Source organism: Paenibacillus sp. FSL R7-0179 (assembly GCF_038002265.1).
Taxonomy (GTDB): Bacteria; Bacillota; Bacilli; order Paenibacillales; family Paenibacillaceae; genus Paenibacillus_AQ.
Genome location: NZ_JBBOCC010000002.1, coordinates 3,189,429 through 3,247,099 on the forward strand (window position 1 = coordinate 3,189,429; position 57,671 = coordinate 3,247,099).

The following is a 57,671-nucleotide window of genomic DNA, read 5'->3' on the forward strand; positions in this document are numbered from 1 at the left end:
CATGTCACCACCCCCGCCTTTATACTGAGCTGAGAGCCATTTCTTTAATTAAACGCTCAGCTTCTTTTCGCCCTGCACTGGTCAGGTATATCCCCGAAGCAACAACGTCGATAGGTAGAAGGTCTTCGTCTCCTCCCCACGCCCATGACTTGCTATTGACGCTGACCAGTCCTCTTTCAGACAATTGAATGAGCATTCTGATAAGGTGGTCAACCTCACCTCGTTTCGCATAGTACAAATAAACCTCGTCTTGCTCAAGTTGTGACATCTGAACTAATAAATGATTGCAGGTTTTCATAGTTTTGCCCGCTCCTTTCCATAGCTCTTAATGGCTATATACAAAGGATAGGCAGTAACTTCAAATGACTAACACTTGCTCGAAATTTATGTTAAGTCGGTTTTGCCTGATGGTCAGACTAAAATTGGCCGCCACACTTGTTCTGTGCCGCCTTTCTGCCCTTCTCCCTCTTCGCCCTAACAATTGTACTAGCTTCAGTATAAGCGCTTAAATCGCTCTATAATCGTTGCTCGGAAACATGGAAAAACGCCCTTAATAGGGCGTCCGGTTTTAAAACTCTGATAATAAGATTGCTCCAGAATCGGCATTGATGCTGTCTACTTTATACTTAGTGAATGAATTGATCGGCGTCGGTTCAGATGTTTTAAAGTTGTAAAGCATCGTTCTTCCCTGCCGCTCGTCTAATTCATGCCATTCTCTTATTTGTGTCAGCAATTCCGATTCATTCGTTCCATTGCTTTTCAACCAAAGATGGCCGGCTCTGCTTATAACCAGGTTTTCATTGTCAAAAAATTCAGAACCATGTTCTTTGCCCAATTCCCAGCGGACTTCAATGTCAGTTATATATTCCAATCTATCCTCCTCCTCTCGCCGTCTCAATTCGACATTTAGGAAGGCTTTTCCTTTTGGAAATTTAAAAAAGCACCCGAAGGTGCTCCATATTAAATATCCACACTACTATGTGTGCCACGTCTTAGATTCTGCTTAATGTAACCAGTAGGCTCATCCTTAATCTGATAAATAACCATGGCTGAATGAAGCTTTAACGCCTCTTCCTCTACACTGGTTGCAACCGAAGTATCCTTAATATCGTCGACCATCTTTGCTGTCCCTTCCCTTCGGCCAAAAACACACCTCTTACATTTCGCTTAAGCACTCGTCTTAGCACTATTGACTTTTTTAACAGCGGCCATCTTTTCTCTCATTTGCAGAAGCATTTCGATAAGCTCTTCACGGCCGATGAGACGCACATTATTTGATTTCGCTAGTTTATAAGCCTGCTCAGTATAATCTCTATTCGTTACAACCCAGGCAGCCGAAGCGCCATAATGTGAAACTGCCCCACGGACCTCTTGGACTGCTTTCAGTCCAACATTCTTACTGTACCTTTTAGCCTGGACTACAATTCGCTTCCCGTCTTTGGAAAGGACCAAATCAGCACCATAGTCACCGGCTGCTTGTGTAACCTCAGCTTTGTATCCTTGAGATCGGAAGAGATGTCCGAGGTATTGTTCAAACTTGACACCTTCCATTTTATCAATCTCAGCAATACCAGATCTTTTTAAACGCTCGGCCCGCTTTTGCTGCACCACAATCATTATAGCAACTACAACAGCCAAGCCAACAACCGCTCCTATTACAGCACCTTGTAAGGTTTTGGTTAAATAGTATCCTACAAGTGCTAACCCCATTGCTGCTAGGCCGGCTAACCCTTGAAAGAACTCCTCTTCCTGCTTCGCCTTACTCTTTCTTCTAGCCATTTGAAACCACCTCTATTGAAAAAGTTTAGCTTCTACAAAGTCTATCATAGTTGAACTTCTGTAATCTTCTCCTGTAGTTGTAAACTCTATTCTTAATTTAAGTACACCAGATATATCCAAGTTAACTTCTTTTGGTAAATCTCCGCCTAACATTTCAGATGAGTAGTATATTTCCTTACCATCCGCAATAAATTTAACCGTTCCTGGATTTTCACTATCTTTTGAATGATCATCAATACCAACAAATCCAGTGAGCTTTTTGTATTTACCATTCAAATTATATTCGATAGAACCAGAACCCTTATTAGACATGAAGAACAGATTTTCCAAGCCTATACCATGTAAATACTTATTATCAGCAATCCTAAATTCACCGCTATAAGCTTTTGTTGGATCTCCAACATTAATCCATTTGTTTAAATGGAAGGCCGCAGCAGCTTTGTCTGTACGAGCATAAGAAATATCAGATAAGTACTTAAATGTTCCTTCTTTCTTTCCAACCCAAGCTGTTTTATTCTTCCCATCATAAGTAAAATCTTGCCCGGAATTTTTAGCAAAAGAACTAGCTGAGACGTACAATTGCCCGTTATAGATAATTGATTGTGAGGATTGTTTCTCAACGCCATTAAACATGTACTTTACATTTTCTAGTACAACGTTTAACTTCATGTTTGTTCCAGCAAATACAGTAGAACCTGCTACCAATGAACCAATTGTAAGTCCAACCATTAATCCTTTAAGCTTATCCTTCATTATGTTACTCTCCTATGAATCAGTATGTATTTCCTAAAACATGGATTCGACAAATATCACCTATTTCCTTCCAATACTGCGGTCAGATTTTTTTAGAATCATCAAAAATGAAAAAGCGAGAGGAAGTACGCCCCGGTTAACGCTACATCACTGCGGCCGTGCGTGTCACTCTCGCCTGATTTCCACAGTACAAATATATCATGACCAAAGCCTAACGAACGCCATTGTGCGGTCAATTGCCGGTCAAATAGCGGTCAATAGTTTCATCTAGTAAATTCCTGTACAAGTAAATGTGGTTTCCGTCAAGAAGTAATTCTTCATTCATATTATCGAATAATTCATACTTATCAGCGTATGCTTTAAATTTATATCCTTTTTTCTGAAAACAATTATAAAACAAAAAAACATACTCATAGGCAGACAACTGGGATCGGATTATTCGTGTGTATTCTTTTTTACTATTAAGATCTTCTATCCATTCATTTCTATCAACCATCCTGAAAAGATTGTACAAATTCCTATAATAATGCCCTAATGATTGCTCGTATCTTTTAAAAAAAGTATCACAAGTACCTTTTATAAGCTCCAATTCATTAAGAGTTGAGTTATCTCTCTGCGAAACCTTCCTTATACTAGTTAGTTCTATATGAAAAGGTATAAACATACCGCGACCTGTATATTTTTGATTATCAGGGATAGATTTTGTTATCTCATTATGAAGTGAAATTAGATGAAAGAAAGTGTTCTCAAATCTTTGTACATTAATTGATCGAACTTGTGCTTCTAATTCAAGGTTAGTTTTCGCTACTTCCTCTCTTTGAAGCTTTAATTCTTCTCTTTGAAGACCAAATTCTGCACGTTGTTGATAAATGGTATAAATAATTCCTCCAAATGCCAAGCCAGAGAACAGTGTGTTAATCACTCCAAATTTATCACCGTACTCCCCCCCAAAGGGAAGCAAAAAAATCAAACCACTTAAAAACCAAACTATTCCTATACTTATCAAAAGGCGAAAAAACTTAATTTCTTCCACATTATTCACTTCATCTTTAATGATATAGAAGTTATATATCCTGCCCCGAAAACCCTTCAACATTCCACACTTCCTCTTTTTTCTCTAAACATACTAAATACCGGTTCACCGGTCTATTATTTTTGTCATTTATTTCTTTCTTCAACTAAAATCTCTAATCCTAATGCTCAAGCTAGTATATAAATAGCGCGCGATTTTACCCGTCGATACTTCCGCTCACTCATCCCCAGCTCCCCGCACAGAATCGGATCATACTCGTCCTCTTGTTCTAAGTAGCGCCTTTGTATTATTTCCCTCTCAGCCTTCTTTAGCCTTCCCATAGCAAGTTCAAGTAGTTACGATTGCCGTTCCAGTTGCACCTCCCTGTCCGTATTACATACCGCTATATTCTTTGTTGTCCGGCTGATCACGTTGGTCGATCCGTGTATCGCTACTCTGGGCTAGTCGTGAGCGCCACATGGAGGTAAAGAATTGGCCCCCGCCCTGCAAGGATCTGGGAGCACTTAGTACTCATCCAGAAAATAAGAGTGTTGCGTACACGTGGCGTGGCATTTACAATAAATTGGTGAGGGTGAGAATCTCTCGCGTCTTTCTTTCCGGCCTCTCCCCTACACTAAAAATTGGGAGAGGTTTAATTATGCTCGCCCGTAGATATAGATGAAACCCAATCGCAAACCCTCTTCTTCATCTTCTACATCATTGCCGATTTATTCTCCATCTCCTTCAGCAGAAACTGCTGCAACCCAATCTTCTATTAGATCGTCCTCAGAATCTTCCACTCCGTTTTTAAGTCTCTCTATTTCAATACGAGTTTTCTCAATCTCAGCCTTCATTTTGTCCAGTTTTAAGCGGCGCTCATCTTTTTCTGGAGCAATCTCAATAAATTGCTTTATTGCTGATCTGAGCTCCTTCATTACAGTAGCTTCAGCTTTAATGGCGCTATTGTACTTATCCCAAGCTTGTTGATACTCCCATTCTTGCTCAGTTCCAAACATTCCGGGCTTTTTCTTTTTAAGCACCTTTGTAACATCGTCTCTATCCTTCACATGGGTGATGCGGCGACCCCAAATGAGGCGTTGATACAGAGTAATTACGCTCTCCCAGATCATATCTGCTGGACTCATGGTTTCAACAATCTCGCGGATCTCCAGAAATTCGGGGTCCTGGGGCATAAACTTACTGAAGAAACCGTGCTTGAGCGCTTTCTGATTCCCTTCAGGCCCGCCCTTACCGCCTTTGTTTCCCTTTGCATTCTGGTTGCCCTTCTTAGCTCCTCGTGGTCTACCGGATGCCGGTATTTCATCCCATTTATCTGTGCTTTTCCACCTGCGGACCATTGAAGGATTGACCCCAAGTTCTGCCGCAATTTCAGTAGATTTTTTCTGCCGCCCACTCTTCAGCCATATCTTCAGCGCCTTTTCTCGATTCGGGCTTTTCTCCCTTGTCAACTAACTTCACCTCGGCCTTACTACGTATTTGAGTTGGACCCTCTTTTGAAAGGTCTAAATTGGTCAAACGTTACTAATGAAAATAAGCCTTTATCGTATCGAGAGGCTTCGTATCAACCGTTCTATCCACTAAATAATGTAAGTGGAGTGAAACATAAAGGTAATTCTGTTGCACTCGTTTCAACCATAAAAAAATGAGTTCCTTCATATAATATTTTCTATATGATAGGGTCGAGTGCAGTAAAGGACGCTTTATGTTGCACCCGATTTATCTTAAATTCAAGATTGCCTTGTCCATCATGTCCTGGGTCAGTCCGATGTAGTCCAAAGTCTCCCTCGGATCGCTGTGTCCAAACATATCCATTAGTAACGCTAGGTTCTCTGGATTGTCCATATAAAGCCTATATGCCCATGTTTTCCTAAGCGAGTGAACCCCTATATCCTTCAGTTTGAATTCATGAGCTGCGTCACTCAGAATTCGGTAAGCTGTTGTACGGTCTATCGGACGATTACGCATACGGCTAATCGTTTTAATTTGACGACTGGCGAACAGGTAATCTTTTTGATGCATATCAGCAGTGAAATCATCCAGATCCGATCTTATGCTCGGGTGAATAATAAACATCTTAGCATGCTTATTCTTTTGCTCTACCAAGCTGATATGTGTACCCTTTGTTTGCATGACCTGAAGCTTAAGCAAGTCAGATACCCGTAGCCCACTGTATATTCCCATACAAAAGAATAAATAATTGCGCATGCTCCGATTATAAAAATAGTCTTTCATTCCTTCTATGACTCGCTCATCGCGTATTGGTTGAACTTTCCTCATTAACTTATCCTCCTCTCAAGGAAAATTTTCCTGGGCAAAAGAAAAAGCGCCTCATTGGGCGCTCATGGTGAAGATAGTTTTGTTATGTGTATGGCTTAACGTGGATCTAGTGCAACTATAGTACGCCATTTGCAATAATGCGCTAAATACTGATGAGTGATTCTACGCCTATATACAAAGCCTAAAAAAGTTAACTAAGAGATGATGGAACCTGTCGCAATCATCAATCACTAGCGATACTCTGTTTTCCTCAGAGTCGATTCCAAGTCTAAGAGAATTTATGATTGTCACATCATTATTATCTCTGATAACGCCATTGTTATGAACCAATATATTTCTTATTAAATTCCACTTCTTCAACTCTGACCATTCAGTTGAAGACTTGATACCTTCAATACCCACTACTTTGTTTAAATATGTGACAGCCCTTTCTATGCCCTGCCCAGAAATATCTTTCAAACTTATGTTAAGATTTTTTGAAGTTTTGTGAGCATTACAAATTTTATTGAGATAAGCCTCTACATCGCCATACATTCCAATGAATAAGGCATTTGAAACCGCAGGTAGAATAAGCGGTTCAATAATTAAGTGCATTCCAGGTTCTTGAGCTTCTTCAATATCTTTTTTCGCACTTCCAGAGATATATTGATATGCGAACTCATAGTTGCTGAATGTCCCCATAATATCCAAGTATATTTTATACATTTGGCTCGATAAATCATATCCTCTATCTTTCACATGTTCAAAAAATGGTAACTGTTTCATAAGCTTCCTCCTTTTTTTTGATTATAACAAAGGCAACAATTAATAGCTGTAAAAAACATAAAGACAGTCGATGATGCTTAGGTTTCAATACGCTTCTCAGGCGTGTACCCAGCACTAGACCCTTGCAGAAGGCCATCGACTGTTTTTATGATATCTGGAACTTATTTGCGCGTCCAGACGGATACGCTCTCGATCCATATCTTTCGCTGCTGAGATCACGGTTGCCCAGGAGGTCGGGTATGAGCTGCGGTGTGATATGCCCGTCACAGTTACCGCAACCAGATATGGAGTGTACGGAAGCTCTCGCCTCGGTATCTTTATTATATTTGGGGTGTTGTACTGCTACGCTACGGAAATCACGCCTTATTATCTTATCAAGTTAAAAAATACCGCTCCAGGTAGCTACCCTTCGCGGTTGTTGAGTTGTCTTAATCCGATTTCGCCTTCTTTGTTTCTGCCCCGCCCGTAATCGATTGTCACATAGTCCAATGTCCCGTTAAAGAGAAGAGTGTTTGCAAGTGAAGCGATAACCTTCCGGCGCTTCTCCGCAAATGTGGTTGCCTCTATGCCGTATGCAACTGTCTTGTAACCCCTTCGCATATATTCGACAGCATCTTTATACCGGTACTTGCGTTCTCCAACGAATAGTAGCTGCACTATCATGTGCTCATGAGGATCTACTATGTTATTTGCTGCATGCTGTACGGCTTTTGTGACTCGTTTATAAAGCAAGTAATTAAGATGGCGTGTCTCTTTCGCTATAAGGACGTTGGCTGGCAAATTGGAAATGTGTTCGCTTGTGCCGAGGCGTTTGACGGCTCCTTCAGCTCCGGTCATGTCGAAATCATTCAAGCCGTTTTCTTGTGGCTGCTTAAGAACGAATTCATAACTTTCTACTAGCCCCTTGATGGTGCGGTAACTGTTTAGCAGCCAATGTCCTCCTGGTAAGCTCTTGTGATATCGGCTAAATCATTTTTCGGCGTGAAGTCGTTCTTTGAGACTGGTATTAATTCGATCATGGGCAATACCTCTTTGCGGTTATCTTATATATTTACTTTAAATATAGAGTGCATTTCATACGGAGTTACAACGGATAATTGATCTTCTGTAATGCCGTAGACTTCCATACCCCGACGCTTGCATTCTTCTGGATCTTTGTCTATCAGATTATAATCCTCAATTCCATGAACTTCCTTCATATATTTTCCACTCCTGTAATTGAGTAATATCGAACATAGCAATGAAATAAGCGAAGTAAATCTTTTCTTCAACCAACTAATTACCTCATATTTTCCTTTGTATTTCTTCACACAACATATCTTAATATTATTTATTTAGTATTTTATTTATTTATATCTCAAATTTTGACTTTCCATTTTTTATTAGATACAATAGCTATTGAGATTGGCCAATCTACTAAATTTTAACTGAGGTGCTATGTTGTTTAAATTGAGTAAAACTATTAAAGTTGTAGCAGTAAGCTTATCTTTAGCAATTAGTATAAACCCATTTTTAGCAGTCGCATCTTCTTCCTCCCCCAATGTAAATGATCAATCGACTACAAACATTAATGACATCAGTAGCGATCCTTATGAAGAAGGATTGCTGGAATATCAAAAAAGTCTAAACAATGAAATTGAATCAAATCCTCAAGCTAGAGCGGGCATAACTAGTTTAGTGAAGGTTGTTTTTAAGCTTCTTGCTAAAAATGCTGATGACGTTGTTGTAACAGCAACAAAGAAAAATGTTAAAACCACTCTCAAAAATCATGCAATCAAACAGGCTGTTGCACGAGGTATTTCGGAAATAATGCTGGACCATATATTATCTGAGATTTCAGTCTCAATGTTTAAGGTTTTGAAATTTGAAGATGTCATAGGACAATCAAGAATAATGTATGATCCTGGCAGCAAACTCACCGTTGTCTTATCATTAGTTGACAATATTATAATCACCACTTATGTTGACAATGATAATACTATGCCAAATAGAGTTAATGCAGGCCGTTGGAAACCTTCATCATTCACTTATAGATAATCAAATTGCGAATATGGGACTGGGCATTGTTAAAGTAGATCGTTTTACGAATCAGTGAACCAATCTACTATAACGTTGCTTAGTTCTTGTAATATAAATGGAGGTTATAATGTGGCTACATTAAAAGACTATTATAACAGTAGTAAGTATTTAAATATTGAATTTATTTATTATGATAATAGACCTGATCAAGGCTGTAGATTTATAGTATCGAATACTGAAGATGGAAGCATCATCACTAGTGAAGTAGGATGGACTAACTTTACATTAAACAAATTTATTGAGATGCTCAATAACTTCCCGATGGATTCTTATGATGGATATTTCTCACATTATGATGAATCGTTTGAATGGAAATGGATACAACAACCTGATAAAGATGTATTTTTGCTCACGGTTTTTTCCTCAGCCAAAGAATTTTCTTATTATAGCACCATTACAGACATTAAAAAATTTGGTGAAGCAGTTCTTAAGGATATTAACATTGCTCAAAAATTCGATTCAATCTAAAGGTTCATTGCTGTGCAGGTTTTATCCTGTCGGAACGATGGCCTTCGACCGTGACCTATACTTCTCTCATTGCACATCAGACTTCCAACAGTGGCCCTTTATCCAGTGAAGTAATGCCATTTCCCACAGCTTGGGCAAGCCCACTGACCTGAACCGTCCGCATAATAACCGCATGATTGGCAGATTCAATCCGGTACACTCCTAAGCATCAATTCCAGTCGCAAGACATTTGTTGGCACGTTTGAAAGGTCTGTTTGCTCCGCATTATTTCCACTCATGGATGTTCTCTGCCCACGTTTCCAAAAAGATTGAAGAAAGCAGTTTAGAGAAATATGAAGCCCACATGAAATCAATCCTCGAATAAACACCCACTAATATTTGTGGGCATTTTGTGGGCACTATTAATTTTTTGCCCCTACTGTCCCCGCCTACCACAAACAAAAAAAGCCCCCGGCGCGTATAGCGCCAGGGGCTGCTGTATCCTAGTAAAGCGTCATGTACTGATCTCTTTCCCACTCGTGAACCTGGGTGCGGTAGATATCCCATTCGATTTCCTTCAGCTCGTAGAAGTGGGCCAGGGCGTGTTCGCCGAGGGCTTCTGTAATCACGTGGCTGCGGATCATTTCGTTCAGGGCTTCCTTCAGATCGGCTGGAAGGCTTGGGATGCCTTCTTCGATCCGCTCTTCTTCGGACATCACATAGATGTTACGGTCGATAGGAGCTGGAAGATCGAGCTGACGCTTGATTCCATCCAGACCTGCCTTCAGCATAACAGCGAGTGCAAGGTAAGGGTTAGCTGCAGGGTCCGGGTTACGAACCTCTACGCGTGTGCTGAGTCCTCTCGAAGCCGGAATACGGATCATCGGGCTGCGGTTACTTGCTGACCAAGCTACATAACAAGGTGCTTCATAACCAGGCACCAGACGTTTGTAAGAGTTGACAGTCGGGTTAGTGATCGCTGCAAAAGCACGTGCGTGCTTCAGAATCCCCGCCATGTAATAACGGGCAGTCTTGCTAAGGCCCAGCTTATCGCTCTCATCGTAGAACATATTCTCTTTGCCTTTGAACAAGGATTGGTGAGCGTGCATACCAGATCCGTTCATACCGAACAGCGGCTTAGGCATAAAGGTTGCATGCAGGCCATGATGGCGGGCTACCGTCTTCACGACAAGCTTGAAGGTTTGAATCTGATCCGCTGCCTTGATGGCATCGGCATATTTGAAGTCAATTTCATGCTGGCCGGAAGCCACTTCATGGTGGGAGGCCTCAATTTCAAAGCCCATTTCTTCCAGTGTCAATACGATTTCGCGGCGGCAGTTCTCCCCAAGATCCATCGGCGCGAGATCGAAATAACCACCCTGGTCATTCAGCTCTGTAGTCGGATTGCCCTTCTCATCTGTTCTGAACAGGAAGAATTCCGGCTCTGGTCCAACATTCATAGCGGTGAAGCCCATTTCTTCAGCTTCCTGCAGACAACGCTTGAGGATACCGCGCGGGTCTCCGGCAAACGGCGTGCCATCCGGCATGTACACATCACAAATCAGACGTGCCACACGGCTATCAGTCACCCAAGGGAAGATAACCCAGGTGCTCAGGTCCGGATACAGATACATGTCGGATTCTTCGATCCGCACATAACCTTCGATGGAAGAGCCGTCGAACATCATTTTATTGTCGAGTGCTTTTTCAAGCTGGCTTACAGGAATCTCAACATTCTTGATTGTTCCCAGCAAATCGGTGAACTGCAGGCGAATAAACCGGACGTTCTCGTCCTTGGCAATGCGCAGAATATCCTCTTTAGTAAAACTCACGTTACCCTCTCCCTTTCAACAGCTCTATATTATTTATTAAAAAACCGGGATAGCTCACCTTGGATTAGAGACACTTGTCCCGGTCTTTTACCGGAAACCAGCTCCTGCTTTAGCAGACGGTGAAGCTGCGAATCAGACAACTCTCTACGTCTCACCTCTGTATCAGGGGTAATAACCGTAGCTTCTTCAGATTCCTTCGAGACAGGATTCATCACCTGCTTGATGCCGGCAATATTAACACCCTTCTCAATCAACGCCTTAATCTCAAGCAGACGTTCCACATCATTAAAAGAGAACAAACGCTGGTTGCCGGAGGTACGCGCAGGTACGATCAGGCTGTGCTGCTCATAATAACGAATCTGTCTGGCGGATAGATCAGTTAACTTCATTACGATTCCAATAGGAAATAATGCCATATTTCTGCGGATTTCATCACCCATGACTCATCCAACCTTCCAATGATCTTTTTCTCATCTCATTGTACATTTCCTTATATGGCGTGTCAATGGTATGTGAGTTTTTCTCACAAGATTTCTTTCACCCATTGTGAGATTAAGAGATCCAAGGGTCAAATGCATGGGCTTTGGTTTCCCGAAGTATATCATAAAGAACAATCCACACGCAAAATTACAGGCTGCGGCGAAGGCTGCAGCAAACCAGTATTCGACTGTACAACTCCTGTGTCCAGCTCCATGTCATGTTATGCTTCAATAATCCATTCACCTTCACCCGCCGGCGTCTCGAATCCGTTCAGGAAACGGGTCAGAATCTCCCCGGTAATAGTGAATGCCGCATTAGCGTCAAACCGCGCGCTGCGGATGCGGAGTCTCCGTCGCAGTTCTTCCGGTTCTACCTTCAGGTGAACCAAGACCCACTGTCCGCCGTGCTGCTCGATCAATTGTTTGTATTTGTCACGTCTTCGCTTCTGCCAGAAGCTGAAATCCACCACGACATGACGCTTCCCGGCAAGCAGCTCTATTAGCTCCTTACGCAGCTTCTGTTCCGACTCCTCTTTTAAGGCTTCATAAGCCTCTTCAGGGTAATCAATGCCATAACGGCCATGGGTGCTCCAGATATCCTCATCGATGGACAGCCGGACGAATCCCTCCTGCTCCAGCTTGAGCGCAAAGGTCGTCTTGCCCGATCCCGCTAATCCACACATCATTACAGCAACCGGAGCTGCATTCTCCTGCTTTCTCTGCAGCAAGCGTTCAATAGCTGTTGCTTCCTCCAAGGTCCGCCCTCCTCTCCAAGCCTGATGTATGAACATAACAGCTTCTATGTTGAACAGGTACTAGAGCATCTTGCGCTCCCTCATACTCTGCAAGGCCATTAAGACCCCGTATTTGACATGGGAATAGGTTAAACCGCCTTGCATATACCCAATATACGGTGCGCGGATGGGCGCATCTGCCGACAACTCCAGGCTTCCGCCCTGGATGAATGTACCGGCAGCCATGATGACCGGATGTTCATATCCCGGCATGTCCCAAGGCTCAGGCACGACATGGCTGTCTACCGCTGCTGCGCGCTGGATGCCCTGCACGAAGGCGATCAGATGCTCTGGTCCGTCAAAAGCCACCGCCTGGATCAGATCCGTACGCGGCTCATGCCAGGTAGGCTTAGTGGTGAAGCCGCAGCGCTGGAACACCGCCGCAGCAAAAATACTGCCCTTCACGGCTTGTCCCACCGTATGCGGGGCCATGAACAGACCTTGATACAGGCCGCGCGTCGTGCCCAGCATCGCCCCTACCTCACCGCCGATTCCAGGGGCAGTCAGGCGGTAGGCCGCCAGCTCCACCAGATCTGCGCGGCCGCAGATATAACCGCCGGTCTCGGCGATTCCGCCGCCGGGATTCTTGATCAGCGAACCGGCGACCAGATCAGCGCCAACCTGCGGCGGCTCCAGCGTCTCGGTGAACTCTCCGTAGCAATTATCCACGAATACGATGACATCCGGCTTAATGGCTTTTACCCGCGTTGCCATCTCGCCAATCTCAGCGACCGTGAAGGACGAACGCCAGTCATAGCCGCGCGAACGCTGGATTCCGATGACCTTGGTCTTGTCATTTATCGCCAAGGCGACCTCATCCCAGTCGACCTTCCCCTCTTCTGTCAGCGCTGTCTCCCGGTAGCCGATGCCGAAATCGGCCAGTGAGCCTGTCCCGTCTCCTGGTTTGCCAACTACCTTGTGCAGCGTATCATAAGGGCGTCCTGTAATGTACAACAGCTCATCTCCGGGCCGTAATACACCGAACAGAGCTGTAGATATCGTATGAGTTCCTGAAGCGAAATGCGGCCTTACCAGCGCTGCTTCCGCACCGAATACTTCCGCATAGACCAGATCAAGCACCTCGCGCCCCCGGTCATTGTAAGCATATCCGGTAGAGCCTGCGAAGTGAAAATCACTCACATGCTGGCGCTGGAAGGCTTCGATCACTTTCCACTGATTATGATCCACAATCCGGTCCAGTGTCTTCACCGCACCTTCGATTTCCAGCTCTGCAGCTTCCGCTGCCTGTAATAAATCCTCTGCGAATCCTGTCATGTCCTATTCATCTCTCCTAACATTCCTATATAATGATCTCCCGCTAGTGCATCAGTGAAAACCCGCACAACAAAGCCTGCCTGGATCAATCTCCAAAGCAGACTGTTGCAATGCGGGGATATAGACGCTTCATCTCTGACCAGCCAAATCAGCTTCCACTGGATCGGATAAGCAATTATTGCGGCTCCACGAATTCAGCCAGCTTATAGCTCCATTTATCGTAATCCTCTTTGTTCAGCCGCACGTTATAGAGTACATCGCTCCCGTCATAATCCTGATCAAGCACCTCGCCCACCCGGTAGAGCAGGGAAGACAGATCCCCCCGGTCTCCGGGAATGCGGAAGATTAGAGTATCCCCGGCAAGCTGATCGCTGATGATCTCCGTGATCCGTGACAGGTCGTCCTCATTAAAAGCACTGATCTTCAGGAAGCCCTCACCGGTCGGGAGCATCTCCAGCTGCTGCGGCTGACACAGATCGATTTTGTTGAACAATACAACCTGCGGCTTGCCTGCCGCGCCCAGATCCTGCAGAATTGTCTGAACGACCTCCATCTGCTCCTCGCGCATCGGAGAAGAGGAATCCACCACATGCAGCACCAGATTGGCTTCATTCACTTCCTCCAGCGTAGCGCGGAAGGAGGCTACGAGATCATGCGGCAGATTCTGAATGAAGCCGACGGTGTCTGTAAGCACGACCTCCTTACCGCCCGGAAGCTGAAGCACACGTGAGGTAGGGTCAAGGGTAGCGAACAATTGGTTCTCGATATACACATCGGCGTCAGTCAGCTGCTTCAGCAGCGTTGATTTGCCAGCATTGGTATATCCAACAAGCGCCACCTGAACCGCACCGCTCTTCCGGCGGTGTTCACGGTGCAGCTCACGGGTCTTGACCACCTCGTCCAGTTGGCGCTTCAGCTCAGTGATGCGGTCACGGATATGCCGGCGGTCCATCTCCAGCTTGCTCTCTCCGGGACCTCTCGTACCGATTCCGCCTCCCTGACGCGACAGATTCTTGCCTTGCCCGGACAGACGAGGCAGCAGATAAGACAGCTGAGCAAGCTCTACCTGGATAATCCCTTCACGGGTCTTCGCGCGTCCGGCAAAGATATCGAGAATCAGCTGTGTACGGTCAATGATTTTGAGATCCAGTGCCTCTTCCAGATTACGCACCTGCGCCCCGGACAGCTCCTGATCGAAGATCGCGGTATTTGCGCCAAGCCCGTCAGCGGCCATCCGAAGCTCTTCCACCTTGCCTTTACCGATAAACCACCTGGAATCGGGGGTCTCCTTATTCTGCCGCAAGACATCCAGCACCTCTACTCCGGCGGTCTCTGCTAATTGTACCAGCTCCTGGAGCGATAGCTCCGGGTCTATGCCCGTGCGTTTGATTTTGTCCGTCACCAGGCTGACGAGAATCGCCCGGTCCTGCACTTCTGTCTCTGTGTCATGTGTTGTAGTTGCCATTCATTCCATGCTCCTCATCTATTCTTGCTGGACTATCCTTTGAAATCCTCGGTCCGCAGCGTCATTAGCTCCTGCTTGCCCGGACTTGTGCTCTCATACTGGTTCAAGAGCCGCACAGCCTGTGCGCGCACTGCCTTCTCAATACTGTTGCGCACATATCTTGCATTGCTGAAAGCATGCAGACTCTCTGTCTTCTCCGTAAGCAATTGCTGCTTGAGTCTGAGTATGGCCTGCGGCATCAGAATATAATCACGGTCTTTGGCCATCAGCTCGGCAATCTGCAGCAGCTGGTCGATGGTATAATCGGGAAATTCAACCTGGATCGGAAACCGCGAGGGCAGACCCGGATTGCTCATCAGAAAATAATCAATCTCGCCGGAATACCCGGCCAGAATCAGGACAAACTGGCTGCGGTGGTCCTCCATCGATTTGACTAGTGTGTCGATGGCCTCCTTGCCGAAATCCTTGTCTCCGCCACGGGCCAGACTGTAAGCTTCATCGATGAAGAGAATGCCACCGAGCGCTTTTTTAACCAGATCCCGCGTCTTCTGGGCAGTATGTCCGATATATTCCCCTACCAGATCTGCGCGCTCTACTTCAATCAGATGCCCTTTGCTGAGCACACCCATCCGCTGAAACAGCTTCGCCACAATCCGTGCAACCGTGGTTTTGCCTGTTCCCGGATTGCCCTTGAATACCATATGGTAGGCCTGGCCTCCGGTGGCAAGTCCGGCTTCACTGCGCATCTGGGCCACCTGCAGCAGGGCATAGATCTCGAAGACCAGCTCTTTGATGTTATCCAGACCTACAAGTGCATCCAGCTCCCGGCTCAGCTCCTGGAACAGTCCGCTATGGCTGCCGGGCTTGGGAGCTGCTGTGCCGCCCGCACTATCAGCCGGCAAGCCGGACACCGGGGCCGGAGCCTGATTATTCAGCACAATGTTAATCTGCCTGGACGGTCTGCGTTCTTCCCGTCCGCTGCTTGCCGCCGCTACATGTCCGTTCACCTAGTTCACCTCATTATACAGGTCTGACTTGCTCTAACCAGTCTATTCCAGTATAAAAGGCGTTATTAGCAGTTTTGGAAATTAGCAGATTTACAGCGACAGCTCCTGCAATTTCCATTTGGTGTAGGCCAGAATCTCGCGGGACTTATACTTAAGCATCGACATCACCTTAGACTCTGTGACACCAAGCTCCGGGTTCTTATACCCCAGCTTACGCGCAGTCTCCAAAGCGCGGCGGCCATGGAAATCATGGGTAATGACGACGGCTGAAGACAATCCCTCTTGCTGCATGATTGTCTTACTGAACAGCAGGTTCTCGTAAGTGCTGGTAGACTGGTCCTCCAGATAGATCAGCTTGTCCGGTACTCCATGGGCAACCAGATACCTCTTCATCCCTTCGGCTTCCGTGTATTTGTAGTCCGGCTGATCCAGTCCTCCAGAGACAACAAAATGGCTGAACGCACCAGATTTATACAGCTCAAGCGCATAATCCAGCCGTTCCTTCAGCCCGGGACTCGGTTCATCCCCCCACATTGACATCCCCAGAATAACTCCGGCGTCCGCTTTCATCATAGGCGTGGTGGTTACCGCACTGTTAATTCTGTTAAACACTACCCCGCACCAGATGAATCCGGCTGCAATCAGTACCAGCAGCGATACCGTCAGCACCTTCTTCGTACGATGGTGGCGCCTCCGCGATACTTTGCGGATCGGGGATGAGCCCCGTTGATAAACATACCAATCCATGATCTACTTCCTCCTAAATTCTCCGTGATGAAACAATTCGGCACGATGCTTCAGTGAAAGGGAGAAATACGGAAAGGCATGAGCGTCTATCGCACGCAGTATTGCATTGGCTGTTGACCAGGCTAACTGATAATCACTGTCCGTGATATCTTCCCGCTCCAGCGCTTCCTCCAGTTCATCCTCATCCAGCAAAAACACTTCACCATTCCACAGCACTACAACATCCAGATACAGATCGTCGAACCAGGGAACCCCTTGATCGGTTACGCCCTGGACCTTGCAGGTGTCAATGTACCACTGCACAATATTTTGCCGTTCATCAAACATGGCCGTCACAATATAGTGGCTGTCCTTGGGAAAATACTGCAGCCATGAATATCCCTTGTCCGCAATGCGGTATGTATGCCTGCCGTAACTCTTCCACAGCGGCTCCTTCAGCCCGTATATAGTGTAGAGTGTGATATAACCGCTGAACTCCCGGGTCTCCACATAGCGGCAGGCAAAATGGCGGCGGGTAATCCTGCGCCAGTTGGCCCGGTCTCCGAATTTACGTTTCATATGAATAACCCTCTTCTGATAATGGTGCATTCAGCTTAACACATTTTGCAGAGACACTCAAAACAAGAAAACCCCGACATCCGGCAATTCTGCATCGTGCAGAGCTCCCGGAGCTGTCAGGGTAATCGTTCATGCTATGAATTTGACTTCATGCCAGTCTAATGCACATTGCCGGGTCCTTCAACAAAACCGCTGCCCGGATCACTTGCCGGATCGGTTCCGGCATTCGGGTCAGGGATGATTCCGGGATCGACAGTACCGCTCGTCGCCTCCGGTGCCGGTGTTGGTAATGGCTCTGGCGTAGCAGGCGGCGGTGTCATCTCAGGCGGGGATGTGGCTGCTCCGCTGCCGCCCTCCCCTCCTTGACCATTGCCGTTATTACCTGGACCATGGTTACCCGGTCCATTATTACCGGAACCATTATTACCCTGTCCATTATCCGGCGGATTGCCGCCGTTCTCTCCATTTCCGGAATTGCTGCCGTTATCGGGGTTATCCGTAGGCATATTCGGATCAGGCGTTGCCTCTGGCTCAGGGGTCTGAAGCTCATCCTGGACGGACACGGTTACAGTCTCCGACGGCTCGCTCTCCTGATCAAGCTCCTGATAATATGCAGTCACATAATATTCATAAGACAGTCCCGGCATCGCACTAATGTCCCCGATATTCGAGGCCATGGTGTTCATAATCGATGTGAAGTCCGTCTCAGAGGTCTCACGGCGGTAAATACGGTATTCTACCCCGCTGGCCGCAGCAGGATTCCAGCTCATATTCACCGTCATCGTAGAAGGATCATAAGCAGCCTGGAAGCCCGTTACCGCCGATACCGCTTCAGGTGTCGGTGTAGCCTCCACCTCTGGAGCCGCGCCCTTCGGTACCGGGAACTGCTTGGCAGGTACACCTTCCAGCGCCTTCTCCATGACCTTGCCCCAGAAGGCGGCGGCCAGCGGACTGCTGTTCTTCAGCAGATGGGTCTTACTCGGCTTGTCATAGCCCATCCATACAGCAGCCGTCCATTCCGGTGTATAACCCACGAACCAGACATCGCGGTTCGAGCTGATGCCCTTATACCCGCTCTGCGTCGTACCGGTCTTACCGGCTACCGGACGGTTGATTTTCGCTTTTTTACCTGTACCGTCCTGTACAACACGCTGCATCATCTCTGTCATCTGATAAGCGGTCTGTTCACTCATCACGCGCTCAGGCTTGGTGTTCGCCTTGTAGACCGTCTTATCGTCTTTGTCGTCAATCGACTTGATGGAGTATGCCTCCCGCAGCTCTCCGCCATTGGCGAAGGCACTATAGGCCTGGGCCATCTCCATCGTGTTCGTTCCCTCACTCATCCCGCCGAGGGCGAGCGACAGGTTCTTGTCTTCATCCTTCAGGTTGATCCCCAGCTTCTTGGCGAACTGGAAGCCGGTATTCACACCGATCTCATTCAGCAGCCAGACCGCCGGAATATTCTCCGACTTCGTCAGCGCATCGCTCATACTGATCGACTTCGAGTACCCGTGCAGGTTGTTCGGGCAATATTTGCCGAAGCACTGCTTCTCATTGCTCAGCATGGAATCATTCGTGAATTTGCCGGATTCCAGTGCCGGGGCATAGGATACAAGGGGCTTGAAGGCAGAACCCGGTGAACGGCGGCTGCCGTCGATCCGGCTGTAGCCTTTTTTCTCATAATTGCGTCCGCCCATCAAGGCCACGACACTGCCGGTCTCCTGGTTAATAATGGTCATCGAGCCTTGTACCAGCTCATCGTCCACACTTTTCTCAAAGTTGTCACTGTCGGCAAAAGCATCCTCAATCGTCTCCTGGGCATGCTTATCCATGGTTGTATAAATCTTGTAACCGCCGATGTTGAGATCATCCTCGGTCAGCCCGAATTTGTCCTCAGCCTCACCAATCGCATAATCAATAAATGCCTGGTAACGCTGCTTCTTCTCAGGCGGCTTGTAGTTGTAATCCACGGCCTTTGCCTCGTCCATCTGCTCCTTGGTTATCAGCTTCTGCTCATACATGAGTTGAAGCACTACGCCGCGGCGTTCCTTCGACAGCTCGGGGTTACGCAGCGGATTATAGCGGGACGGCCCTTTGGGCATTGCAGCCAAGGTCGCTATCTCCCACAGCTCAAGTTTATTCAGATCGCTTTTCCCGAAATAACGGATCGATGCTGCCTTGATCCCGTAAGTGGTACCGCCGAACGGAATCCGGTTCAGGTACATCTTAATGATTTCTTCTTTGGTTTCTGTTTTCTCCAGTGCCACGGCAATCGAAACCTCAGTCGCTTTGCGGAAGAAGGTCTTATCCCGGGTCAGGAAGATATTCTTCGCCAGCTGCTGGGTAATCGTACTGCCGCCTTCAACCATGCTGCGTGCTGCAATATCCTTGACAGCCGCGCGTCCGATGGACCAGAGATCCACCCCGTTGTGCTCGAAGAACCTTTTGTCCTCGGTGGCTACGAATGCGTCAACCAGCAGCTTGGGAATATCCTGGTATTCCACCGGGTCGCTCTTCTCCAGCGATAACTCGCCGATCAGGTTCTTGTTCCGGTCAAAAATCTGCGTCGGCGGGTTCACCGTCAGCTTGTCCCGGTTCTCCTCCAGCAGCTTCTGCCCGTTCAGCATGATGAACAAGTAGCCGCCCAGCGCACAAAAAATAGCCAGCGCAACTGAAAAAAACAAACTCCACAGCACACGTTTTTTGGTTAAGAATCTTTTCTTTTTTTTCTTCGGCTTCCCTTGGGAGCTGGACGGCTGACTTCCTCTGTTTCTATTGCCGCCGCTCCGGGTTAGTTGGTCTCTGGACATGCTGCCTCCTGACTCCCTTAACGGAAAAAACATAAATGATGTTCACGAATGAAAAGAACAACCTTCTCAGGTTGCTCTCTCGCACTCTCTATTCAAACGATTTATAAACAAAAAGGTTTCGCTTCAAAACAGTAAAATCTTAATTCTCGTTATTGTTGTCCTGCATCAGTGATACGCTTCGCTGCGGCGTAAACGTGGAAATCGCATGCTTGTACACCATCTGCTGGCGCCCGTCACTGTCGATGACAATCGTGAAGTTGTCGAACGCTTTGATAATTCCCCGGATTTGAAAGCCGTTGGTCAAATATACTGTAGCAGGGATATTCTCTTTGCGCAGCTGGTTCAAGAACGTATCTTGAATGTTAATGGACTTGTTCATATGACGTACCCCCAATGGTTCAATTAGATTGTTCAGAAGTATATTCAAGACCTGTAAGAAACTTTCCTGCTATTATACCATTTAATTTCGCAAAATTCTCAGAAAAGTTTTGGCTCTCCAGGACGTCCATCCACTGAATCTCCTTCATGTGGCGAAACCATGACAACTGCCGCTTGGCAAACCGGCGGGTATCACGCTTCAGCAGCACCACGGCTTCCTCAAGCGTCATCTCCCCCTCCAGGTAGGCGGCAATCTCCTTGTAGCCCAGACCCTGCATAGACACAAGACTCCTGCCGTAGCCTTGATCCAGCAGCCGCTGCACCTCAGGCACGAGGCCATCCGCCAGCATCTGATCGATTCGCTCTTCAATACGTTTATATAGTATTTTCCGGTCCATTGTCAAACCGATCAGGCATAAATCATAGGGAGACTCCTTGTTCTGGCCGGCCAGCGAGTCGGATAAAGGGACATTCGTCTGGTGAAAAATCTCCAGCGCGCGGATGATCCGCCTGCGGTCATTGGGGTGCAGCCGCTCCGCGCTGGCCGGGTCTACCGCTGCCAGGCGGGCATGCAGGGCATCAGCCCCATGCTCTTCGGCGTAAGCCTCCTGCTGCTCACGGAACGCCTCGTCAGCCACCGCTTCAGAGAAGCGGAAGCCGTAGCACAACGATTCAATATATAGTCCAGTCCCGCCGACAATAAAAGGCAGCTTGCCCCGCGCGCTGATCTCCTCGATCAGCCTGGCCCCCTGCTCCTGGAACTCAGCCGTGGAATACGCGTCCTGCGGATCATGAATATCAATCAGGTGATGAGGGATGCCTTTCATCTCTTCAGGGGTAATCTTGGCCGTCCCGATATCCATCCCGTGGTAGACCTGCATCGAATCTCCGGAGATGATCTCGGCTCCGTGCGCCTCAGCCAGCTCCAGGCTCAGCCTGGTTTTTCCGACCGCAGTCGGTCCCAGCAGTACAAGCACCTTGCGTTTCGTCTCAGTTGTCAATGGTAATCACCCCGTACGATGTTTTGGCATTGGCCCGCAGCAGCTCCTTGAAGCCGAGGCGGGTGAATTCTCCGCTCAGCGCCTTCTCCTTGAGCAGCACGGTCTTGCGGGCCACCCTGGTGGCCTCAGCCACACTGTCAGCCGACAATGCAGCAGGATTGGCGAATTGCCGCAGCGGCGAGATGGCTGCCGAGTCCGTCAGCGGCACCCGGAACATCGGATCGAAGTAGACAATGTCGATGCTCTTGTCCGGCTGGGTCCGCAGGTATTCCAGATGGTCCCCGTGCCGCACATCAATACGCCGCAGTGCCTCATTCACCTTCACCTGGCCGGATACATACCCGCTCATCCCTTCCACCAGAAGAGCATACAGCGGCAGTGAGCTCTCCAGCGCCGTCACCTTGGAGGTCTCCCCTCCAGTGACTGCGAACAGCAGCGAATCTGCTCCGAGTCCGGCCGTGCAGTCCAGCACGCTGTCGCCGGGGAGCATGCCTGCGGCATCGATCATGGGGTCCGGTTCACCTCTTAAAATTCTTTTGGCACGGACAAAGCCCATGCTGGGATGGAATTCCATCGGCGGCATTCCAGGCGTAATCAGCCGGACCGCCTCCTGCAGCACCACCAGAATCTGTTCGTCCCCGTAATGCTCCACCAGCTTGCCCATTGAGAACTTCGCTCTCGGAGCATAAGCGCAGCCTGTGCGGTCTGCAAGCTCCCGAGCCCGGGCCGCCACTTGCGGTATCGGGTCAAAGCCCGTGGTTATAATCATGTTGCCTCCGTTCTGCACTCTATAAATGTACAATATAGCCACTACATAACGCGCTTAAACAGCTTCTCCAGATCATAGGCCGAGAACGACACAACGATCGGGCGTCCATGCGGGCAGGTATAAGGCTGACGGCAGGCTGCGAGCCTGGTGAGTAGCGATTCCACTTCCAGCTCTGTAAGCTTCTGGTTGGCTTTGATCGAAGCCTTGCAGGAGCAGAGAATGGAGGATTTCTCGCGCAGCTTGGCGAGGTCAATCGACCGTTCGCTCAGCACCCACTCTGCCATCTCTTCAATGACCGCCTTCTCGTCCCCTTCCGGGAACCAGTACGGCAGGGAACGGACCAGGAAGGTCTGGCCGCCAAAATGCTCCAGCACGACCCCGGCCTGCTCAAACCAGTGGAGCCGTTCGCTAAGCTGCCTGCTCTCCGAAGGCGTGAACTCCAGCGTAATCGGCAGCAAAAGCTCCTGCGAGGCATCTTCCGGCTTGCCGAATTTCTCATAATAAAATTCATAATTCACCCGCTCATGCGCAGCGTGCTGGTCAATTAAGTACAGCCCGCTGTCATTCTGGGCGATGATATAGGTACCGTGATGCTGGCCGATATAATTCAGCTCAGGAAACTGCGGAAGACCAGTGTCAGTCTGCTCAACAGGTGCGTACAGCTCCCCGGCCGCCTGCTGCTGCCCCCGGCCAGCGGTGGCTGTCTGAGGACGATAGCTGTCGCGGAGGCCGTTAAACGGCTGGCGGTAGGAACCCTGGGTGGCGTTACCGCCGCTGTATGCAGCGGCCGTCTCTCTGGCCTGCTGATCCTGTGCATTGCTTCCGCTATAAGGCCGGGTATTCCCGGATGCTTGGGAAGCAGCGTAAGTGCCGCCAGCGGCAGGGTTGGCAGCTTCCGTTAATGGACCAGCACTGCCAGAGAACGGGACGCCGCTCCGTCCGCTGGTAGGCGGCTGACTGCCCGCAGCAGCGCCACCACCGCCAAGCATTCCCTGGCCGTAGCTGCTCGGAGCTGCTGACTTTTCTGTACCTCCCGCTTCCGTAGCTTGCTGGAAATTGCCCGGAGCTGCGCCTTTGGAGAAGGCGAATTGCTCCTGAATGAATGAGCTGCTATTCTTGCCGCCGATGATCTCCTTAGTAGGGCGTGGAATCAGGCTCTGGCCCATCAGCAGCGAGCGGAGCTGCTGTTCTATGAACCCGTACAGCTCCGGTTCTTTGCTGAAGCGCACTTCAAGCTTGGCCGGATGCACGTTAACATCCACCAGTGACGGGTGCATCTCCAGCTTCAGGACCAGCAGCGGATAACGGTTAATCGGCAGCAGCGTGTGGTAAGCACGCATGATGGCCGCATTCAGTCCGTTGCTGCGGATGTAACGGCCACCGACCAGCGTCGTAACCGCATTGCGGTTCGAGCGTGTCCATTCAGGACGGCTGATATAGCCGGAGATCCGGAAGTCCGGATCTTCCGCCGTCACCGGGAGCATGGCCTTGGCTGCTGAGGTGCCGTATACAGCAGCAATCACCTGCAGCAGGTCTCCATTGCCCAGCGTATGCAGCAATTGGTTGCTGTTATGCTGGAGGGTGAAGGAGATATCCGGGTGAGCCAGTGCCATCCGGTACATGGCATCCGAGATATGGCCCAGCTCGGTCTGGATGCTTTTCATATACTTCAGGCGGGCAGGCGTATTATAGAACAGCTCCCGCACCGTGAGGTCACTGCCTTGGCCGGAAGCCGCATCTTCATTGCGGATCAGCCTGCCGCCCTCAATGTCCAGCACCCGTCCCTTCCCGTCGTCTCCGCTGGCCGTCAGCAGGGTCAGCTTCGATACCGCTGCGATACTCGCAAGCGCTTCTCCACGGAAGCCGAGACTGGTGATCTGGAAGAGATCACGGCCGCTGGCAATTTTGCTGGTCGCATGGCGGTAGAAGGCAGTCTCGCAGTCCTCCGGCTCGATCCCCGAGCCGTTATCCTTCACCCGGATGCTCTGCAGTCCCCCCTCTTCCACAGAGACTTCAATACGGGTGCTGCCCGCATCGATCGCGTTCTCGACCAGCTCCTTTACCACAGAAGCAGGACGTTCGACTACCTCCCCGGCAGCAATCTGGTTGGCAATATGCTCATCCAGCACATGAATTTTAGCCATATTCGTTCACCCCGCATTTATTTAATTTATAAATATTATTGAACATTTACGGACTGTAACATTCGGGCCGCGTGTCTGCTTGCGAGCACAATGTATGCTGTTTTTCACATACATTCGGGCCGTGTGCCCGCTTGCGAGCACAATGTATGCTGTTTTTCACATACATTCGGACCGGGTGTCTGCTTGCGAGTACATTGTATGCTGTTTTTCACATACATTCGGGCCGCGTGTCTGCTTGCGAGCACAATGTATGCTGTTTTTCACATACATTCGGGCCGTGTGCCCGCTTGCGAGCACAATGTATGCTTTTTTTCACATACATTCGGACCGGGTGTCTGCTTGCAAGTACAATGTATGCTGTTTTTCACATACATTCGGACCGGGTGCCTGCTTGCGAGCACACTGTATGCTGTTTTTCACATACATTCGGGCCGCGTGTCTGCTTGCGAGCACAATGTATGCTGTTTTTCACATACATTCGGGCCATATTCCGCTGTACAGCCAATTGTATTCGGTTTTAAGCGTACCTTCACGGCAGCAGTTCCGCTGAACTACAGCTCTCTTGCCTTCAGCTTCAGTTCGTTCAAGAGGCCCATCGCTTGCAGCGGGGTCATATTCATCAGATCTGCGCCTTGCACGGCATTGATTAGCTCTTTGATCAGCGGATTGTCTTTGACGGCTGGTGCCGCTGCCCCACCCTTGCGGTTCTTGCGCGGCTCCTCCTCACCAAAAATAGACAGCTGCACTACTTCATTGTCCTCTTCCTCTGCAGGAGAAGCAAGGGATGCAGCAGCTTCCCGCTGTCCGGCAGCCATAGAAGCTGTTGCTTCGGGATACGCGTCTGGATGTGCCGGAGCTTGTGTGGTGCGTTCAAGCGAATAGGAATGGCTTCCTGTGGCAGCTCCTTCTCCGGTATCCGGCATCTGCGCAGCGGTAGCCTGATGCTCTTGTATAACCGTTCCGCTCCCGCTCCGCTCACTGTAACCCGTGCCGTAATTCAGCGCTGCGGCGCCCGGCGGAGAAGCCTGTTCAATGCTCTGAAGCAGCCCGTAAGCCCGGTCGATAATTCCTTCCGGCAATCCAGCCAGCCTTGCACAATAGATCCCGTAGCTGCTGTCCGCAGCTCCCGGCACCAGCTTGCGGAGGAAGTTCACCTTGTCGCCGCTTTCCTGGACCGCCATGGAATAATTCCGCAGACCGCTAAGGCTCTGCTCCAGATGGGCCAGCTCATGGAAATGCGTGGAGACCAGTGCCTTGCAGGCAATGGTATCATGCACATATTCGATCACCGCCTGGGCAATCGCCATCCCCTCGCTGGTCGAGGTCCCCCGCCCCAGCTCATCGATAATGATCAGGCTGCGGGCGGTTGCTTTCTCGGTCATGACTTGAATGTCGGCCATCTCGACCATGAACGTGCTCTGGCCGCCGATCAGGTCATCCGCTGCACCGATCCGCGTGAAGATACGGTCGATCAGTGCTACCTCAGCACTGGCCGCAGGCACGAAGCAGCCGATCTGGGCCATGATGCAGATGAGCGCCACCTGGCGCATATACGTGCTTTTTCCGGCCATGTTCGGTCCTGTGATCAGCAGGATATTGCCCTCGTCCTTACTGAGTGTGCTGCCGTTGGCAATGAAAGCCGAATCCTTCAGCACCGCTTCTACGACTGGATGGCGTCCGCCTTCAACCCGCAGATCGTAGCTGTCGGACAGCTTAGGCTTCACGAACCGGTGCTCCGCGCTGACCGCTGCGAGGCACTGATACACATCAATCTCCGCCACCTTCTCAGCCAGCGCCTGCAGGCGCGGAACCTGGCTGCTGATCCGCTCGCGCAGCTCGGTGAACAAACTGTACTCCAGATCTGTCATCTTATCCTGGGCTTCCAGGATGAGCGCTTCTTTCTCCTTCAGCTCAGGAGTGACATAACGCTCAGCATTGGCCAGTGTCTGCTTGCGCTCGTAACGGCCTTCCGGCAGCGAGGACAGATTGGAGCGGGTAATTTCTATATAATAGCCGAAGACTTTGTTGTAGCCGATCTTGAGGGATTTGATCCCCGTCACCTGGCGTTCCTTCGCTTCAAGCTCGGCAATCCAGCGCTTGCCGCTGCTGCTGGCTTCCCGCAGCTCATCCAGCCGCTCATGGTAGCCCGCGCGGATAATTCCGCCGTCACGCACGGACACCGGTGCATCCTCCACAATCGCCCGTTCAATATCCTCTCGAAGCTCCGCGCATTCATCCATGGATGCGCCAATCTCCCTTAAGGTAGAAGAGCCGGAAGTCAGACACATCTCCTTCAACGCAGGAATCTGGGCCAGAGACAGTCTGAGTGCATTCATATCCCGCCCGTTCGCGCTGCCGAAGGCAATCCGTCCGACCAGCCGCTCCAGATCGTAAATCTCCTTCAGCGCTCCGCGCAGATCCTCGCGGACGATGAACTGGTTATACAGATAATCGACGGCTTCCAGACGGCGCTCAATCGGCGCGCGCTGCAGGAGCGGCTTATCAATCCGGCGGCGCAGCAGACGTCCGCCCATCGAGGTCTCGGTGCGGTCCAGGAGCCATAGCAGCGAGCCTTTTTTGGAGCGTTCCCGCACGGTCTCGGTCAGCTCCAGATTCCGCCGGGTGAACGGATCAAGAATCATATAATTCCCCGGCTCGTAAGGTGAGATCTGGGTAAGCTGTCCCAATGAACGGCGCTGGGTCTCGCTGAAATAGGAGATCAGCAGCGCCAGGGCACGGCCGCGCTCCTTCTCCAGCCGGACCCAGGCCGCTTCGCCGAACTGGCGGCGGGCCAGCGCTTCCTCCTGCTTGTCCCACGGGGTATAGACCACAGGCTTGGCCAGCAAGGAAGCCTCACTGCGCAGCTCCTCCAAGAGGGCTGAATCCCCGATAATCTCCGCAGGCTCATAGATGCCAATCTCGTCGCGCAGCCACTCGGTGCTTGCGAGTACCGAGGTGACATACAGCTCACCTGTCGTCAAATCGCAGGCGGCCAGCGCCATCATCCCGTCTTCCTCTGTTACACAGACGAGGTAGTTGTTGCTTTTGTCCGAAATAATCTTGCCGTCCATCACCGTACCCGGTGTTACGACCCGGACGATATCGCGGCGGACCATCCCTTTGGTCACCGCAGGATCATCCAGCTGCTCGCAGATCGCGACCTTGTAGCCCTTCTCGATCAGTCGCTGTATGTACCCCTCGGCGGCATGATACGGCACACCGCACATCGGAATTTTTTCCCCAATGCCGCCATCGCGGCCTGTTAAAGTAATCTCAAGCTCTTTGGATGCAAGCAGTGCATCCTCGAAGAACATTTCATAGAAATCGCCCAGACGAAAGAAAAGGAAAGCGTCTTTAGCCCCTTCCTTGACTTTGAGATACTGCTGAATCATCGGCGTATAGTTTGCCATCGTCTACCTCCATACCTACTTCATACTGTCCTCTATTATAGCAGAAACTCCGCTCCCCGGGTTACCCCCGGCACACACGAAGCATGTGCTAAAGCTGGGGCTGGTGTTTAGGGCGCTGGCAAACGGCGAATCTGCTGCAGTAAATGCAATTGCTATGATAATTACTTCGTTATTTAGAGTAGTCATTGAGCATAGTAGTTTGTTAAAAAATAGCCGCCATACTAACAGCGTCCTACACCTAGCGGTGAAGAAAAGCTGTAAACGGCGGCTATCGGGACTTGACGGACGGCAGGCTCTATTGAAAAGCATCCGCCCGCCCGGACGGCAGCGCCCCGGAGTCCGGCGGGGCGCTCCGTACCCAGGAGCCGCGGATATCCCGCGACTCATCCCAGCTCTGCTGCTCCGCTATGGCGCGCAGCAGCGGATCAATCCACCGGGCGGCGGCTGCGTAGCCGCCCAGTGCGCGCAGCTGCGCCTCCAGGGGAGACCAGGCTGTGCGCAGAAGGTCTTTGCCGCCGCTGTAGAAGGCGGCATGCAGGTCTTCCCGGTCGAGCGGGCGCAGCGGCAGGTCTTCATAATGGCTCACGATCAGGTGAGCCAGGCAGACCGCGCCTTTGGCGATGACCGGGGAGACCAGGAAGCTCGGCAGGGTCCGGTACTCGAAGCCGCCATGCGGCTGAGGACGGAAATCGCCGAGCACGCCATAGCGGGGACGCCGGGCCGCAGCCCGGATGTCCTCCAGCAGGAACAAGGGCAGCGCTAGATAGTTATCTAGCGCACGCAAGAGCGGCGCACACAGCGTGACGCCGCTGAAGTGCAGGTGGCCGCCGAGGGCCCAGCCCCGCAGCGGCATACCTCCCGCCCGCCAGCGCAGCGAGCGGTCGGCAATGAGCCGGTCCGCCTCGCGTGCGGCGGACATCAGCTGCGCCAGCAGCGCGCGCGGTTCCCCGCGCGGCGCAGGGCGCAGCTCCGCCACCGGGAACACGCCGTGCGTTCCCGGGGGTCCGGCGTCGCAGCCCGCGACGCCGTCCGTGGGCAGGTACCGCGACGCCGGCACGACGCGGCCCGTGGATTCCCGGAGCAGCAGGAACTCCGGGTCCATGCCCATGAGCAGCCCGGGCCGGCCCGGCTGCTCACTGTCAAGCATCCGCGCAAGCGCTGCGGATGCTGACTGGTATGGCTCAGGCAGTGTTCCTGCGGGATCAGGCACCACCGGAGTGATGCCTGTCACCATGTACCGCCGCCCGCCCATAGCCCGCAGCTCCACCTCACCGCTGTCCAGCCCCAGACTATACAGTGCCCGCACCGCTGCCGTCCGCAGAACCCCCGCAGCCCCCCGCAGCTCCATGCCCCCACCACCTAAGCCGCCAATCTCATCCACGCCACTCCCAAACTCCCCTTGCCCTCCAGCTCCCACTCTCCCGCTCCCATACTCATCCTGCCCCCCAGCTCCCACTCTCCCGCTCCCATACTCCTCTTGCCCTCCAACTCCTACTCTACCGCTCCCATACTCACCATGCCCTCCAACTCTTCCCCTGCCACCCCCATACTCCTCTTGCCCTCCAACTCCTTCTCTACCGCTCCCATACTCACCATGCCTTCCAACTCTTCCCCTGCCACCCCAATACTCCCCTTGCCCTCCAACTTCCCCACCATCACTTCCATACTCCCCTTGCCCTAGCGCCCCTCTCCCGCCACTCCCATACTCACCCTGTCTTACAGCTCCTAACCCGCCACACCGATCCCCGCCCAGCCCTCCAACCCCCAGCGCCCCGCCCATCGCCGCTCCCGCTCCAAGCGGCTGGCAGTCCAGCACAGCCAGATTGAAAATGAGCACGCGGTAGTGCTGCCTGTAGCTTACGGGGTCTTGTCCATGCGGGTGGGTCTGGGGAACTCTTGTATCTTGTCGCCTCGCCCCTCTAGCGATAGAGTCAGAGTCGGCCTCTATCCCGCAGCGCCGGAGCCTGCGCTTAATCTGCTCCGGCGCAAGCTGCCGGAATATGTTCAGCCCTTCATTCATGTCTAATGCCTCCGCCCATACGAAAATCCCTCAGGGCCATATCCCCTCGCGCACCGTCCAGTAACCGGACAATACCCTTTGAGCGATAAGCCGCTGAGGAAAACAGACCCCCAAATATTCAAGTGGAAATAGCACAATTATCCTAACGAAACTCTACCGCATGTACACGAGAACCCGAATACAGATCACAAATATAAGTCCCGCATAAAAATTGAACCCGAGTCTTGATCGCCGCTGCGGTGTTTAGTTGGACAGCCGAACGCCGCCCTATTTAAACTTCCTGATGACTGCCGCTTCTCCGGCGCAAGCCTCCCCTTCCGCATCCCTGTACCTTGAAGGATAATTTATCATGTGGAACATATAAATTCTGGCGTAATATTTTCAAAAAAATATATTGGCATTTTAAAAAAAAGAGGGCATTCGCCCTCTACGCCGCTGCCCTCTCATCATATAATGGATCATAACCCACACAGTACTTCAGGCAGCGGCGTATTCGTTCCTACAACTCATCATCCAGAGCGTCAGGGTCCAAATCATCGTAATCATAATTCTCGCCTTCAAAATCATAATCCTTGTCTTCCAGATCGTCACTCTGATCACTGACATACACGCGGACCTTGGTCTCAGCCACCAGTTCCGCCTCGAACTCGCGTTCCACCCGGAGTGTCACACTGCCTCCGCCCGGCGATACCCCGGCTTCCACACAATTGGGTTCCTGCGTTGCCTCCGCAGAGACCTGTGCCGTGGAAGCACGGTGTCTCGGGTCGAGGTACGACAATGGAATAAGCTCCACATAGGAGACCGTTTCCTTGGCAACCTCGGTCTGCTTGTTTTTGTCGTACGAATACCAGATGTTCACATCATAGGTACCGATTACTTCGATTCCGTTCCCGGCGGCAACCGCTTCGTACTGGTGGTTAATGATCCAAGCCCCCAGAATACTAGTCGGATGATGTGGCGGAGTCACGGTATGGGTTGCTGTAGAGAACTTACGACCTTTGCCGCAAATTGCCTTCGTAATGATCTCCCTTGTTTGACGTTTATGGCTTAATGACATCTTTGAACCTCCTCCATACAATCATTCACTATCAAGTGTATGCACGTTCTGGGCATTTGTTGATTGTTAGAGTAGAAATAAATTTGGGTAAGCCCTCAGATGCCGTAACTGAAGCCCTTTGCTTCATTTTATTGCCGGATTTAGTCCATTATGAGTCGTAATGTATGATGCAAAGCCTATAAATTTTTATATTTAACAAAAATAGCGGCTCCCCCGAACCGGGAAAACCGCTACTTTTTGTTGTGCCAACATTCTTATGCCGGATAGGGGTAAAGGCCCCTGCTAGGAAAGTACACGTACGATGCCAAGCTGCCGGTGGCGGCTGAGATCGATGAAGTCCTCACCGATGTTCACCAGCGGACGCAGCGGGTCATGGGCCAGAATCATAATGATTTTGCCGATCTGCCCGTCCGTCAGGAGCACCTCATTGCCGATCATCGACTGCATCAGCTTATTAATGAACACACTGCAGATATACGGGTCCAGCTTGCCGTAGACATTCTCGTCCATCTGCTTGAGCACCTCATACAGCGGCGCGGCTGTACGGTAGAACCGGTCCGAAGTCATCGCGTGGAAAATATCCGCCACCGCTACGATCTTGCTGAAATCCGTAATCCGGTGGCCCAGCACGCCGAAGGGATAGCCGCTGCCGTCCATCCGTTCATGATGCTGCAGTGCCACTAGCGCCTGCATATGATTGGTGCCCACCGTATCGCGGATCATCTCATAGCCATAGGTGGTGTGCTTCTTCATCAGGGCATATTCATCCTCACTCAGCGGACCCGGCTTGGTCAGGATCTCGGCCGGAATCATAATTTTGCCGATATCATGCAGCGTCGCAGCAATCGTCAGCATACTCAGCTCGTCCGGCTTCAGCTTCAGCCATTTGCCGAGCAGCGTAGAGATGATGCCCACCGCTACATTATGCCTGTATGTATAATCATCCTTAGTCTGCAGCGCAGACAATATTCCAAAGAAATCATTCTTCTCACTCACCTGCTGGATGAACGGGATCACTTCATTCCTGAGCTCAATCATCGGCAGACGCTTCGTCTTCGTATAGCGCAGCTGCTCAAAAATACTCTCCATCGCCGCCGTACAGTCATCCACAGCCAGCTGATAGAATGCAGCGCTGTCGACCTGGACCACATCCTGCGGCTCCAGAACGATCTTGTGCTGCGTAATCAGGCGGATATGCTCTCCGGTGAGCAGGGTCAATGCCGGCAAGACAAATACACCGCTATGATTAAAAAGGTTCGCTACCAGCTGTTTGCCGATATATTGATCATTGCTGTTATTCATATTCCTCACCTGCCAGACCAAGATTCTTGGGTTATGGACATCACTTAAGAGACAAGCTCACTTGAGGTGCTTATGTTTCTTATCGTTATTTTACACCGGAATGTGAATACCTGACACCTAAATTACATGGATTTGCTTACGCTTTGTCCTTCACAGGCTGCTTGTCCTTCGCTGGACGCAGCTCCACCGGGCTTTTATAGCGCTTGGCAATCTTAAGATACAGCGCCAGCTCGCGGCATAATTGCAGAATCGCGGAGCGGATCTCGAATTCCTCACGCGAATCCGGCAGCTCCATCTCCTGGAATTCCTGCTGCAGCTCCTCCAGCAGCCGTTCGGTCCGGCCGGTATATTCCTCAGCCAGCACATCGCCGCTAAGCTGGTCGAACAGCTCTGCCACCATATCCCCATGCGGCAGCTGCCGGTAGACCTGCGAGAGCAGCTGCATCATATTCTGGATGGACTCCAGCTGCTCCTTGCGCATATAGAAGTACACATTCCAGGCCTCATCCGGGTGGATCACATGATTCTCCATTTCCCTGGCTGCCGCGCTCAGTCCCTTCTGCACTGCCTCCCCTGCCCCGATCAGCTCTTTCCCGTCCCAGATATAACCGGGATCACGGAGCGTTCTGGCCATTTGCCGGAAGATAACCGAGAAATAGCCGTCCACCTCTTTGCGGATGCCTGCAATGATCCCGCCGGTCTGCGGCATATAGATGAAGTTCACAAGTCCGGCCGAGCCGAGGCCGATAATCAGCAGCTCCACCTGCTGCAGCAGGATATGAACCGTGATATCAGCTTGTCCAAATACACGGAACACGATAACCGAGCTGGTGACGATCCCTTCCTTGAAGCCGGATTTGACAATCAGCGGGAAGCCGAACAATACATACAGTCCGAGTACCCAGTAATGAAAGCCCAGGGCCCAGAACAGAATACAGCCCAAAAAGAGTCCCACCAATGAGGCGAAGAAGCGCGCCGTAATCGTGCGTAGACTCCTTTTGCGGGTCGTTTCCACCCCGAGAATAGCCAGCAGTCCCGCGCTTTGCGCATTAGGGATACCAGCGGCGGCTGCCAGCAGAATAGACAGCAGAGTTGCAGCCGCCGTTTTAATAATACGAAATCCCATGTGAATATCTCTCCTACACCGTTAAGCTTCATAATTCAGTTAAAGATATAGTCATGGTACAAGATTTTGCCAAGAGACACAATATGACATGGTTCTTACCGCCCTGACAGCAGCAGCTTCTCCACATATACCACCAGCTGGTACATAGCAGTAGCTACAGCCGCAATAATGAGCAGGCTCGACATGACCAGGGTGAAGTTGAACACCTGAAAGCCGTAAATAATCAGGTACCCCAGTCCCGATTTCGCCACCAGAAATTCACCGACAATGACGCCGACCCAGGACATGCCGACATTCACCTTGAGCGTGGAGACCACAGCCGGGAACGACGCCGGAAGAATGACTTTGCAGAACTCCTGGCTCTTGGAAGCGCCGAAGGAGCGGACCACCTTGACCAGATTCGGGTCCACGCTGCAAAAGCTGTTGTACACTACCAACGTCGTGATAATCACCGTAATCGATAAGGTGGTAATGACGATGGCAGTGAAGCCTGCCCCGAACATGACAATGAAGATCGGGCCGAGCGCCACCTTCGGCATACTGTTGAACACAACCATATAAGGGTCCAGAACGGCGGACAGAAAAGGTGACCACCAGATGACGACAGCCAGCAGCGTCCCGATTAAGGTGCCCAGAATGAAGCCCACCGCGGTCTCGCCCACGGTCATTCCCAGATGCGGCCACAGACTGCCGCTGACCATGTCCTCCCAGATCTGCCCGAACACCTTCGTCGGATAGCTGAACAGCAGCTCATCGATCCAGCCCATTCTGGCCCCGGCTTCCCAGAGCACAAAGAACACCAGCAGCAGGCTGCTCCGGACCATAATCACCTGACTCTTGCGGCGCAGCTTCTTCTTCCTGTAATCCGCATGCTTCTGTTCCAGCCACTGCGCACGGGAGGCCGTCTCATTGGGCTGCGCTTCTGTATTCACATCTCTTCCCTCCCTGCCAGCTCCATTTCCTTCCATACCTCGTGAAAAAGCTCCGCGAAACCCGGCAAGTCCCGCGCATACAGCGGCGGGGTGCGGCGGATCGCTTCCGGAATCTCAAAAATCCGGCGGATTCTGCCCGGATTCGGCTGAAGCAGAATGACCCGGCTACTGACTGCAATCGCTTCTGACAGGTCATGCGTAACCAGAATAGCTGTGGTTCCCCGGCGCATCAGCGTCTCCGAGACCAGATCCTCCAGCTGCAGCTTAATCTGGTAGTCCAGCGCCGAGAATGGCTCATCAAGCAGCAGCAAGCCGGGGTCGGTAGCCAGTGTCCGCACGAGGGCAACACGCTGGCGCATCCCTCCTGAGAGCTGTGCCGGATAGGCTTGCTCCTTGCCTTCCAGCCCCATATCGGCCAGCAGCTGCAGCGATTTGGCGCGCGAGCTTCCGGTGAGCCTTCCGGTCAGCTCCAGCCCGAGCAGCGCGTTATCCTCAATCGTCCTCCAGGGGAACAGATAGTCCTGCTGGAGCATATAGCCGACCTCCGGCGAAGGTCCCGCAGCCTTGCGTCCGCTGAGCAGCACCTCGCCGCGCGAAGGCTGCAGCAGCCCGGCGATAATTGACAGAATGGTCGTTTTGCCGCAGCCGCTTGGTCCGACCAGGCTGACGAACTCGCCTTGGCCGACGCTGAGATTCAGATCCTCTATTGCAAGCGAAGCCTCGCGGTCTCCCAGATAGGCGTGCGTGACTTCCTTCAACTCGACTACTGGAAGCATAGTGGTCGGCCTCCTCACTCCTTAATGTTGCTCTCTGCCTGCTCTGCAAAGCTGTTATTAACAATTGTAGCGGCAGGGATTCGTTCCTTCAGCTCACCGGCATGGTCAATGACATCCAGCAGATTATTCCATTCCTTGTCATCAATCACCGGATTCACGGCATAGGTATCCTGTTCCTTATAGCGGCTGATGGCAGACACCACAATGCCCCGGTCAATTTTTTCAAAATAAGGCATAACTGCGTCTGCAATCTCCTCAGGACTATGAGCCTTCACCCATAACTGGGCACGCTGGACCGCATTGGTGAATTTCTGCACCGTGTCCTGGTTCTTAGTAATGTAGCTCTGCTTGGACATGAATACCGTATACGGCAGATAACCGCTCTCCACCCCGAAGGAAGCGACCACCTGGCCCCGGCCTTCACTCTCGAAGATCGATGCCTGAGGCTCGAACAGCTGCACATAATCTCCGGTCCCTGAAGCAAACGCGCCGGCAATATTGGCAAAATCAATGTTCTGGATCAGCGTCAGATCCTTCCCCGCATCAATCCCCTTATTCAGCAGCGTGAATGCGCCCGCCATCTGCGGCATCCCGCCTTGCCTTTGCCCCAGGAAGGTCGAGCCCTTCACTTTGTCCCATGTAAAGTGGCTGTCCGGTGTCCGTGCGAACAAGAAGGTTCCATCCCGCTGCGTAAGCTGGGCGAAATTGATTACGGGATCATCCGCCCCCTGCTGGTAGACGTAAATGGAGGTCTCCGAACCGACCAGCGCCACATCGATTGCCCCTGAGAGCAGGGCCGTCATGGTTTTATCTCCGCCCGGTATCGTCTGCAGCTCTACATCCAGCCCTTCCTCCTTGAAAAAGCCCTGCGACAAGGCTACATATTCAGGCGCATAGAACACGGAACGGGTAACTTCGCCGATCTTCACCTTGACATCAGCGGATTTACTACCACAGCCTGCAAGAACAGAGCCGAGCACAAGCATCAATGAGAACGGCAATAACAGTCTTTTGAACCCTTTCATCCTTTCCTCTCCTTTCCTCCCGGGTCTTTCGCCCTTGCTCTATGCATATGCGGGAGTCTATAGAAAGGTTAAAGCACAATGGGTGAAGCGCTTACATTATATTCGGTTCGTCCACCCGCCCACCCCGTAAGCGATCACAGCGCCGTATTCACGCTGTACCGGACCAGCGAACCAGACTTATTAGAGTTGGACGGTGCTTCCGCCAAGGCTATTTTGCCAATACAATTTTAATAGAGCAGCCATTCCCCAAAAGCATGACACAGCTCCGCCCGGGTCAGCGGGAACGCAATGATATATCCGTCTTCCTGCTCACTGCTGGTGCGCAGAAGCCATCCACCTGAGGAAGCTTCTATGTAAGAGATCTTCTGCAGGCTCCAGCCTTCCCCATTCCTCGCACATAACCGCAATTCACCGGACGCTGTCTGGTTCTTAAGTACTTTAGCCAATTCAGCAGAGCTGTCAGGATCACCCGTCTCCGCTTCCAGTGATGCCGCCAGCACACACAAGGTCCATGTTCCGGCCTTCTCATGAATCGCCTCATAACTCCGTCTGGACAGGAATAACGCGGGAGCGGACTGGTTCCGGGGCTGTTCACACTCGAAGCAATTGAACAGGTAATAGCAGGCGCGCTTCACCTCTGCCGGCTCCTCCAGCTTGTAGGCGAAATCGTCCTCTTCCGTTAATCCTGTCAGGAGGATCTTATCCTTATGTACTTGCAGGCATACATCCTGCGCATATTCATGCTCATTGAATTTCATTCTGCAAATCCGCTTGGAGCCGGAGGCTGTGTGCAGGAGCTCTGCCACCACTCTACGCTGGGTCTCACCCGGGAACAGATACTGTGCCAGACAGATACAATCTTGCTTATTCACATTCTTTATCCCTTCCTCTATAACATACATGTAAGTATTACTGTAAATGAGTGGCTTTCAAAAAAACAGCAAAACTATAAAACTTGCAATCTTTATGTTATCATAAGCTAATTTTAAGGTAAAATTAAGAAAGGCAGGGTAAGATCAATACCATGAAATACTTTTAGCGAGGTGGTTTTCAAAATGAGAATGCTCATCACATTTCAAAACAAGCTTGTCCCTGTATATTTCACAACAGAAAACAAACAGCCGACCCAAAAAGTACTTCGACTGCTAAACAGTACTCTTGAACTCAAAATTCAAAAAGGCAAAAACGCCCTGCAAACCTGTTTGAATTCCCTGATCAGTATCGAAATTAAAGGCTCAGAAGCTATATTGCACAGTTACAGTGAAAATGATTCATTGGCCTTATCCCTCTACTAAACAGAGGGATATTTTTTTGCGGAAGAATAAGATTACCTTCGCGGGAACTGTTTTTGACATGCGTTTGGTCCATATGCCTGCTTGCGAGTACGATGTATGCTGTTTTTGACATACGTTTGGTCCATATGCCTGTTTGCGAACACAATGTATACTGTTTTTGACATACGTTTGGTCCATATGACTGCTTGCGAACACAATGTATACTGTTTTTCACATACATTCGGCCTTGAGTCACATTCAGTATCAAAGTCACACTACGATTCTTTCCAAGAATTCTTATTCACAAATGTACGCTCACCTTTTCAGCAGGAGGGGCTGTCTCAGGCCATGAAATGGAGGCTTAGGACAGCTCTTTATTGCGGAGTGGGATCAACGTGAGCACTTGGATGGACGCTCCGCAAACGGAACGTTGTTACAATCGCTGTTGTGTCCAGATTTTTTTCATTCCCGTTAGCGGTGAAAATCCGGACACAAAGGCGACCGCTGCCGCTGTTCCACATTCGTTCCGTCCGCTCCGCTGTATGAGCGGGAAACGACTCGCCTTCTATAAAAAAGAAACAAAAAAAATCGCTCATTTTGGTAAAATGGAGGTAGCACTTTGGGTTCCGGAGATTTCTGCAAATGACTGTCACCGCTCATAGAATTCACTTTTGAGACAGCCCCTATAATGTAAAAAAGCACATGCCCGCAAGTGAGGGATGCGCTTAGACTATGGTATACAGTGGGTTAGCATTCAACATTATACCGGATACCGGCAGTCAGCCAATCCGGAGGTTTCGGTTCTCTTCTTTCTCCGCCTTTTTAATTCGCAATTTGAACAACTTCACCAGGTTACGCCGGGTATGCTCTTCGTGACAGCTGTCCAGTTTCTTCAGGATGAAACGGTCGATGGACATGTCAATCGCTCCTTTAAATGGGGGCTTAGTCCCGTGATCTGGAGAGGGAATCATTTCCTCTACTCCTTATATCACCTATATAACCGGGCCGCTGATGCCTTAAACTTGTCCATGTCCACACCTGCACCGCTTGCAAAATTAGGCATACTACATATAGACTGTTCCCGGACGGTTCAGAACGCAACTATAGAAGATATGGTATATTTGCGAAGGATAGCAGCTTCTGTAGGCAGAATAAAAATTTTATACGACGGATATTTACAAACTAAAAATTAAATGCTATATTATCGATAGTTAATATTAAATATATATCTAAGGAGAAATCATAATGTCGAATGTACTGTTTATCAAAGCTAATAACCGCCCTGCCGAGCAATCCGTAAGTGTTCAGCTCTACAACGAGTTCCTGGCCAGCTACAAGGAAACTCATCCGCAGGACCAGATCACTGAACTCGACCTGTTCGCTGAACAGCTTCCTTACTACGATAACACACTAATCACTGGTATATACAAAGCCGCTCAGGGCTTCGAAGCTACTCCTGAAGAAGCAGCAGGCGCAGCACTTGTGAAGAAATATCTGGACCAGTTCCTGGCCGCTGACAAAGTAGTATTCGCCTTCCCGCTCTGGAATATGACCGTTCCGGCTGTACTGCACACTTATATCGATTACTTGAACCAGGCTGGAACTACCTTCAAGTATACTGCTGAAGGTCCTGTAGGACTCTTGACTGGCAAGAAAGCAGCTGTTCTGAACGCCAGAGGCGGCGTGTACTCCGAAGGCCCGGCCGCAAGTGCTGAAATGGCTGTTAACTTCATCATGGGTAACCTGAACTTCTGGGGCTTCAAGGAAACTACACAGGTAATCATCGAAGGACACAACCAGAACCCGGACAAATCCGCTGACATCATCGCTTCCGGCCTGCAACTGGCTAAGACAGCAGCAGCATCGTTCTAATCTGATCATAAAAGCTTTTTGAAAGTCTTCGTAGGGAGACTGACCAAAAACGGAAAGCAGCGATTCCCCATTAACGGGAGAATCGCTGCTTTTTTAGTGTGCCAGATGCCATTTTTATAACAGTTCCTGAAGCAGGTGGATTTTCTCCACTTGTTATTTAATAAGCGGCCTCAAGCTAGATGGCGTAAAGTAAGTTGTGTACCAAGATTTGGAGTCTAGTCAGACACCAAAAAAGTAGGGTATCCTCGGGATTGCGAAACCACCAAGGAGGAACCCTACCAATGAATATTTTACCCGAAAGTTCTCTGAATAATCTATTTGAAAAACTTGTTAAAGATTTTGTGAAAGACAACATGGAACGCCTGTTGCGCGCCGAAATCCAGGGGTTTATGGACAGTGAAGAAGCGGGTGCCAGTAATAGTCGTAACGGCTATTATACGCGAGACTTACACACGAAATACGGCCATATCGAGGATCTTCAGGTGCCCCGGGACCGCCAAAGCCTTTTCCAGACGCAGATGTTTGAGCCGTACCAGCGGCGGGACGGATGGTTAGAAGAGGCTGTCATCCAAATGTATAAATCGGGCATGGGCACGCGGGATGTGGCCCGGTTCATTGAAAGTATGTTTGGCAGCCACTACTCCCCCACCACGGTCAGCAATATTACGGCTACGGTGCTGGACGATATCCACCAGTGGCAGAAACGGCCCCTGAGCAAACGGTACTCCGTGATCTACTTGGATGGGCTGTACGTGAAGCTGAAACGGGGCACGGTCCGTGGCGAAGTGGTCTACTTTGCGATGGGGATTGACGAGGAGGGACAGCGTCAAATTCTCGGGTTTTACGTGGGCGGCCAAGAGAGTTCGAATGGCTGGCGGGAGGTACTCAAAGACCTGTACGACCGCGGAGCGCAGGAAGTCCTGCTGGGTGTGTTTGACGGACTACCGGGGCTGGATGCGGCGTTTAAAGAGACCTATCCTCAGGCAGATGTACAGCATTGCGTAGTGCACAAAGTGCGGGCCACGTTCCCTAAAATCCGGATGGAGCACAAAACTGATGTCCTTGAAGCGTTGAAAACCGTATATACCGCACCGGATGAAGTGGTAGCCCGGGCTAACTTTGATACGGTCAAAGCGAAGTGGAACAAGCTATATCCGAAGGAAATGAGGTCCTGGGAGGAACAGTTATCCACACTCCTGACGTTCTACAAGTATCCGGAATCGATCCGTAAAGCGATCTACACGTCGAACCCCATCGAACGGATGAACAAGGAAATCCGCAAGCGTCTGAAACCGATGAACAGTCTGACGAACATGGATGCGGCAGAGAAAATCGTGTACCTGGAGATGCTGGAATACAATGAACGTCATGCAGGGCGGGTCGCCCAAGGCTTTGGCATGGATGCCGTTAAAAAGAAGCTAAAAGAGCTATTCGAAACACGCTACCCCTCTTTACCCGCACCGGAAGAGGCGTAGCAGAGAAATCCAGTTTCTGGGGGTCGGGGTTCCCCCTCCCCCCAGAAACACTGCACCCCAACCCGTAACCCGGGGGAGGTACTTCTACTCTCTTACACAAACTTCTTGACGCTACCTCAAGCTAGGGAGCAGTTGGAAAAACAGCACTTAATATCCTTGATTTTGTCCAAATGAGCTATTTACGGTGTAGTAAGTGACGTTTATCCAACTAATTTCCTCTCTAGCTCCCGAACCGCCAAATTAAGTTACGTTTTTCCAACTACTCTCCGGGATGGCATAGCACCTGCTTACACAATGCTCAGCATCCAGCAAGCTTATTCCGTTATGCAAACTTTCATCTATTCCCAAGCTCGCTTCCATGCTCCTACAACGCCCTGCAATGTCATCGCTGCTTAATATTCATCCAGCACCCGCTGCCAGCTGTTGCCCTTGGCACGGGGCGGGGTGCTTTTGGGGGAGGCGGCGGCTGTCTTGCGCTTCTGTCTCGCTTCCTTGCTGTTCTGGAATTGCAGCTCCTTCTGCGTCTTGTGGTAATTCTGCAGCCGCTTCCCGTCCAGTACACCGCTCGCGGCAGCCTCAAGCACGGCGCAGCCTTCCTCCCGTGTATGCGTGCAGTCACTGAAGCGGCATTCCGCCGCAAGGGTACTGATCTCACCGAAAGCCAGGTCCAGTCCTCCGTCATCCTCCCATAATTGCAGCTCGCGCATTCCCGGCGTATCGACGATGATTCCGCCGTCCGGGAGGACGAACAGCTCGCGGTGTGTAGTCGTATGACGTCCCCGGCTGTCCCCTTCCCGCACATCCTGGGTAAGCTGCAGATTGCGGCCGCTGAGCCAGTTGACCATCGTCGATTTGCCGCAGCCGGACGAACCGGTCAGCGCTACCGTCTGGCCGCTGCCGATGTAAGGCTGGAGCTCCTCCCTTCCGTCGCCCAGCAAGGCGCTGACCACATGGACCGGGACACCGGGAGCCGCCTGCTGCATTTCGGCCATTTTCAGCTCCGCATCTGTACATAGATCTGCCTTGGTCAATAGAATGACCGGATTCGCTCCGCTGTTCCAGGCCATAATCAGATAACGCTCCATCCGCCGCACATTGAAATCATCATTCAGTGCACTGACCAGGAATAGAGTATCCACATTGGAAGCCACGATCTGCTCCTCCTGAGTCGGGCCCGCCACCTTACGCGAGATGACACTGTGACGGGGAAGCCCCCCATGAATTACTGCATGCGCTCCTCCATCCTGCATCGCCAGGACCACCCAGTCGCCTACCGCCGGATACTCGCCGGACCCGCCGAGCGAATGCCGGAATTTGCCTGACAGCTCACCCCATATTTCACCTGCTGCGCTAATCACCCTGTATTTACTGCCGAAATCTCCGGCAATCCGGCCCGCTGCATAGTCCCTGTCGTCCAGCAGCCGCAGCTTCTCTGTCCATTTTCTGTTCCATTCTTCATTCCAGCCGTACTGTTCAAGCTTCATATCGATATTCATGCATTTTCCTCCTGAATGGGTATTATTTTCTCATATCTCCGCTTACCACACATCCATGTATCTCCGGGCAGCATTGGCTCCACATCCGTACACAAAAAAACCGCCGGAACCCAAAGGTTCCGGCGGCAGAGGCAGACCCGGCAGCGGGCTGGCCTATGCTGCTCTGCAGCAAAGAACCGCCCGCCGGGCAGAGTCATTCCAGAATAGCGGTGGCTACTCACTCCCTCTTAGGAAGAAGGAGCAGACACCGCTATTTCGGGCGTGAGCAGCAGACCTGCGCACGCAAAAAAGCCGCCGGAACCGATACGGTTCCCGGCGGCTCTAAAAGGCATCATAGAGCTTGCTCGTGAAGCTGGGATTGATAATTACTCCACAGCCGCTTTTCCCGGAAGACACGTATCCACAACAGTAGCAACCAATCCTGAACCGCTAGTATAAACTGCCATTTGACATCGTCTCCTTCCGAAATAATATGCTGTTATAATATACGGCCCGGATGCCGTTTGTCAACAGCAGGCCTTAACTTTCTTAAATAATCCCCCGCAGCTCCTCCAGCTCCTGAATAACCGCGACCGGCTTCACATTCAGCGATTCATCCCAGGCATGATTGCGTTTTAGCCAGATCGTATCCATCCCGCTTCTAGCCGCCCCCCAGATATCATTCACGGGGTGATCCCCGATGAAGATAGTCTGTTCCGCCGTGGAACCCAGGCGTTCCAAAGCTAACCGGTAGATCGCAGGATCAGGCTTGCTGATCCCGGCTTCGCCCGAAATAACGATCGTGCGGAAGTAGCCGCGTAGTCCGAGCAGATCGATTTTGCCATATTGAATATCTGTGCCGCCGTTCGTGACCAGTCCCAGCGGATATCCGCGGTCCCGGCAATACTCCAGCGTCTCCAGTGCATGCTTCATTATCGCCCCGTGGCGGATATAGGTCTCGTCATAATAGGCCCGGATTTCCGCAGCGGTCAATGCCTTCTCCCAAGGCAGAACCTCACTCAGCTCCGCGAAGAAGCCATCCTTATCCCGGTATCCGTCAGCATCCCTGATAATCATATCCTCCACCACCTGCACGGCCTGCTCCCCGCTAAGATGTCCCAGGAAATCCTGCACAAACTTCATGCTGAAGCTGCGGAAGGTCTGATCACGGTCCATCAGGGTGTTGTCCAGATCAAACAGCAAAGCTTGTACCTCTCTCATGTCTACGCTCCCCTTCTCTCGTCCATTTCTGCGGTCTACGCACCAGATGCTTATTGTACTACGCTCCGGGGCGCAAAATAAAGACCATTCCGTCCGGAAGGACAACCTCTCCTTCGTCAGAATGGCCTGTATAGGGGGCATCAGTTACCTCAAAATTCAGGATTCAAAATGCTCTGCCCGGTGCGTCAGCATCATTTCCTCGTCCGTAATATAGAGCGGGAACGGCGGTGTCTCCTTCAGATAACGCTCGGTGGACAACAGCCGGTAATGAACCTCAGGGAGCCAAGCGTCTTCGAGCAGCGGCAGCTTGCCGGTGTCACTGATATAATTGTCTACCGCCGATTGAACCATGTCGAGGTAATATGGCACCAGCTTGTCAGATTCTTCAAAAATCTCAAAGGTCTCGCTGGACATATAGAATTTCTGCTGCGGGACTCCGCCTAAATAGCGTTTGAGCCGGTTCAGGTCAATACTCTTATCTTCCTGGATCAGAGCGGTACGGTTAATGGGAGCGGGCATATCTTCTTCAAATTGCCTTACAGCCTGCTTGATCTGCGGCAAGGTAACGGTAGGATGATCGGGTTGCAATTTTTTTTTGGCACGTTTGAATATCATACTGAAGGTCTCCTTTCGAAGCTTATGTCAGATAACGCTTACAATACCATTTTATTCGTTATTTGAACAATTAATCAGCAGTTTCGCACTTGTCATAAAAAATCCCCATTTATTAGATCATTATTTGACATTTTCCCAGTGAGTCCATAACTCCGGGGGGTTAAGCTCGTACTTATCATTCTCCCGGTACATGAATTGGTGCATGATGAACTCACGGCGGATCGTGGCATAATCATCATGGAACGGCTTAATGAACTCGTTGATCTCTTTCTCCGAATAGACTGTGCCCGGTTCGAGCTTCTCCACCATATATTGCAGCGCAATTAGTTTCTTCTTGTATTGTGCGGGAATCTGGCGCAGGCGTCCGTCTTTGGCAAAAAAATTACGGAGCACCGACTCCTTCAGACTGTGTTCAGGCGACTCTTCCTCCATCTCCTCCACCCCCTTTGCAAAAATAAATTTCAGCGAGGCCTCGGAGCCTGCCTGGATAAACTCGGGATTCAGCTTAAAATATACGGTATTCTTGTCTCTGCGCTCCAGTATCAGCGCGGCTTCACGCAGCTTGGCTGCATGATGGGTCACTGTAGGCTGTGACAGATTCAGCTTCTCGGCTAAGGCGTGACCGTGAACCTCGCCCCGGGACAGGAGCAGAAGAATGCGCAGCCGGGTGGGATCGGATAAGGCTTTGTGATAGGCGACAATTTTGTCGAGTTGCAAGCGGGATCACGCTCCTACGGATATTCGTCAGGCAGTCTGGGGGACCTGCCAATACATACTTTAGATATATATCTAATTATATACCCATCTTGTCATCTGATCAATCCCCAATTTGCGGAATTCACCGGCCATGGCAAAAAACAAAAATATAAGGTACCATTTACTGAATAGAATACTACCTTAGGAGGACATAGATATTATGCTAGACGTTATTATTATCGGCGCCGGTCCCTGCGGACTGTCTGCAGCCATCGAATGCCAGCGCCAAGGACTCTCCAGCCTGATTGTAGAAAAGAACTTCATTGTCCATTCGATCTACCTGTATCCGACCAATATGCAGTTCTTCAGCACCACTCCGCTGCTCGAGATTGGAGATGTGCCCTTCACCTCTCCGAACGACAAGCCCTACCGCCATGAGGCTCTGGTCTACTACCGCCGCGCAGCCGCGCAGCATCAGCTTGAGATTGCCGCTTATGAAGAAGCGCTGTCCGTTCTGCCGCAGGAGGATGGCAGCTTCATTGTACATACGGTCAACAAGCGCGGCGAGGAGCAGCAGCGCAGAGCAGCAAATGTAGTCATCTCTACCGGTTACTTCGATCAGCCTAACCTGATCGGGATTCCCGGGGAGGAGCTGCCGAAGGTCACGCATTATTTTGGCGAGGCACATCCTTATTCCGGCATGAAGGTGGCTGTAATCGGGGGGAGTAATTCAGCGGTGGATGCTGCACTGGAGCTGCTGCGGGTAGGCGCCAAGGTGGATATGGTCTACCGGGGAAGCAGTATCTCGGACAATATCAAGCCTTGGGTGCGTCCGATCTTCGAGAGTATGGTGCAAAAGGGGAGCATCACGCTGCATCTGGAATCGCGCGTGACGGAGATCACCCCGGCCTCGGTTCTGATAACCTCGTCCGTGAACGGGAATACTACTGAGCTGGACAATGACTTCGTGCTGGCGATGACCGGGTTCCGCCCCAGCAGAGCCCTGCTCACCTCGGCCGGGGTGCAGATGGATGACTCTATGGATAAGCCAGCCTTTAATCCCGCAACAATGGAGAGTAATATTCCGGGTATCTATGTCGCCGGAGTTATCGCTTCCGGACGGAATGCCAATGAGGTATTCATCGAGAGCGGACGCGGGCACGGCAAGCTGATTGCCGATCATATTGTGAGCACAAGGCTTACTTAGAGAAGGAGTGTATCCAAGCTATGGATATCACCTCGTTATTGCTGCTGGGTCTGGCAGCGCTCGGTGTCATCAGCAGCAACTCACCGATTACCATTGCCATGGTCGTGCTGCTGCTGATCCGTGTGCTGGGACTTCAGCAGGCTTTTCCCTGGCTGGAGAAATACGGGCTGACCGTCGGCATTATCATCCTGACCATCGGGGTCATGACGCCGCTGGCCAGCGGGAAGATCTCCCTCCAGACCGTCGGCCAGTCGTTCCTGCACTGGAAATCCCTGGCCGCCATCGGAGTTGGCGTCCTGGTCGCTTACCTGGGCGGACGCGGAGCCGTGCTCATGGGCAGCCAGCCGACCATCGTCGCCGGGCTCCTCATCGGAACCGTCCTAGGCGTGGCTCTGTTCAAAGGCGTTCCCGTGGGACCGCTGATTGCCGCAGGCATCCTATCGCTGCTGATTGGCCGGATGTAAGTCCAAAGCCACCTCAAGACCAAGGTAAAACTAAACAGGCTGCAAGTCCACTTACGCATGTGGAACTGCAGCCTGTTTGATTTAGATACGAATAGTATTAGTGACATTAAGCATCCAGCCGTTGAACGTTGAACAGCCGGGCGTAGCTCCCCGCAAGTCCCATCAGCTCTTCATGGGTGCCGCGTTCGGTGATCTCCCCGTTCTCCAGCACGATAATCTGGTCGGCATGGGTAATCGTAGACAGCCTGTGGGCCACAATCAGCGTCGTCCGCTCAGATGCGAGGGATTGCAATGCCTGCTGAATCAGATGCTCGGATTCCAGATCCAGCGCGGAGGTCGCTTCGTCCAGAATCAGCACCTTGGGGTCCTTCAGGAACACACGTGCAATCGCCACGCGCTGCTTCTGCCCGCCGGACAGCTTCACCCCACGCTCCCCCACCTCGGTGTCATAACCTTCCGGCAGCTGCATGATGAAGTCATGGGCATTCGCGGACACCGCCGCCTTCATGACCTCCTCTTCCCCCGCTTCCGGGTTGCCGAACCGGATATTGTCGCGTACCGAGCCGCTGAACAGGAAATTATCCTGCAGCACCATGCCCACCGTCCGCCGCAGACTCTCCTGCGTCAGTCCTCGGATATCGTAGCCGTCCATGCGCAGACTGCCTTCGCTAATATCATAAAAGCGCGGGATTAGGCTGATCAGCGAGGATTTGCCGCCACCGCTCATCCCGACAAAAGCCACCGTCTGGCCCGGAGCGATACTCAGACTAATGTTCCTCAGCACCCACTCGTGCTCGTCGCTATACTTGAACCATACATTGCTGAATTCGATCTTCCCAGCTGGCTTCAGCAGCGGCTTCGCGTCCGGAGCATCGACAATATCATACGGCTCATTCAGCAGCTCCAGGACACGCTCCAGCGAGGCCGAGGCTTGGGTCAGCACGGTTGAGGAATTGATCAGCCGGCGCAGCGGCGCATACATTCGGTCCAGGTAGCCGAAGAAGGCCACGAAGGTTCCGAGGGTCAGATTGCCCTGGATGACCTGGTATCCCCCGTATCCGATGACAAGCAGCGGAGCAATATCGGTCAGGGTGTTGATAATTGCGAAGGTGAAGGCATTCCACCGCGTTTGCGCCAGCGCTTTTTGCAGAAACTTGCCATTGATCTTCTCGAACTGCTGCAGGTCTACCCGTTCCATCGTGAAGCTGCGGATGACCGCAATCCCCTGAATTCGTTCATGCAGATAGCCCTGTATGACGGCAAGCGCCTGTGACCGGTCTTTGGTCAGCACCTTTAGGCGTTTGTACAGCGTATTGACGGCAATGCCATACAGCGGCAGAATGGCAATTGCCACCAGCGTCAGCACCGGATTCAGATAGAGCATGAAGCCCAGGGCGAAAAGCAGGGTGAACATATCCAGCCAGACATTCATCATTCCGACCTCAACCAGGTTCTTCGACTGCTCCACATCGTTGATGAAGCGGGAGATAGCCTCGCCCACCTTCGTATTTTGATAATATCGCAGCGACAGACGCTGTAGATGCCCATAGAGCTTATTACGCATATCGAATAGCACCTTGCTCGTAATCAGCTGGGCGAAATACTGGCGGTAATACTCCACCGGCCCGCGGACAATCACGAATAGAATAAGGCCCCCGCCTATCACCGTCATCAGCTTCGAGACCCGCTCCGCTATTGTCAGTGCGGAATTACCCAGCAGCTCATCGACCACGTATTTCAGAATCATCGGAAGCGTGAGAGGAATGCTGAATTTGACCATCCCGATGATCAGAGTGAGCACAATCCATTTCATATACGGCCGAACAAAGGTATAATAAGATTTCCAGGATTTCACGGCGTGTCAGGTCCTTTCCATTTCATTCTTCATCAGGGTACAGTTGACATTTGCACGCTGCAGTGTTTTATTATTTTTAAACAGTTACGGTTGCAGTACCGAAATTCAGGAGGATAATGATGCCCAGACAATTTGTGACGGAAGCCGTCATGATGGCGATTTACGGCCAGCTTCTCATCCCGCGGAGCCCTGTAGAATATATAGTCCCTTATACCACCATTATGGAGCTGTACGAGCTGCGGGACAGCGAAGAGCCGGTGATGAGCCAGGCGGATGATGACAAGCATGTCAGACTCAGAATCCGCGAGCTGATCAACTATTTCGAGGAGCCGCTGAATGCCAAGAAGATTAACCGCTGCCTGAACATCCCCTGGGCCAAAAGCTCCGGCATCCTCCTTGGCGGACACGCGCAGATCACCATCATCAACAGCATCGACAATGCCTCCTACGGCGAAGCCTTCGATCCGATTGAGACAGAGCTGCTGCTGGCGTCCCAGCGTGAGAAGGTGCCGATTCTGACCGACCAGTTCGAGCTGATCCAGCGCATCATTGAAGGCGGGGTTCCCGTCCAGGTGTATGACATTGATGATTTCGAGTTCGCCATGGAGGAAGAAACCTTCCGCAGCTCGCACTAGGGGGCGCTCTGCAACAGAACGTTGTTCCCACCGATGATATTACCTGCGTTCAGCAAATGTATGCTGTTTTTCGCATACACAATTCCCACAATAAAAGGGGCTGTCACTTTTGGGACAGCCCCTTGTTCAGCATCCCGGCAGCGCGCCGGGATCTGCCATTCACTCCAGCTCTCCCCTTATGTCACCGGCACAGGCTCATACTTATATTCGATGTCATCCTCTGCTTCAGCATAGACAATCGACAGATTGTACCCCTCCATATACCACAGATCCTGCTCTTCCATGTAGAAGGTCAAGCCGCCCTCCATGAACTGCACAGCAGGACGTCCCGGCTGCTCGGTGGCAATGCCAAGCGAGAAGCCGGGATGCAGGCCCCCGCCTGAGCTGTACCGGGGGAACAACCGGATATATGCGCCCTCTTGGAGGCTCAGCTCTCTTAGGAACCAGGCGGCTGCTTCCGGACTAATTAATATGTTCATCTCTCCACTCCTCCCCTCTACCCCAATCATACCCAAAAAACTTCAATTCACCAAATCATTGCAGCAATGCAGCCAGATATCCTGCCGCCCCGCAAAATTAAGTTTGACAATTCTTAAAGTGTGATGATAAACTCGGAACATAACGAAACGTCTTCAAGTAATTACCAAAATGAAGAAAGGGTGATCTCGGTGTTTAACATGGATATGGTATACCTCGCCACTATTGTAGAAAAATATACCCAACTGAATACCGAAGCAGCCCGAGCAGTGGAGAATTCCTGAGGTTCATGCGTATTACGCGTAACGTATGAGAACAGGCTTAACTTATCTCTCACATGTCTCTGTGCTGCTTATAGCACCGTGGACATGATAACCGCAATTACAGGCGTATCATCCGTTTTCGGATGGTACGCTTTTTCGCGTGCTGTGAGGTTATGATCCGCTGCAAAGTGTCCGTAAATGTTCCGTTAACCAAGCTAACTTAGTAATTACTCCAAGCACGAAAGGAAGGGATTTACCTTGTTCTCCGTACTCCGAAATCTCGGCTGGTTCTTCCGCCGGGAAAAAAGGCGCTATACTATAGGCCTCATTCTTCTTATTGTGGTAGGTGTGTTAGAACTCCTGCCTCCACGCCTGCTCGGCAACGCCATTGACGAAATCGTCACCGGTGCCATCACCGCAGGTTCACTTATGAAATACATTGGCCTGATCGTACTTATGCTGCTGATCATTTACTGGATCACCTACATATGGATGCACAAGCTGTTCGGGGGATCGAATCTGGTGGAGCGTCTGCTCCGCTCGCGCTTCATGAATCATCTCATGACGATGACCCCCGCCTTCTTCGAGCGTAACCGCACCGGAGATTTGATGGCCCGCGCCACCAATGATATCCGCGCGGTATCCGCCACCGTAGGCTTCGGGATGCTCACCCTTGTCGACTCCACCGTATATCTCACGGTTGTGCTGTTCGCCATGGGATTCCTGGTCAGCTGGAAGCTGACACTGGCCGCCGTCATCCCGCTTCCGATGATTGCGGTAGCGATGGTGTTCTACGGCAAAGCGATCCACGACCGTTACAGTCTGGCGCAGGATGCCTTCGGTGATATGAACGACCAGGTACTGGAATCCGTATCGGGTATCCGCGTCATCCGCGCTTATGTGCAGGAGCGGCATGATGAGAAGCGCTTCTCTGACATTACAGATGATGTGTACCGCAAAAATATGGCGGTCGCCCGGGTCGATGCCTTCTTCGAGCCGACCATCCGCTTGTTCGTGGGACTCAGCTACATCATCGCCCTGACCTACGGAATCTATCTCGTATTCCGTAACCAGATTACACTTGGTGATCTGGTATCGTTCAATATGTATCTCGGGATGATAGTGTGGCCGATGTTCGCCATCGGCGAGCTGATTAATATCATGCAGCGCGGCGGCGCTTCACTGGAGCGGATCGACGAGACGCTGAATGCGAAGCCTGATGTCAAGGATGTGCCTCATCCCGTTCCGGTAGCCCAGCCGACCACCATTGAGCTGAAGGATGTAACCTTCCGGTATCCGACCTCTACCATCGATAATCTCAGCGGAGTCAGCTTGTCCCTCTCCCAGGGCCAGACGCTTGGCGTGGTCGGACGGACCGGCAGCGGCAAATCGACGCTGCTGAAGCAGCTGCTGCATGAATATCCGGCGGGCACAGGCGAGATTCTGATCTCCGGGGTGCCGATTACCCAGATTGCCCTCGACCAGCTTCACAGCTGGATGGGCTATGTGCCGCAGGAGCAGATCCTGTTCTCCAAGTCCGTGCGCGAGAATATCCAGTTCGGATATTCCGGGGCCACCGATGAGCGGATCATGCAGGCGATTACTGCCGCTGCCTTCCAGAATGACCTCGGCACCTTGTCCGACGGGCTGGATACAATGGTTGGCGAACGCGGCGTCTCCCTCTCCGGGGGGCAGAAGCAGCGGGTCTCGATCTCCCGGGCCTTCATCGCGAATCCTGACATTCTGATTCTGGATGATGCTCTGTCTGCCGTGGACGCGCGGACAGAAGCGAAGATCATCGAGAACATCCGCGAGGAGCGCAGCGGTAAAACCACGCTCATCTCGACCCACCGCCTCTCGGCGATTGAGCATGCCGATCTGATCGTTGTCCTCGAAGACGGGCATATTACAGAACAAGGTACACATCAGGAGCTGCTGGAGCTCGGCGGATGGTACCGTGAGCAGTTCGACCGCCAGCAGGTTGAGAATAATCTGACGAATGAATAACCCCATACAGGAGGTGTCACCGTTGACACAGAGTACAGGCAAACGTCTGCTGCAATATGCACTGACCGCCAAAAAGACCTTCATCGCCGCCCTTCTGCTCCTGACCATCGGAGTAGCGGCTGAGCTGGCAGGGCCTTTTATCGCCAAGAGCATGATTGACAATCATCTGCTTGCGATTGAGAAGCCCTACTTCCAGACAGCCTCGCCGGAGGATGCTGCGGAATATAACAACACTTATTACAAACGCGGTGACCGTTTTGCCGCAGGTGAAGCCAAGGGCCAGGAAGTCCGTCTGCTTCAGGCAGGCAGAAGCTTCTACTTCATCAATGAAGCGGTAGCCAAGACTGAAGGCGAGCGCAGCTTCGCTGACGGAAAGCTCCAGATCAAATACGGCGAGCAGACGACGGTCTATCCGGCCGTCAAGCTGTCGGCTGGTGATCTGTTTTCCTTTTACAAGCCGGAGCTTCCGGGAATCTATCAGTTAGTCGCTCTTTACGCCATGTTCCTTGTGATCTCCATTATTGCTGAGTTCGGCAAAACCTACTGGCTGCAATCGTCTGCCAATCAGGTCATCCGCAAGCTGCGGACCGATGTCTATGCCCATATCCAGCGCCTGCCGGTCTATTTCTTCGATAATCTGCCTGCCGGTAAAGTAGTCTCCCGGGTAACTAATGATACGGAAGCAGTCAAGGATCTTTTCATTGCCGTGTTATCCAACTTCGCTACAGGGATCATCAATATCACCGGTGTCTATGTGGCCCTCTTCCTGCTCGATGTGAAGCTGGGACTGGTCAGTTTGTTCGTCGTACCGATTATTATTCTCTGGATCGTGCTGTACCGCAAAATCGCTACCAAATACAACACGATCATCCGCTCGCGGCTGAGTGAGATTAATGCCATTATCAATGAATCGATTCAAGGGATGTCAATCATCCGGATTTTCCGCCGCCAGAAGCAGAGTAGTGCAGAATTTGAGCAGCTCAATGACGACTATCTGAAATATCAGAACAAAATGCTCAACCTGAACGCCTTCACCTCCCACAACCTGGTGAACTCGCTGCGCAGCCTCTCCTTCGTACTGGTGCTGTGGTACTTCGGCTTCGGCAGCCTGGACGGTTCAACCTTCGTATCGCTTGGCGTTCTCTATGCCTTTGTCGATGTACTGGGCCGGATGTTCCAGCCGATTACGGGCATGGTCAACCAGCTGGCGAATCTGGACAGCTCAATGGTCTCCGCCGGCCGCGTGTTCACGCTGATGGATGAGCCGGGAGAGCCGGTCACTGACGGATCGATGCCGCGTTACAAGGGAAATGTCGTATTCAAGGATGTCTCCTTTGCTTATAAAAAGGACTTCGTCCTGCGCGATATCTCCTTCGAGGCGCGCCCGGGCGAGACTGTCGCCCTTGTCGGCCATACCGGCTCCGGCAAAAGCTCCATCATCAACCTGCTGTTCCGCTTCTATGATCCGCAAGCCGGAAACATAACGATCGACGGGCAAAAGGTCAAGGACCTGCCGAAGCAATGGCTGCGCAGTCATATGGGCATCGTGCTTCAGGACCCGTATCTCTTCACCGGTACCATTGCCTCCAACGTCAGTCTGGGTGACGAGCGGATCTCTAGAGAGCGTGTCGAACGCGCTTTGCGTGAGGTAGGAGCCGATAAGCTGCTGGCCCATCTGCCGCAAGGCTTCGATGAACCGGTCATTGAGAAGGGCAGCACCCTGTCCGCCGGACAGCGGCAGCTGATCTCCTTCGCCAGAGCGTTATCCTTCGATCCGGCGATCCTGATTCTGGATGAAGCAACGTCGAACATCGATACCGAGACGGAGAGCATTATCCAGCAGGCACTGGAAGTGCTGAAAAAGGGCCGGACCACCTTCATCATCGCTCACCGGCTGTCGACCATCCGCAGTGCGGACCAGATTCTGGTGCTGCACCGGGGTCAGATCGTCGAACGCGGCAGCCATGATGAGCTGATGGCACAGGGCGGCCGATACTTCCGCATGTATCAGCTTCAGCTGGGTGCAGGTGCCGTGAACGGCCCGGGCGAGCCGGCTCCGGAGTCCGGGGCCCCTGCTTCTTCCGCCGGACTCCGGCCATCGCTGGAACAGATCTAGTTTGGCTGCTTAAGTCCAGTGGCTCTAGTACAGTAATTTAAGGCCACTGGCGGCAACCGCTTATTCCGGACATACATTGCAATAAGAACACCCTCTGACGCAGCAAAGCATCAGGGGGTGTTCTTTCACTTGATATCAGAACGTTTGTTCTGTATAATGAAACAATACATATTATGGATGGAGTGAAGATGATGATAACCTACAGTCTTAGCAAGCGGCAAGCCCGCCTGTTCCTGCTGCGCCATCAGCGGCTCGTCCCGGGCGGATTGCCCGGCGGTAAGCAGAGTATCTATGACTTCGTCCGGCATGTAGGCTGTATCCAGTATGATCCGCTCAGCATAGCCGGACATAATCACGAGCTGGTGCTTCAGGCAAGAATCCCCGGCTTCGTGCCCGAGATGGCCAATGAGCTGCTATATAAGGACAGAACGCTGATTGACGGCTGGGATAAGAACATGTCGATCTACTGCACAGAGGATTGGCCGTATTTCCAGCGGCGCCGGGAAGCTGCCGCCAGGCATCAGCATAACGAGGCCATGGCGGCCATGATTACCCATGTCCGTGCGGGGCTGGATGCACGCGGACCGCTCTCTTCACTGGACCTGGAGAGTACGGAGAAGATCGACTGGTCCTGGGCTCCGGCAAGACTCTCCCGGGCTGCCATGGAGAGCATGTACTTTTGGGGCGAGCTATCCATCCATCACCGGGTGCACACCCGCCGTTATTATGACTATACGGCCAAGCTGCTGCCTCCTGAACTCCTAAGCGCAAGCGATCCTAACGAGACGCTGGAGCAGCATCATGACTGGTATGTGCTGCGCCGGATCGGCAGCATCGGCCTGCAATGGAACCGGTCCGGGGACGGCTGGCTTGGCATCGCAGGTCTGAAGAGCAAGGAGCGGACAGCGTCCGTACAGCGGCTGCTGGAGAAGGACCTGCTCCGCGAGGTACAGGTGGATGGACTGAAGCTTCCGCTATACATCCGCACAGCAGACGTCCCTGAGCTTGAAGCCGTATTGCTTGTAGATGATACTACGGCAGCTGCAGATGAGTCCGCAGCAGGGCCTCGGGCTGGTAATGAGAGCGGGGCCCGTTATGCTGAACAAGCGGCCTCCTTCGCGGCGGCACTGGCCCCGCTGGACAATCTGCTGTGGGACAGAGAGCTGATCCTCCAGCTGTTCGGCTTCCAATACCGCTGGGAGGTCTATAAGCCAGTGCTTGAACGGGAATACGGCTACTATGTCCTCCCCCTCCTCTACGGCGACCGCTTCATCGGCCGGCTGGAGCCGGTGATGAACAAGAAGACCGGCGTCCTGACCATCGTCCGCTGGTGGTGGGAGGACGGGGAGACACTTGAACACTCCATGCTCCCCGCACTCGCGGGGGCCTTGACTTCGCTGCAACATTCGACCGGGGCCACCGCGATCCGCTTCGCGCCGGATGTCGTGCACTCCTGCGGACTGCAGGAGTTGGAGGAGGCGCTGTCTGCTGCGCCTGTACAAACTAATTAATTCAATCACCTGATCCCCCAGCGGGTGGAGGATGTCGGGACTTATGCGGTGCGTCCGCACAGTTTGTGCGGACTCCCTCCATATTGGTCATCCGCCCACTTCTGGGCAATCGGCGAATTCAGGGGCACTAGTGCTCCTCATTCGGGCGTTTGGCTCGCATCCGCTGAATTCAGGTGCACTAATGCTCTTCACTCGAGCGTTTGGCTTGTATCCGCTGAATTCAGGGGCACTAATGCTCCTCATTCAGGCGTTTGGCTTGTGTCCGCTGAATTCAGGGGTACTTCTCCCCCTCTCGTCTCTCCGTCTGCAAATCCCACCACGTACACCCCGCCAACCAATCGTGTTCAGTTTTCCGCATACATTCGGCACACGTACACCTACCTGCCCCAATGTATTCGGTTTTTCGACTACATTTCATCCACACGCCTCCATCACGCCAAATGTAATCGGTTTTTCGATTACATTCCGTCCTCGCGCCTCCACCACGTCAAATGTAATCGGTTTTTCGATTACATTCCGTCCTCGCGCCTCCACCACGCCAAATGTAATCGGTTTTTCGATTACACTCCGTCCTCGCGCCTCCACCACGTCAAATGTAATCGGTTTTTCGATTACATTCCGCTCGCGCGCCTCCACCACGTCAAATGTAATCGTTTTTTCGACTACACCCCGCCAACTAATCGTATTCCGGTTTACATATACATTCGGTCCACTCCTCCCTCCTAACCCATTGCATTCAGCTTTCCTTATCCTTCCAGACACTACTTACGCTCAGCTTATATATCCAAAGAAAACTCCCTCTGACGCAGTCTTGCTGCGATAGGGGGAGTCCTCTAGTAAGTGTAGATATATTTCATTAGATGCCTCATTGGATATGCTCTTCCTCAAGGCCCAGCTTGCTGTACATCTCTGTGCAATAACCCTGCAGCTTAATCTCCAGCCGGCTTGCCTTGTTCTTGAAGCGCTTCAGTTCACGGATCATATGGGCCCGGCCTGCTGGGGTGAAGGTCTCTTGAATTCGTTCCTTGAAGTAATCATGGACAATATGATTGCGTTCCTTCCATACGGCCTGCAATTGACTCGTCTCTTCCTCAGAGAAGGGGAAGTGGTGCTGGATTTCTTTGATGAGTTGGCCGAGTGAATTGCTTAGCTTGCGTTGATACAACTCTGCGATTTCGGCATCGGTTGGCGTCTTGCCCTGCGACAGCTTCGTCAGCAGCAGCAGATTTGTTAATTGCTGCTCCAGTGCCTGGCAATAGTACACTGCCAGCCCGAAATAGGCAAATAGCTCTTTGGATTGTTCACTCTCCGGTATTTGTGTATCCTTCATCGTTCCTCCCGTCCTTAATCTGATCATATTTGAATTTATATTGTTTTGCTATAGTCCATGCGGCCGGAACGGTAAATGTAGAATCCGGCAAGCAATATTATGTACGCCAACGCGTGGGCATAGGCTCCGAGCACGGAGGAAACCGGCAGAGTCTCTGCATTCATCATTCGATCCATAACCGGATATACCGGCGGCAGGAGAATGGATACAACGGGCCCAGGCACCACTTCAGCCACTTTACCGGCACTAATCGATAGAATGAGGAGAATCAGCATCATTCCGGCCGCATAACCAGCCCGCGGTACCCACGAGGATTGCAGGTACAAGGAGAGCGTGATCCCTAATAACCCCATTAGAGCATGTCCGGCCAAGCTAAGCAATATCCGCTGAAGTCCGGCAGGTTCTTGAAAACTTCCGGCCATCACGGGATAGATAACAATAACTACATCCAGCAGCAGCGTAAGCAGGATCATTGTAAGCAGACCACCCATACTGTAGCGGCGGGCACTGCGGAGCTGAACAATAACCACCTGCTTCTGCACTGCCTGCTCATGGTTAAGGAAGCTTAAGCCAAGCCACGCACAGGCTACGAATAGAAAGACTGCCGTTGCCGAATAGCTGCTCATGACCGGGTTAGGCTTGTAAGAATACAGAATTAATACCGTAATCATAATGCCGGCCACGGGTCCGAAGAACCGCTGGGAAACTGTATAACTGTGCAAAAAATAACCAATTAGCCCCTTCACGCGCGTTCACTCCCGCTCTGATTCTTGGGGTCCATCCACTCGGCGAGGTCGCTTACTCCCCCGAGAGGCTTCACCGAAACTATGGAACCGCCCGCCGCAAGAATCTGCTTCAGGCAGGTATCTGACATTTGCTGATCTACAGTCAACTCTGTACAAGCTGTACCGGCGAAGTCCCGCTCCGGCAACATGTGAATGACTCCAGGCAAGGCCTCCAGAGCCTGCTGGGCTTGTCCCGGGAGTGCCGTATAGACGATATTCACTACTGGAGCACTCTTCAGCTTCTCCGCTCCATGAATCGTCCGAATGTTCTGCCCTTGATGTAATACATATACTGTATCCGCGACAGCTTCGATGATCTGCGGTTCATGAACGGACAAGACGAGCGCCGTGCC

Annotated in this window: 57 protein-coding genes (1 of these 57 only partly in view); 12 read left to right on the top strand and 45 right to left on the bottom strand. The window is 51.5% G+C overall.

The annotated features are described in order from the left end of the window. Nucleotides 1-19 precede the first annotated feature (19 nt). The 11 genes from MKX63_RS30200 to MKX63_RS30245 form a co-directional block, all read right to left on the bottom strand. Nucleotides 20-298 carry a hypothetical protein gene (locus tag MKX63_RS30200; protein WP_341022395.1) on the bottom strand — a complete coding sequence of 93 codons (279 nt, stop codon included), beginning with the start codon at nucleotides 296-298 and terminating at the stop codon, nucleotides 20-22. 270 nt (nucleotides 299-568) lie between these two features. Beyond that, the gene (locus MKX63_RS30205) at nucleotides 569-871 is read right to left on the bottom strand and encodes a hypothetical protein (protein WP_341022396.1); all 303 of its coding nucleotides are present in this window, start codon (nucleotides 869-871) and stop codon (nucleotides 569-571) included. Nucleotides 872-1,167: 296 nt separating this feature from the next. Next, nucleotides 1,168-1,779, bottom strand: a complete 612-nt coding sequence (locus MKX63_RS30210) for a restriction endonuclease (RefSeq protein ID WP_341022398.1) — start codon at nucleotides 1,777-1,779, stop codon at nucleotides 1,168-1,170. A 12-nt stretch (nucleotides 1,780-1,791) separates the two neighbouring features. Beyond that, nucleotides 1,792-2,532, bottom strand: coding sequence for an NPCBM/NEW2 domain-containing protein (locus tag MKX63_RS30215; RefSeq protein ID WP_341022400.1), 741 nt, complete (start codon nucleotides 2,530-2,532; stop codon nucleotides 1,792-1,794). 232 nt (nucleotides 2,533-2,764) lie between these two features. Then, entirely contained in the window at nucleotides 2,765-3,574 is an 810-nt protein-coding gene (locus MKX63_RS30220) for a putative phage abortive infection protein (RefSeq protein ID WP_341022402.1), read from the bottom strand. A 158-nt stretch (nucleotides 3,575-3,732) separates the two neighbouring features. Beyond that, nucleotides 3,733-3,885 (bottom strand): ArpU family phage packaging/lysis transcriptional regulator, encoded by a 153-nt coding sequence (locus MKX63_RS32620; protein WP_445323544.1) that lies wholly within the window; start codon nucleotides 3,883-3,885, stop codon nucleotides 3,733-3,735. A gap of 387 nt (nucleotides 3,886-4,272) precedes the next feature. Next, on the bottom strand, nucleotides 4,273-5,013 hold the full coding sequence (gene terS, locus MKX63_RS30225) for a phage terminase small subunit (protein WP_341022405.1): 741 nt from the start codon (nucleotides 5,011-5,013) through the stop codon (nucleotides 4,273-4,275). A 268-nt stretch (nucleotides 5,014-5,281) separates the two neighbouring features. Then, nucleotides 5,282-5,842 carry a tyrosine-type recombinase/integrase gene (locus MKX63_RS30230; protein ID WP_341022407.1) on the bottom strand — a complete coding sequence of 187 codons (561 nt, stop codon included), beginning with the start codon at nucleotides 5,840-5,842 and terminating at the stop codon, nucleotides 5,282-5,284. Between the two features lie 168 nt (nucleotides 5,843-6,010). Continuing rightward, the gene (locus tag MKX63_RS30235; protein ID WP_341022409.1) at nucleotides 6,011-6,607 is read right to left on the bottom strand and encodes a hypothetical protein; all 597 of its coding nucleotides are present in this window, start codon (nucleotides 6,605-6,607) and stop codon (nucleotides 6,011-6,013) included. A gap of 402 nt (nucleotides 6,608-7,009) precedes the next feature. Then, nucleotides 7,010-7,459, bottom strand: coding sequence for a hypothetical protein (locus MKX63_RS30240; protein ID WP_341022411.1), 450 nt, complete (start codon nucleotides 7,457-7,459; stop codon nucleotides 7,010-7,012). Between the two features lie 191 nt (nucleotides 7,460-7,650). Continuing rightward, a complete protein-coding gene (locus MKX63_RS30245) occupies nucleotides 7,651-7,806 on the bottom strand; it encodes a hypothetical protein (protein ID WP_341022413.1) in 156 nt (51 codons plus the stop codon). A gap of 238 nt (nucleotides 7,807-8,044) precedes the next feature. On the opposite strand from MKX63_RS30245, the gene MKX63_RS30250 reads away from it, so the two are divergent. Beyond that, nucleotides 8,045-8,644 (top strand): hypothetical protein, encoded by a 600-nt coding sequence (locus MKX63_RS30250; protein WP_341022414.1) that lies wholly within the window; start codon nucleotides 8,045-8,047, stop codon nucleotides 8,642-8,644. Nucleotides 8,645-8,755: 111 nt separating this feature from the next. After that, the gene (locus tag MKX63_RS30255) at nucleotides 8,756-9,154 is read left to right on the top strand and encodes a hypothetical protein (protein WP_341022416.1); all 399 of its coding nucleotides are present in this window, start codon (nucleotides 8,756-8,758) and stop codon (nucleotides 9,152-9,154) included. 482 nt (nucleotides 9,155-9,636) lie between these two features. On the opposite strand, the gene glnA is transcribed toward MKX63_RS30255, so the two are convergent. The 16 genes from glnA to MKX63_RS30335 form a co-directional block, all read right to left on the bottom strand. Next, entirely contained in the window at nucleotides 9,637-10,965 is a 1,329-nt protein-coding gene (gene glnA / locus MKX63_RS30260; RefSeq protein WP_341022418.1) for a type I glutamate--ammonia ligase, read from the bottom strand. 29 nt (nucleotides 10,966-10,994) lie between these two features. After that, nucleotides 10,995-11,405, bottom strand: coding sequence for a MerR family transcriptional regulator (locus MKX63_RS30265; RefSeq protein ID WP_019910684.1), 411 nt, complete (start codon nucleotides 11,403-11,405; stop codon nucleotides 10,995-10,997). A 260-nt stretch (nucleotides 11,406-11,665) separates the two neighbouring features. Further along, nucleotides 11,666-12,199, bottom strand: a complete 534-nt coding sequence (locus MKX63_RS30270; RefSeq protein ID WP_341022419.1) for an AAA family ATPase — start codon at nucleotides 12,197-12,199, stop codon at nucleotides 11,666-11,668. A 60-nt stretch (nucleotides 12,200-12,259) separates the two neighbouring features. Beyond that, entirely contained in the window at nucleotides 12,260-13,513 is a 1,254-nt protein-coding gene (locus tag MKX63_RS30275) for a methionine gamma-lyase family protein (protein WP_341022421.1), read from the bottom strand. A 175-nt stretch (nucleotides 13,514-13,688) separates the two neighbouring features. After that, complete coding sequence (gene hflX, locus MKX63_RS30280) at nucleotides 13,689-14,978, bottom strand: GTPase HflX (protein WP_341022423.1); 1,290 nt, start codon at nucleotides 14,976-14,978, stop codon at nucleotides 13,689-13,691. 32 nt (nucleotides 14,979-15,010) lie between these two features. Then, on the bottom strand, nucleotides 15,011-15,985 hold the full coding sequence (locus tag MKX63_RS30285; RefSeq protein ID WP_341022425.1) for an AAA family ATPase: 975 nt from the start codon (nucleotides 15,983-15,985) through the stop codon (nucleotides 15,011-15,013). Nucleotides 15,986-16,075: 90 nt separating this feature from the next. Continuing rightward, nucleotides 16,076-16,732: a YdcF family protein gene (locus MKX63_RS30290; protein ID WP_341022427.1), complete on the bottom strand. Its 657-nt coding sequence runs from the start codon at nucleotides 16,730-16,732 to the stop codon at nucleotides 16,076-16,078. Between the two features lie 3 nt (nucleotides 16,733-16,735). Next, nucleotides 16,736-17,290 carry a DUF402 domain-containing protein gene (locus MKX63_RS30295; protein ID WP_076079356.1) on the bottom strand — a complete coding sequence of 185 codons (555 nt, stop codon included), beginning with the start codon at nucleotides 17,288-17,290 and terminating at the stop codon, nucleotides 16,736-16,738. A 158-nt stretch (nucleotides 17,291-17,448) separates the two neighbouring features. Next, nucleotides 17,449-20,100: a transglycosylase domain-containing protein gene (locus MKX63_RS30300; RefSeq protein WP_341022429.1), complete on the bottom strand. Its 2,652-nt coding sequence runs from the start codon at nucleotides 20,098-20,100 to the stop codon at nucleotides 17,449-17,451. A 139-nt stretch (nucleotides 20,101-20,239) separates the two neighbouring features. Then, entirely contained in the window at nucleotides 20,240-20,479 is a 240-nt protein-coding gene (gene hfq / locus MKX63_RS30305) for an RNA chaperone Hfq (RefSeq protein WP_036695479.1), read from the bottom strand. A 19-nt stretch (nucleotides 20,480-20,498) separates the two neighbouring features. Further along, nucleotides 20,499-21,479: a tRNA (adenosine(37)-N6)-dimethylallyltransferase MiaA gene (gene miaA / locus MKX63_RS30310; protein WP_341022432.1), complete on the bottom strand. Its 981-nt coding sequence runs from the start codon at nucleotides 21,477-21,479 to the stop codon at nucleotides 20,499-20,501. Further along, nucleotides 21,469-22,248, bottom strand: a complete 780-nt coding sequence (locus MKX63_RS30315; RefSeq protein WP_341022433.1) for a class I SAM-dependent methyltransferase — start codon at nucleotides 22,246-22,248, stop codon at nucleotides 21,469-21,471. Before MKX63_RS30315 ends, miaA begins: the two co-directional genes overlap by 11 nt. A 41-nt stretch (nucleotides 22,249-22,289) precedes the next feature. Continuing rightward, nucleotides 22,290-24,392 carry a DNA mismatch repair endonuclease MutL gene (gene mutL, locus MKX63_RS30320; protein ID WP_341022435.1) on the bottom strand — a complete coding sequence of 701 codons (2,103 nt, stop codon included), beginning with the start codon at nucleotides 24,390-24,392 and terminating at the stop codon, nucleotides 22,290-22,292. A 551-nt stretch (nucleotides 24,393-24,943) separates the two neighbouring features. Continuing rightward, nucleotides 24,944-27,802, bottom strand: a complete 2,859-nt coding sequence (gene mutS, locus MKX63_RS30325) for a DNA mismatch repair protein MutS (RefSeq protein ID WP_341022436.1) — start codon at nucleotides 27,800-27,802, stop codon at nucleotides 24,944-24,946. 295 nt (nucleotides 27,803-28,097) lie between these two features. Beyond that, a complete protein-coding gene (locus tag MKX63_RS30330; RefSeq protein ID WP_341022438.1) occupies nucleotides 28,098-29,258 on the bottom strand; it encodes a putative amidoligase domain-containing protein in 1,161 nt (386 codons plus the stop codon). A 35-nt stretch (nucleotides 29,259-29,293) separates the two neighbouring features. Continuing rightward, nucleotides 29,294-29,458, bottom strand: coding sequence for a hypothetical protein (locus tag MKX63_RS30335; protein WP_341022440.1), 165 nt, complete (start codon nucleotides 29,456-29,458; stop codon nucleotides 29,294-29,296). Nucleotides 29,459-29,645: 187 nt separating this feature from the next. Here MKX63_RS30335 and MKX63_RS30340 point away from each other — a divergent pair, with 187 nt between their 5' ends. After that, nucleotides 29,646-29,828, top strand: coding sequence for a hypothetical protein (locus tag MKX63_RS30340; protein ID WP_341022441.1), 183 nt, complete (start codon nucleotides 29,646-29,648; stop codon nucleotides 29,826-29,828). A gap of 493 nt (nucleotides 29,829-30,321) precedes the next feature. Here MKX63_RS30340 and MKX63_RS30345 read toward each other — a convergent pair whose 3' ends face one another. From MKX63_RS30345 to MKX63_RS30375, 7 genes are all read right to left on the bottom strand, one after another. Further along, on the bottom strand, nucleotides 30,322-30,879 hold the full coding sequence (locus MKX63_RS30345) for an outer spore coat protein CotE (RefSeq protein ID WP_341022442.1): 558 nt from the start codon (nucleotides 30,877-30,879) through the stop codon (nucleotides 30,322-30,324). Between the two features lie 282 nt (nucleotides 30,880-31,161). After that, nucleotides 31,162-32,181 (bottom strand): HD-GYP domain-containing protein, encoded by a 1,020-nt coding sequence (locus MKX63_RS30350; RefSeq protein WP_036699042.1) that lies wholly within the window; start codon nucleotides 32,179-32,181, stop codon nucleotides 31,162-31,164. A gap of 136 nt (nucleotides 32,182-32,317) precedes the next feature. Continuing rightward, the gene (locus tag MKX63_RS30355; RefSeq protein ID WP_341022443.1) at nucleotides 32,318-33,307 is read right to left on the bottom strand and encodes an aromatic acid exporter family protein; all 990 of its coding nucleotides are present in this window, start codon (nucleotides 33,305-33,307) and stop codon (nucleotides 32,318-32,320) included. A gap of 95 nt (nucleotides 33,308-33,402) precedes the next feature. Beyond that, nucleotides 33,403-34,155 (bottom strand): ABC transporter permease, encoded by a 753-nt coding sequence (locus MKX63_RS30360; protein ID WP_445323569.1) that lies wholly within the window; start codon nucleotides 34,153-34,155, stop codon nucleotides 33,403-33,405. 80 nt (nucleotides 34,156-34,235) lie between these two features. Then, the gene (locus MKX63_RS30365) at nucleotides 34,236-35,015 is read right to left on the bottom strand and encodes an ABC transporter ATP-binding protein (protein ID WP_341022447.1); all 780 of its coding nucleotides are present in this window, start codon (nucleotides 35,013-35,015) and stop codon (nucleotides 34,236-34,238) included. Between the two features lie 14 nt (nucleotides 35,016-35,029). Beyond that, nucleotides 35,030-36,040: an ABC transporter substrate-binding protein gene (locus tag MKX63_RS30370; protein ID WP_341022448.1), complete on the bottom strand. Its 1,011-nt coding sequence runs from the start codon at nucleotides 36,038-36,040 to the stop codon at nucleotides 35,030-35,032. Nucleotides 36,041-36,267: 227 nt separating this feature from the next. Next, on the bottom strand, nucleotides 36,268-36,912 hold the full coding sequence (locus MKX63_RS30375) for a hypothetical protein (RefSeq protein ID WP_341022450.1): 645 nt from the start codon (nucleotides 36,910-36,912) through the stop codon (nucleotides 36,268-36,270). Nucleotides 36,913-37,095: 183 nt separating this feature from the next. Here MKX63_RS30375 and MKX63_RS30380 point away from each other — a divergent pair, with 183 nt between their 5' ends. Next, on the top strand, nucleotides 37,096-37,335 hold the full coding sequence (locus MKX63_RS30380) for a hypothetical protein (protein ID WP_036699054.1): 240 nt from the start codon (nucleotides 37,096-37,098) through the stop codon (nucleotides 37,333-37,335). 758 nt (nucleotides 37,336-38,093) lie between these two features. Here MKX63_RS30380 and MKX63_RS30385 read toward each other — a convergent pair. Further along, nucleotides 38,094-38,231, bottom strand: coding sequence for a hypothetical protein (locus MKX63_RS30385; protein ID WP_179090468.1), 138 nt, complete (start codon nucleotides 38,229-38,231; stop codon nucleotides 38,094-38,096). 328 nt (nucleotides 38,232-38,559) lie between these two features. On the opposite strand from MKX63_RS30385, the gene MKX63_RS30390 reads away from it, so the two are divergent. Together MKX63_RS30390 and MKX63_RS30395 are read left to right on the top strand one after the other, a co-directional pair. Continuing rightward, a complete protein-coding gene (locus MKX63_RS30390) occupies nucleotides 38,560-39,186 on the top strand; it encodes an FMN-dependent NADH-azoreductase (protein ID WP_341022452.1) in 627 nt (208 codons plus the stop codon). A 281-nt stretch (nucleotides 39,187-39,467) separates the two neighbouring features. Continuing rightward, complete coding sequence (locus MKX63_RS30395) at nucleotides 39,468-40,661, top strand: IS256 family transposase (RefSeq protein ID WP_341016497.1); 1,194 nt, start codon at nucleotides 39,468-39,470, stop codon at nucleotides 40,659-40,661. Between the two features lie 392 nt (nucleotides 40,662-41,053). Here MKX63_RS30395 and rsgA read toward each other — a convergent pair whose 3' ends face one another. The 4 genes from rsgA to MKX63_RS30415 form a co-directional block, all read right to left on the bottom strand. Beyond that, the gene (gene rsgA / locus MKX63_RS30400; protein WP_445323570.1) at nucleotides 41,054-42,145 is read right to left on the bottom strand and encodes a ribosome small subunit-dependent GTPase A; all 1,092 of its coding nucleotides are present in this window, start codon (nucleotides 42,143-42,145) and stop codon (nucleotides 41,054-41,056) included. Between the two features lie 540 nt (nucleotides 42,146-42,685). After that, entirely contained in the window at nucleotides 42,686-43,357 is a 672-nt protein-coding gene (locus tag MKX63_RS30405) for an HAD family hydrolase (protein WP_341022455.1), read from the bottom strand. 156 nt (nucleotides 43,358-43,513) lie between these two features. Next, nucleotides 43,514-43,972, bottom strand: coding sequence for a DUF3939 domain-containing protein (locus tag MKX63_RS30410; RefSeq protein ID WP_341022457.1), 459 nt, complete (start codon nucleotides 43,970-43,972; stop codon nucleotides 43,514-43,516). A gap of 120 nt (nucleotides 43,973-44,092) precedes the next feature. Then, nucleotides 44,093-44,689: a DUF2087 domain-containing protein gene (locus tag MKX63_RS30415; RefSeq protein ID WP_341022459.1), complete on the bottom strand. Its 597-nt coding sequence runs from the start codon at nucleotides 44,687-44,689 to the stop codon at nucleotides 44,093-44,095. A 199-nt stretch (nucleotides 44,690-44,888) separates the two neighbouring features. Here MKX63_RS30415 and MKX63_RS30420 point away from each other — a divergent pair, with 199 nt between their 5' ends. Both MKX63_RS30420 and MKX63_RS30425 read left to right on the top strand, forming a co-directional pair. Continuing rightward, the gene (locus MKX63_RS30420; protein WP_341022461.1) at nucleotides 44,889-45,875 is read left to right on the top strand and encodes a YpdA family putative bacillithiol disulfide reductase; all 987 of its coding nucleotides are present in this window, start codon (nucleotides 44,889-44,891) and stop codon (nucleotides 45,873-45,875) included. A gap of 20 nt (nucleotides 45,876-45,895) precedes the next feature. After that, a complete protein-coding gene (locus MKX63_RS30425; protein ID WP_340753298.1) occupies nucleotides 45,896-46,339 on the top strand; it encodes a DUF441 domain-containing protein in 444 nt (147 codons plus the stop codon). A 106-nt stretch (nucleotides 46,340-46,445) separates the two neighbouring features. Here MKX63_RS30425 and MKX63_RS30430 read toward each other — a convergent pair whose 3' ends face one another. After that, nucleotides 46,446-48,194 (bottom strand): ABC transporter ATP-binding protein, encoded by a 1,749-nt coding sequence (locus MKX63_RS30430; protein ID WP_341022463.1) that lies wholly within the window; start codon nucleotides 48,192-48,194, stop codon nucleotides 46,446-46,448. A 119-nt stretch (nucleotides 48,195-48,313) separates the two neighbouring features. On the opposite strand from MKX63_RS30430, the gene MKX63_RS30435 reads away from it, so the two are divergent. Next, nucleotides 48,314-48,829, top strand: a complete 516-nt coding sequence (locus tag MKX63_RS30435) for an ADP-heptose synthase (protein ID WP_341022464.1) — start codon at nucleotides 48,314-48,316, stop codon at nucleotides 48,827-48,829. Nucleotides 48,830-49,005: 176 nt separating this feature from the next. On the opposite strand, the gene MKX63_RS30440 is transcribed toward MKX63_RS30435, so the two are convergent. Continuing rightward, nucleotides 49,006-49,308: a HesB/YadR/YfhF family protein gene (locus tag MKX63_RS30440; protein WP_341022465.1), complete on the bottom strand. Its 303-nt coding sequence runs from the start codon at nucleotides 49,306-49,308 to the stop codon at nucleotides 49,006-49,008. A 519-nt stretch (nucleotides 49,309-49,827) separates the two neighbouring features. Here MKX63_RS30440 and MKX63_RS30445 point away from each other — a divergent pair. The 3 genes from MKX63_RS30445 to MKX63_RS30455 all read left to right on the top strand — a co-directional run bounded on the left by MKX63_RS30445 (nucleotide 49,828) and on the right by MKX63_RS30455 (nucleotide 55,203). After that, a complete protein-coding gene (locus tag MKX63_RS30445) occupies nucleotides 49,828-51,576 on the top strand; it encodes an ABC transporter ATP-binding protein (RefSeq protein ID WP_341022466.1) in 1,749 nt (582 codons plus the stop codon). A gap of 22 nt (nucleotides 51,577-51,598) precedes the next feature. Continuing rightward, entirely contained in the window at nucleotides 51,599-53,692 is a 2,094-nt protein-coding gene (locus MKX63_RS30450) for an ABC transporter ATP-binding protein (RefSeq protein ID WP_341022467.1), read from the top strand. 173 nt (nucleotides 53,693-53,865) lie between these two features. Next, entirely contained in the window at nucleotides 53,866-55,203 is a 1,338-nt protein-coding gene (locus MKX63_RS30455; RefSeq protein WP_341022469.1) for a DNA glycosylase AlkZ-like family protein, read from the top strand. A gap of 414 nt (nucleotides 55,204-55,617) precedes the next feature. On the opposite strand, the gene MKX63_RS30460 is transcribed toward MKX63_RS30455, so the two are convergent. The 4 genes from MKX63_RS30460 to MKX63_RS30475 form a co-directional block, all read right to left on the bottom strand. After that, nucleotides 55,618-55,842, bottom strand: a complete 225-nt coding sequence (locus tag MKX63_RS30460; protein WP_341022471.1) for a hypothetical protein — start codon at nucleotides 55,840-55,842, stop codon at nucleotides 55,618-55,620. Nucleotides 55,843-56,068: 226 nt separating this feature from the next. Beyond that, nucleotides 56,069-56,533 carry a hypothetical protein gene (locus MKX63_RS30465; RefSeq protein ID WP_036724577.1) on the bottom strand — a complete coding sequence of 155 codons (465 nt, stop codon included), beginning with the start codon at nucleotides 56,531-56,533 and terminating at the stop codon, nucleotides 56,069-56,071. A 35-nt stretch (nucleotides 56,534-56,568) separates the two neighbouring features. Next, nucleotides 56,569-57,279 (bottom strand): hypothetical protein, encoded by a 711-nt coding sequence (locus MKX63_RS30470; RefSeq protein ID WP_341022473.1) that lies wholly within the window; start codon nucleotides 57,277-57,279, stop codon nucleotides 56,569-56,571. Further along, on the bottom strand, nucleotides 57,276-57,671 hold the 3' end of the coding sequence (locus tag MKX63_RS30475) for an ABC transporter ATP-binding protein (protein WP_341022475.1). Its footprint extends 549 nt past the window's final position; 396 of the gene's 945 nt are visible here — the last part of the coding sequence; its start codon lies off the right edge, out of view; its stop codon occupies nucleotides 57,276-57,278. The genes MKX63_RS30470 and MKX63_RS30475 overlap by 4 nt, the downstream gene beginning before the upstream one ends.

Coding starts and splice junctions, on each gene's coding strand:
- MKX63_RS30425 (WP_340753298.1), top strand. CDS start 45,896: ATGGATATCACCTCGTTATTGCTGCTGGGTCTGGCAGCGCTCGGTGTC.
- hflX (WP_341022423.1), bottom strand. CDS start 14,978: ATGGCAACTACAACACATGACACAGAGACAGAAGTGCAGGACCGGGCG.
- MKX63_RS30385 (WP_179090468.1), bottom strand. CDS start 38,231: ATGTCCATCGACCGTTTCATCCTGAAGAAACTGGACAGCTGTCACGAA.
- MKX63_RS30315 (WP_341022433.1), bottom strand. CDS start 22,248: ATGATTATAACCACGGGCTTTGACCCGATACCGCAAGTGGCGGCCCGG.
- MKX63_RS30265 (WP_019910684.1), bottom strand. CDS start 11,405: ATGGGTGATGAAATCCGCAGAAATATGGCATTATTTCCTATTGGAATC.
- mutS (WP_341022436.1), bottom strand. CDS start 27,802: ATGGCAAACTATACGCCGATGATTCAGCAGTATCTCAAAGTCAAGGAA.
- MKX63_RS30200 (WP_341022395.1), bottom strand. CDS start 298: ATGAAAACCTGCAATCATTTATTAGTTCAGATGTCACAACTTGAGCAA.
- MKX63_RS30235 (WP_341022409.1), bottom strand. CDS start 6,607: ATGAAACAGTTACCATTTTTTGAACATGTGAAAGATAGAGGATATGAT.
- MKX63_RS30215 (WP_341022400.1), bottom strand. CDS start 2,532: ATGAAGGATAAGCTTAAAGGATTAATGGTTGGACTTACAATTGGTTCA.
- MKX63_RS30420 (WP_341022461.1), top strand. CDS start 44,889: ATGCTAGACGTTATTATTATCGGCGCCGGTCCCTGCGGACTGTCTGCA.
- MKX63_RS30350 (WP_036699042.1), bottom strand. CDS start 32,181: ATGAATAACAGCAATGATCAATATATCGGCAAACAGCTGGTAGCGAAC.
- MKX63_RS30410 (WP_341022457.1), bottom strand. CDS start 43,972: ATGATATTCAAACGTGCCAAAAAAAAATTGCAACCCGATCATCCTACC.
- MKX63_RS30440 (WP_341022465.1), bottom strand. CDS start 49,308: ATGAACATATTAATTAGTCCGGAAGCAGCCGCCTGGTTCCTAAGAGAG.
- MKX63_RS30465 (WP_036724577.1), bottom strand. CDS start 56,533: ATGAAGGATACACAAATACCGGAGAGTGAACAATCCAAAGAGCTATTT.
- rsgA (WP_445323570.1), bottom strand. CDS start 42,145: ATGAAGCTTGAACAGTACGGCTGGAATGAAGAATGGAACAGAAAATGG.
- MKX63_RS30390 (WP_341022452.1), top strand. CDS start 38,560: ATGTCGAATGTACTGTTTATCAAAGCTAATAACCGCCCTGCCGAGCAA.
- MKX63_RS30275 (WP_341022421.1), bottom strand. CDS start 13,513: ATGACAGGATTCGCAGAGGATTTATTACAGGCAGCGGAAGCTGCAGAG.
- MKX63_RS30365 (WP_341022447.1), bottom strand. CDS start 35,015: ATGCTTCCAGTAGTCGAGTTGAAGGAAGTCACGCACGCCTATCTGGGA.
- MKX63_RS30435 (WP_341022464.1), top strand. CDS start 48,314: ATGCCCAGACAATTTGTGACGGAAGCCGTCATGATGGCGATTTACGGC.
- MKX63_RS30345 (WP_341022442.1), bottom strand. CDS start 30,879: ATGTCATTAAGCCATAAACGTCAAACAAGGGAGATCATTACGAAGGCA.
- MKX63_RS30245 (WP_341022413.1), bottom strand. CDS start 7,806: ATGAAGGAAGTTCATGGAATTGAGGATTATAATCTGATAGACAAAGAT.
- MKX63_RS30455 (WP_341022469.1), top strand. CDS start 53,866: ATGGATGGAGTGAAGATGATGATAACCTACAGTCTTAGCAAGCGGCAA.
- mutL (WP_341022435.1), bottom strand. CDS start 24,392: ATGGCTAAAATTCATGTGCTGGATGAGCATATTGCCAACCAGATTGCT.
- MKX63_RS30250 (WP_341022414.1), top strand. CDS start 8,045: ATGTTGTTTAAATTGAGTAAAACTATTAAAGTTGTAGCAGTAAGCTTA.
- MKX63_RS30295 (WP_076079356.1), bottom strand. CDS start 17,290: ATGAAACGTAAATTCGGAGACCGGGCCAACTGGCGCAGGATTACCCGC.
- MKX63_RS30210 (WP_341022398.1), bottom strand. CDS start 1,779: ATGGCTAGAAGAAAGAGTAAGGCGAAGCAGGAAGAGGAGTTCTTTCAA.
- MKX63_RS30300 (WP_341022429.1), bottom strand. CDS start 20,100: ATGTCCAGAGACCAACTAACCCGGAGCGGCGGCAATAGAAACAGAGGA.
- MKX63_RS30290 (WP_341022427.1), bottom strand. CDS start 16,732: ATGGATTGGTATGTTTATCAACGGGGCTCATCCCCGATCCGCAAAGTA.
- MKX63_RS30230 (WP_341022407.1), bottom strand. CDS start 5,842: ATGAGGAAAGTTCAACCAATACGCGATGAGCGAGTCATAGAAGGAATG.
- MKX63_RS32620 (WP_445323544.1), bottom strand. CDS start 3,885: ATGGGAAGGCTAAAGAAGGCTGAGAGGGAAATAATACAAAGGCGCTAC.
- hfq (WP_036695479.1), bottom strand. CDS start 20,479: ATGAACAAGTCCATTAACATTCAAGATACGTTCTTGAACCAGCTGCGC.
- MKX63_RS30370 (WP_341022448.1), bottom strand. CDS start 36,040: ATGAAAGGGTTCAAAAGACTGTTATTGCCGTTCTCATTGATGCTTGTG.
- MKX63_RS30395 (WP_341016497.1), top strand. CDS start 39,468: ATGAATATTTTACCCGAAAGTTCTCTGAATAATCTATTTGAAAAACTT.
- MKX63_RS30405 (WP_341022455.1), bottom strand. CDS start 43,357: ATGAGAGAGGTACAAGCTTTGCTGTTTGATCTGGACAACACCCTGATG.
- MKX63_RS30335 (WP_341022440.1), bottom strand. CDS start 29,458: ATGGTGGGGAAGTTGGAGGGCAAGGGGAGTATTGGGGTGGCAGGGGAA.
- MKX63_RS30355 (WP_341022443.1), bottom strand. CDS start 33,307: ATGGGATTTCGTATTATTAAAACGGCGGCTGCAACTCTGCTGTCTATT.
- MKX63_RS30380 (WP_036699054.1), top strand. CDS start 37,096: ATGAGAATGCTCATCACATTTCAAAACAAGCTTGTCCCTGTATATTTC.